Raw genomic sequence first — 56079 nt, forward strand, 5'->3', positions numbered from 1 at the left:
ACCCTGCATGTAGAAATTCTCTACAACGAATACCAGTATTCCGCGGCATTCGCGGTGGCCTCGCTGCTGGCGCTGCTGGCGCTGGTGACGCTGGTGGCCAAGAACGTGGTCGAGTGGCGCAACGCGCGCTTCCTGCGCGCGGCCGAGCTGCCCGCCGAGTACCCCGGTCCGGCGGCGGCAACCCTCAAACCGGCCGTCGCCTGACGCGGCCGGTTCAGACGGAGACAAGCATGAGTATCGAAGTTCGCAATCTATCCAAGCAGTTCGGCCAGTTCCGCGCGTTGAACGACGTGTCGCTGCACATCGAAACCGGTGAGCTGGTGGCGCTGCTGGGGCCGTCCGGCTGCGGCAAAACCACGCTGCTGCGCATCATCGCCGGGCTGGAAGCGCCGGATTCCGGCAGTGTGCTGTTCGCCGGAGAAGACGCCACCTCGGTCGACGTGCGCCAGCGCCAGGTCGGGTTCGTGTTCCAGCACTACGCGCTGTTCAAGCACATGACGGTGTTCGAGAACGTAGCCTTCGGCTTGCGCGTCAAGCATCGGTCGCAACGCCCCGCCGAAGACCAGATCCAGCGCAAAGTGCACGAGCTCTTGACGCTGGTTCAACTGGACTGGCTGGCGGATCGTTACCCCGCGCAATTGTCGGGTGGCCAACGGCAACGCATTGCGCTGGCGCGCGCGCTGGCCGTCGAACCGCGCGTGCTGCTGCTGGACGAACCCTTCGGCGCGTTGGATGCCAAGGTGCGCAAGGAACTGCGGCGTTGGCTGCGCCGGCTGCACGACGAACTGAACGTGGCCAGCGTGTTCGTCACGCACGATCAGGAAGAAGCGCTGGAGGTGGCCGACCGCGTCGTGCTGATGAACGCCGGCCGCATCGAACAAGTGGGCACGCCGCGCGAAGTCTGGGAACAGCCGGCCACGCCGTTCGTCTATGGCTTCCTGGGCGATGTGAACCAGTTGCAGGGCGTGGCGGCGCGCGAGGTCTGGGAGGGCGCCGGCCTGTCGCTGCCCGCGCCCGGCCTGGCGCAAGCCGAAGCCCGGCGGGCAACCGCCTATGTGCGGCCGCACGAGTTCGATATCGAGCGTTACCGCGCGGGCGGCGAGGGCATCGCGGTGCGCCTGTCGCACGCGTATCTGGCCGGACCCAGTGCCTATCTGGAACTGGCCCGGGAGGATTCCGACACCATCATCGAAGCGGAGGTGCCCGAATACCTGTACCGGGAGCTGGACCTGCGCGACGGCGAGGTTCTGTTGGCGCGGCCCCGCCGCGCGCGCATTTTCGCGGTGCAATCATGACGGCGCATGCTGCGGTTTCTTCCCCCCTTTCTGCGGCCCTGCCGGCCGGTCTGGATGCGGGGTTGGCGCGCCGCTGGCGCGAGCTGCTTGACCGGTTGGCGCAAGTACAGCGCCGCTACCCGGACGCGGCGCTGGCGTCTTCGCTGGCGGCCGAGGACATGGTCCTGACGCACGCCATCTACGGTTCGGGCCTGGGCCTGGAAGTATTCACACTGGATACCGGCCGGCTGCATGCCGAAACCCTGGGCGTGCTGGACGCCGTGGATGCGCGCTATGGCCGCCGCGTCACGGTGTACCGGCCCGACACGGCTGCGGTCGACGCGCACGTGGCCGCGCATGGCGCCTATGCCTTTTACGAAAGCGTGGACCTGCGCAAAGCCTGTTGCCAGATCCGCAAAGTCGAACCGCTCAAGCGCGCGCTGGCCGGCCGCGGCGCGTGGATCACCGGCCAGCGCCGCCAGCAATCCACGACGCGCGGCGAGCTGCCGCTGGAAGAACACGACACGACCTTCGGCCTCTACAAATTCAATCCGCTGGCCGAGTGGAGCGAAGAAGAAATCTGGGCCGTGATCCGCGCCCTGGGTATTCCGTACAACCCATTGCACGACCAGGGCTACCCGTCGATCGGGTGCGAACCCTGTACGCGCGCGATCCGCCCGGGCGAAGACCTGCGGGCAGGGCGCTGGTGGTGGGAGTCGTCGGACTCCAAGGAATGCGGCCTGCATGCGGGCAACCGGGTCATCAGTGTCGTGGCGCGCGGCGACTGACGCCGATCACGAATTCGAAATCTGTTTTAGGGGAATACCTATGTCTGCTGTGATCCAACGCAGCCACCTGGATTGGCTGGAATCGGAAGCAATATTCATCTTGCGCGAGGTCGCCGCCGAAAGCGAAAACCCCGTGCTGCTGTTCTCGGGCGGCAAGGACTCGGTGGTGCTGCTGCGCCTGGCCGAAAAGGCCTTCCGCCCAGGGCGCTTTCCGTTTCCGCTCATGCATATCGATACGGGGCACAACTTCGATGAAGTGATCGCCTTCCGCGACAAGCGCGCCGCCGAACTGGGCGAGACGCTGATCGTGCGCAGCGTGGAAGATTCGATCAAGCGCGGCAGCGTGGTGCTGCGGCGCGAAACCGACTCCCGCAACGCAGCCCAGGCCGTGACCTTGCTGGAAGCGATCGAGGAGTTCGGGTTCGATGCCTGCATCGGCGGCGCGCGGCGCGACGAGGAGAAAGCGCGCGCCAAAGAACGCATCTTCTCGTTTCGCGACGAATTCGGCCAATGGGATCCCAAGGCCCAGCGTCCGGAACTGTGGAACCTGTTCAACACCCGCGTGCATCGGGGCGAGAATATGCGCGTCTTCCCGATCTCGAACTGGACCGAGCTGGACGTCTGGCAATACATCCAGCGCGAACAGCTGGCGCTGCCGTCCATCTATTTCACCCATGAGCGCGAGGTGGTCCGCCGCAAAGGCCTCTTGGTGCCAGTCACGCGCCTGACGCCGCCGCAAGACGGTGAGCAAGTCGAACGCCTGTCCGTGCGCTTTCGCACGGTGGGCGATATTTCGTGCACCTGCCCGGTGGCGTCCGACGCCGCCGACACCATCGCCATCATCGCCGAGACGGCAGTGACCGACATCACCGAGCGCGGCGCCACGCGCATGGACGACCAGACTTCCGAGGCCTCGATGGAGCGCCGCAAGAAGGAAGGCTATTTCTGAACGCAGGATACGCCGGCTCTGGCCGGCGGCAGGGGACGCACATGAACGCACTGAACGATTCTTTCCTTTCCGGCGCCGGCGACGGCGTGCTGCGCCTGATCACGGCGGGTTCCGTCGACGACGGCAAATCCACGCTGATCGGCCGCCTGCTGTATGACAGCAAGGGCGTGTTCGCCGACCAGCTGGACGCGATCTCGCGTGCCAAGCACAAGCGCGTGGCCGGCGACGGGATCGACTTCTCACTGCTGACCGACGGGCTGGAAGCCGAGCGGGAGCAGGGCATCACCATCGACGTGGCCTACCGCTACTTCTCCACGCCGGCGCGCAAATTCATCATCGCCGACGCGCCGGGGCACGAACAGTACACGCGCAACATGGTCACGGGCGCATCCACGGCGGACGTCGCCGTCATCCTGATCGACGCCACGCGCGCCGCCGACGGCAAGTTGCTGGCGCAAACCAAGCGCCACAGCACCATCGCCCGCCTGCTGGGCATTCGCCACATCGTGGTGGCGGTGAACAAGATGGACCTGGTGGACTGGGACCGCGCCGTGTTCGAGCGCATCCGCCAGGCCTACGCCGACCTGGCGGGCAAGCTGGGTATTGCGCACTTCGATGCGCTGCCGCTGTCGGCGCTCAATGGCGACAACGTCGTCACGCTATCGCCCAAAACGCCGTGGTACGAAGGGCAGCCGCTGCTGGCGCTGCTGGAGTCGCTGGACCTGGCCAGCGATGGCCGCGCGTTGCCGCTGCGCTTCCCCGTGCAATGGGTGGCGCGCCACGATGGCGACCGCAAGGAAGACTTCCGTGGCTATGCGGGCCGGGTGGCCAGCGGCGTGCTGCGCGCGGGTGATGCGGTCACCGTGCAACCCTCGGGCGTCACGGCGGTGGTGCGTGAAGTGCGCGTCTTCGACCGCGTGCAGGATGAAGCGGTGGCAGGCGATTCGGTCACGCTGGTGCTGGACCGCGATGTGGACGTGTCGCGCGGCGACGTGATCGTGCATTCGTCCGCGCCCGCGCAAGTGACGCGTGAGTTCGAAGCCGAGCTCTGCTGGCTGGATGCGCAGGCGTTGAATCCGGCGCGTAAATATCTGCTGAAGTCGGGCACGCGCCTGACATCGGCGAAGATCCGCGCCGTGCTCTCGCATCGCGACATCCACGAGTTGCAGGAAGTCGAAAATACCGAAGGCACTTTGCGCATGAACGACATCGGACGCGTGACGTTCACGACGCGCGAAGCGCTGGCGGTCGATCGTTATGCCGACGTACCGGCGACCGGCGCCTTCATCCTGATCGACGAGGCCACGCATCAGACCGCCGCGGCGGGCATGCTGCGCTGAGCCCGCGGGGCGGGCTGGAAAACAACGGCGTTTGTGGTCGTATTTTGCTGTTGTTTTTATTCCAAACCCAATGCTGGAGCGGCTCTCCGGCCCATATCGCCTGATGAAATCGATTTGTTCAGACGGGGCTCTCGTCTTGCGGTAAAGTGGGGTTGTCTTACGAAAAGGCTTTTGGTGCTTGTCAAAACCACTGTGTTTTTGTACAGTAGTTTTATGGCACGCACCGATCATTCTTTTCCCGCCGGTTCTGGGTCCCCGGCTGCCGCCCCCGCCGCCTTGCGCGGTCGGGGTGCGGTTACTAATGTTCGGCATCGCTTTCAGCGTGATGACCGTGTGCAGGTCGATGACGGCTGGTCCGCTTCCGGCCTGCCGGCCGACTACGTAGATTCCGTCCCCGAATTTGCTTCGGAATTTGCTTCCGAATTTCCTTCCGAACTCCCCGCTGATACACCCTCCCGCGAGCGGGTCATCCCGATCCTGCCTGATTCGCGCGTGGCGCCTGCCGCACCCAAGACCACCGTCACGGCCGAAGAAGCGCGCAAGATGCTGTCGCGCAACGACTCGCCCGACATTCCCTTCGATGTGGCCGTCAACCCGTACCGGGGCTGCGAACATGGCTGCGTCTACTGCTACGCCCGGCCCACGCATTCCTATTTGGGGCTGTCCCCCGGACTGGACTTCGAAACCCGGCTGGTGGCCAAGGCGAATGCCGTGCAGGCGCTGCGAGCCGAACTCAGCCGTCCCGGCTACAAGCCGTCTCCCATCAACATCGGCTCCGCCACGGACGCCTATCAGCCCATCGAACGCGACTGGCGGCTGACCCGTGGCCTGCTGGAGCTCATGCTGGAAACCCGGCATCCGGTCACGATCGTCACGAAAAACGCGCTGGTCGCGCGCGATGTAGACCTGTTGGCGGCGCTGGCCGAGCAGAAGCTCGTGGTGGTCTACATGAGCATCACCACGCTGGATGCCGGCATGGCCCGCACGCTGGAACCCCGGGCCGCCGCCCCTTGGCGCCGGCTGGAAACGGTCCGCACCCTGACGGAAGCGGGCGTGCCGGTGGGCGTGTTGGTGGCGCCGGTCATCCCGTTCATCAACGACGAATCCATGGAACATATCCTCCAGGAATCCAAGGCGGCCGGCGCCCATTACGCCAGCTACACCGTCTTGCGCCTGCCCTGGGAGGTCAAGACCTTGTTCGAGGACTGGCTCAACGCCCATTTCCCCGACCGCGCCCAGCGCGTGCTGCACCGCATTGAAGACCTGCGCAATGGCCGCCGCAACGATCCCAATTTCGGGTCGCGCATGCGTGGCACCGGCATCTGGGCAGATCTGCTGCGTCAACGTTTCGCCGTCGCCACCCGCAAGCTGGGGCTGAACCGCCATCGCCTTGCGCTGGACTGCGACCGTTTCCAGCCACCGCTGGCCTTGAACGCGACGCCGTCGCTGTTCGCCGCGGCCGAGGCTGGCGCGTCCGTCGCGTCCTCTTCCGCCGCGTCTTCTTCCGCCGCGTCTTCTTCCGATTTCCTATCCCCGGTTGGCGCGCAAGCGTCTTCAGGGGTCCCCTTTTCTGATGGATTGCCCGCAGTCAGCGGCGCAGTGGGCCGCGGTGCGCGCCAACTGCGCGCAATGGCGGCAGGCCAGTTGTCATTGTTCGACTGATTGCCGGTCGACGCCCCGGCGTCCGCCGCGGCATGGAATCGATTCTCCAAGGAGTTCCTATGAACACCGCTGATATTTCTGTTTTGTCGGACGAGCTTGCCGTCACGCTCAACCCGTTGCGCCGCAGCGCGCATCGCGCCCGGGCGGTATGCGCCAAGCTGGCGGGCCTGGCAATGCCGTGGCCCCCCTCATCGGCCGACGCCCAGCCGCGTCATCGTGCGCGCCCCGGCTCCATGCCCGCCCGTTGGCCCTTCCCGCCGGCGCCGGTGGAAGACGACGCCGCAGGCCGCGGGATGGTCCCCGCCCAGGCGCCGGTGGCAACGGTTGACCCCGTGGCGCCGGTTGCCGCCAGTACGCCCACGGCGTCCGTCGCGCGCGAACGCAGCCTGGGCAACGCCACGGTTGAACCCGTCACGTCTCAGGTCACCATGAAGGCCATGGTGATCGATGTGGTCATGGTGTTGGCTTGGGGCGCGATCATCCCCGGACTGATGTGGCTGGGCGCGGCCGCCGGTTTCTAGGCGGCCGGATGTTCAGCTGGAACCCAGCAGGATGACGCCCGCCAGAATGGACAGGCAACCGGCCAGACGCCCGGGCCCGACCTTCTCGCGCAGCAGGAACATGCCCGCCAAGGTGCCCAGCATCATGGACATTTCGCGCGCGGGGGCCACCAGGCTCAGCGGCGCGCCATTGCGCAAAGCGTAGAGCACCAGGATGTACCCCAGCGGAGACAGCAGGCCCACGGCCAGCGCCAGGTGCCAATGCCCACGCATCGATTCCCAGGCCTGAGCGCGGCGCCCCAGCATGTGCGGAGTCATCATCGCCGTGCGGGTCACGCAAGTGAACCAGTCGAATAGCACGGGGCTGATCAGCAAGACCTTGACGCCGTAGGCGTCCACCACGGTGTAGGCGGCGATGAACAGGCCGATCACCACGCCCCAGCGCACCCCCACCCAGGCCTGCGCCTGCTTGAAGATGGTCAGCCGGCCCTGGGTCGCGATCAGCAGCACGCCGATGACCACGCACAGCATGCCGATGATGCCGGTGCTGGTGGCGGGTTCCCCCAGCAGCAGGAAGGCGCCCGTGGTCGAAAGCAGGGGGCCGGTGCCCCGGGCGATGGGGTACACCACGGACAGGTCGGCCACCTGATAGCCACGCTGCAGGCACAGGCTGTAGCCCAGATGCAACAGGCTTGAAGTCAGGATGGCGGCCACGACAGGCCAGGTCCACGTCATGCCGTCGTGCAGCAGCACCCAGATCACCCAAGGCGCATACAGCACCGAGGCGCACAGGCCGTAAGCAAAGACGAAGGGGGCGCCCACCATGGCCGCCCGCTTGGCAAGCAGGTTCCACGTAGCGTGGGCCATTGCCGCCAGGACAACCAATAACAGGGACGTATACGACATGAGGGAACAGCGTCAGATGACGTGTTTGTTACAGAAGTGGCAAGGGTACAGCAAAGCCACCAGAAGGTCGCCATTCTACCCGACGCCCACCGAAATTTTGGTGTAGAATCATTGGTTTGCCAAATCTCATCCTCTGCTTGCGGTACGAGCATTGCGGGAAAATCATGAGCGGCCCCGTGTAGAACTTCGAGTAAACGTCGGAGTAACCCCCTGGGCACACCCATTGATTGCCAGCCGTGCACACGCGAAGCCCGCCATCTGATGGCGACGCTTTTACGTGAACAACATCGAACGGCAAAAGTTTTAGTCCGCAAAGACATGATGACTTAGGAGTTCTAATGAACCTTATCGCTATCCTGGAACAGGAAGAAATTGCCCGTCTGACCGGCGGCCAAGCCAAGCCTGAATTTGCTCCTGGTGACACCGTCATCGTGAGCGTGAACGTCGTTGAAGGCACCCGCAAGCGCGTGCAGGCTTTCGAAGGCGTTGTCATTGCCAAGCGCAATCGCGGCCTGAACTCCGCGTTCACCGTGCGCAAGATTTCGTCGGGTGAAGCCGTGGAACGTACGTTCCAGCTGTACTCGCCGCAAATCGCTGGCATCGAAGTCAAGCGCCGCGGCGACGTGCGCCGCGCCAAGCTGTACTACCTGCGCAACCGCTCGGGCAAGTCGGCGCGTATCAAGGAAAAGCTGGTCAGCAAGCAAGCCCCGGCGGCTTGATCGCTTATCGGCACACGGCCCTACCAGTGTCGGACGTCCGCGCCATTCAGCGTTTCCGTCCGGCACAGGTTTCCGGGTTAAAAAGGCACCTGCGAGGGTGCCTTTTTCTTATTACAAAGCCGTATGTCTGATTCCTCGTATTCCGCGCGGCCTCGACGGCCGCTCGCGCGCCCCGGCTTCGATCCCGCGACGCAACCGTGGGTGGTGGCCAACGAGTCCTTGCCGGCCGTGCCTGCCAGCCTGCTGACCCCGGACTCCCTGCGGGGCACGCTCAGCCAGCCGTCCACCTGGACGCTGGAGCTTTCCCGCGACAACGACCTGCGCTATCCAGGCCGCGAAGGCACGCCCGTGCCCGCCGCAGTGCTGATTCCGCTGGTCACGCGCGACAACGGCGTGCACATCATGCTGACCCAGCGTGCCGCGCACTTGCACGACCATGCCGGCCAAATCAGCTTTCCGGGCGGACGCATCGAAACCAGCGACTCCACCCCGGTGGCCGCCGCCCTGCGCGAGGCGCACGAAGAAACGGGGCTGCCCTCCAACCATGTGGAAGTGCTGGGCAGCATGCCGCCGTACCTGACGGCGACGGGCTTTTCCATCATTCCCGTGGTGTCGCTGGTGCGCCCCGGTTTCGATCTGGCGCCCGACGCATTCGAGGTGGCCGAAGTGTTCGAGGTACCGCTGTCTTTCCTGATGGATCCCTCCAACCACCGCCTGTACGAAGCGCGGCTGGACGACGGGCGGGTACGCAACTATTACGGCATGCCTTACGGCGACCATTTCATCTGGGGCGCCACCGCTGGCATGCTGCGCAATCTCTACCACCTGCTGCGCAACGGATTCCAGCCGCGCTGACGGCGCCAGTCCGCCATGCGTCCCATGAAAATTGGCCCCTCTCGGGGCCATTTTTCATGGTGGGTCGCACCTGGGCGGGTCGGGCTTATGACAGCGCTTATGACAGGGTCGCGCCTTGTCGGGCCACGACTTGCGCCGGCCCTTTCATTCAATACCGTTGCTGGCCGGCCAGGTTTTCTTCCAGTATGCGTTCGTACAACGCATAGCGCAGCGGATTGATCTCGCCTGCCTGCAGGGCCGCGAGCACGCCGCACCCCGGTTCTTGCCGATGCGTGCAGTTGTAGAAACGGCATGCTTCGATGGGCTTCGTGAATTCCGGAAAGCCGCGGATGATGTCGTCGCGGGTCAGGTGCTGCAAACCGAAGGCCTGGAACCCGGGCGAGTCGATCAGGTCGCCGCCCGGATCGGGCAGGTGATAGAGCCGCGTGCTGGTCGTGGTGTGCTTGCCCATGTCCAGCGCCGTCGAGTGTTCGCGCGTGGCGGCGCCGGCGGTGGGAATCAAAGCGTTGAGCAGCGTGGATTTGCCCATGCCGCTCTGGCCCAGCAACAGATTGGTGCGGCCCGCCAGGTGCGGCGCCAGCAGCGCATGGACCTTTTCGGGTTCCAGCGCACTGAGTTCGATGACCGGCACACCCAGCGCCGCGATCGGCGCCAGGCGTGCGCGGGCGGCGGGCAATTCATCGGTCAGATCGGTTTTGTTCAGGATGATGAGCGGCGAGATACCCGCGCTCCAGGCCCCGGCAAGCGCGCGGCCGGTCAGGTCGTCCGAGAAGGTCGGCCGCACGGCGATCACGATCAGAAGCTGGTCCACGTTGGACGCGAACTGCTTGGAGCGCATGTCGTCCGAGCGGTACAGCAGGTTGCTGCGGGGCAGGATGGTGTCGATGGCGCCTTCATCGTTGCCCTGGGGCGTGATCTGGACGCGGTCGCCCACGGCGGCGCCCGCCTTCTTGCCGCGCGGGAAGCACTTGCGCACCGAGCCATCGGCCAGCTCCACCGTGTAATGCCGCCCATGCGCCGCGATGATGCGGCCTTCAAGCCCGGCTTGCGCGGCGGGGGCGCCCGCCGGCGCCGTATTGGGAGGTTTCCTGCTGCTGTTGTTGCGGGCGTTCATGCGGCGGTCGCCATCAGGTGGCGGATGCGCTCGGCGGCGGGGGGATGGCTGTCGTAGAAGGCGGAGTGCACGGGATCGGGGGTGAGCGTAGAGGCGTTGTCGTCGTAGAGTTTGACCAGCGCGGAAACCAGGCGTTCCGGCGAAGCTTGTTCGGCCGCATAGCGGTCCGCTTCAAACTCGTTCCGGCGCGAGAACCGGCTGATCAAGGGCGTGAGCATGAAAGTGAAGACGGGCAGGACAAGGACGAACAGCAAAAGCGCCATGGCGTCATTGCTACCGCCCAGTTGCGGTAAAACGCCCAGGCCCACGTAGAACCAGGGCTGCTGCGCGACCCAACCCAGAATGGCGAAGAACACCAGCGTCACCGCAAACCCGATGACGATCTGCTTGGTGATGTGCCGTTTGGCGAAGTGGCCCAGCTCGTGCGCCAGCACGGCTTCGATCTCGTCGCCGTTCAGCCGGGACAGCAGGGTGTCGAAGAACACGATGCGGCGCGAGCGGCCGAATCCGGTGAAATAAGCGTTGCCATGGCCCGAGCGGCGCGATCCGTCCATCACGAACAAGCCGTTGAGGGCAAAGCCGCAGCGCTTGGCCAAGCCTTGGATGCGGTCGGCCAGCGCCGGGTCGGTCAGCGGCGTGAACTTGTTGTAGAAGGGCGCGACGAACCGGGGGTAGATGACCTGCATGGCCACGCTGAAGGCCGACCACAGCGCCCAGGCCCAGATCCACCAGTAAGCGCCTGCGCTGCCCATAAGCCACAGCACGGCGGCGATCAGGGGCAGCCCGAGCAGGAACGCGAAGAACGCATTCTTCGCGCAGTCGCTGATGAACAGTTCGGGCGTCATGCGGTTGAAACCGAAGCGGGCTTCCAATTTGAACTGCCGCCATACCGCAAATGGCAGCCCCAACAAGCCCAGCAGCACGCCCATCACCGTCAGCAGCAGCAACTGCCGCAGGAAGTCATTGCTGGTAAGCTGGGCTACCGTCTGGTCGATGAATTGCAGGCCGCCCAGCAGCGTCAGGCAAACCAGCACGATCGCGTCGAACGTATGTTCAAGCATGCTCAGCTTGACCCGCGCCACCGTGTAATCCGCCGCGCGCTGATGGCTGTGCAACCCGATCCGATGGGAAAATTCGGCGGGCACCTGGTCGCGGTGGCGTACCACGTGGCGAATCTGGCGTGTCGCCAGCCACATGCGCACGGCAATATCGGTCAGCAGGAAAGCAACGAACAGCAATGTGAACATGGGCGAAGCGGTCGGCTCAAGTTGGGATGTGCGAAAATCGCGCGTTTTATAGGCAAATTATATGGCTGTGAACGAAAATCGCCTGGTTTGGCTCGACATGGAAATGACGGGGCTGGAACCTGAGAAAGAACGCATCATCGAAGTGGCCGTCGTGGTGACGGAGCCTGACCTCACGGTCGTCGCCGAAGGCCCCGTGCTGGTGATCCACCAGCCCGACAGCCTGCTTGACGCGATGGACAACTGGAATAAGTCCACCCATGGCAAGAGTGGCCTGATCGACAAGGTCAAGGCATCGACGGTGTCCGAGGCGCAGGCAGAGGATACGCTGTTGGCGTTTCTTGCGCAGCATGTGCCGGCCGGTAAATCGCCGTTGTGCGGCAACACCATCAGCCAGGACCGCCGCTTCATGTTTGCTTACATGCCGCGCCTGGAACAGTTCTTCCATTACCGCAACCTTGACGTCAGCACGCTGAAGGAATTGGCGCGCCGTTGGGCGCCGGCCGTGTACAAGGGATTCGAAAAGAAAAGCCGCCACGAAGCGTTGGCGGACATCTACGAATCCATCGACGAGCTCAAGTACTACCGCGAGCACTTCCTGAAGGTGTGAGCGGCGGCCAGGACCCCGGCGTAAACTGGGTAAGACCGACCCGCTGGCGGGATCTATCCTCTGGGTGGAATCCGTCGTTCGGGTGAGGCTCAATCCGTTGGGTAAAGCCCGTTGCCGCGTCTTCGCCATGCCGTCCTACTCCGTCGCTCAGATACGCCGCGCCGAACAGCTTGCCCTGGCTTCGGGCCGGGCGCTGATGCCGTTGGCCGGCCGGGCGGCCGCCGAATTCATCGCGGCCCGTTTCTCTCCTGACCACACCCTGCTGGCCCTGGCCGGTCCCGGCAATAACGGGGGCGACGCCCTGGAAGCCGCGACGCGACTGCTCGCGCTGGGATATTCGGTGCGGGTATTGCTGCCGTCCGGCCCCGCCCGCTTGCCACCAGACGCGGCCCGCGCCTGGGCCGGCTGGCATGCCACCGGCGGCGAGACGCAGACGTCGCTTGGGTCCGGAGACGTCCCCGATATCGTCATTGACGGCTTGTTCGGCATCGGTTTGAACCGCACGCTGGACGCGGACTGGCAAGCGCTGGTCGATACGGTCAACAGCTGGAACGTGCCGGTCCTGGCGCTGGATGTGCCCAGCGGCATCGACGCCGATACCGGCGCGGCGCTGGGACGGCCCATCCAGGCGCACTGGACGCTTTCCTTCATCGCCGCCACGGTCGGGCTATCGCGTCCCGGCCCCGGCCAGATCGCCGCCGGCGAACGTCATGTCGATACGCTGGGCGTGACCTTGTGTCCGCCCGCTTGAGGCAGGGCGTTCAGGCCGGCCGTCCGCCAAACCGCGATTCGATGTCGCCCGACAGCGGGAAATAGCGCTCGTTGTCTTGCCCGGCCAACGCGTTCAGATGCGTCTCCGACGCATCGAACACTTTCCAGTAGATCCGCCCGCACAGTTCGCGCGCCGGGTGTCCCGGCCAGTTTTCCGGCAGCATCGGGCTGGGAAGCTGGGGGTCGTGCAGCACGATCCGGCGCCAATTGTGCAGCAGCATGACGCGAACGACGAAGGCCTCCGAGGGGGCGGGCGTATCCTCAAGCAGCTTTTCCAGCGGGCCGAAGTTCCGCGAGAACTGACGGTATTGCTCGGCCACGTCTTCCAGGTTCCAGCATTGCGACGCCAGGCTGGCGATCGGCAGGCCGCCCGCGCCGGCCAGATCCCGGGCCGACAGCACCAGCGCCCGGTCCGGGATGCCCAGCTTGTCCAGGATGTCGTGCGCCGCCCGCGCCTCGGTGTGCGGATGGGCGAACAAACCCGGTGCGATCATGCCGAAGCCTTCCCAGACCAGTTCGCGCCGCAGCTCCGCGCGTTCGGCCAGGCCGTTGCCCGTGCGCGGCAACGCCACCAACGTCCATTCCCCATTCCAGTCTTGCGCCGCGCCCTCGTAGATGCGCTGCGACGCATGCGCCGTATGGCGCAGGCCGTGTTCGGAAATCAAATAAAGGCTGCGACGGCCATGGCGTTCGGATTGCAGCCAGTTCTGGGCGACCAGCCGGAACACGCTGGTGCGTAGCAGCCGTTCATTGATGCCCAACGGCGCCAGCAGCGCGATCAGGTCGCCGAGCCAAATGGCGCCGCCGTGGGGCGCGAGCGCGTCGCCCAGCAAGCTGACGCACAGGGATTTGGCGCGGGGCGGATCGCTTTTCAATAAGCGGGACAGAAAGCGGTCCAGGGGCGACTGAGGGTTTGCCATAAGAGGGGCCGCAAGCGGCCGATATCGGGATCCGCAATATGATACATAAATCCAATGTGATACAGATTTGAGTTTGACAATGATTTTTTTGTATTAAATAATCCGCCTATGACATGACGGCACTGCGGAACGTTTGCTTTGCGTTTTCGCAAACCGTCTCTAGGAGACAAAACATGTACGCTCAACTCGTCGAAACCGGCGTCAAGCAGGTCAAGACCGCCGACCAGCTTGAAGGCCGCGACCAGACGTTCCAGCGCCGCATTGACGACGGCGTGCGCATCGAGGCCAAGGACTGGATGCCGGACGCCTACCGCAAGACGCTGGTTCGCCAGATCTCGCAGCACGCGCATTCGGAAATCGTGGGGATGCTGCCGGAAGGCAACTGGATCACCCGCGCGCCGTCCCTCAAGCGCAAGGCGATCCTGCTGGCCAAGGTGCAGGACGAAGCCGGCCACGGGCTGTACCTGTACAGCGCCGCCGAAACGCTGGGCGTGTCGCGCGACGAGCTGATCGACGACCTGCATGCCGGCCGCGCCAAGTACTCCAGCATCTTCAACTACCCCACGCTCAGCTGGGCTGACATCGGCATGATCGGCTGGCTGGTCGACGGCTCGGCCATCATCAACCAGATCCCGCTGTGCCGCTGTTCATACGGCCCATACGCGCGGGCCATGGTGCGTGTCTGTAAGGAAGAGTCCTTCCACCAGCGCCAGGGCTACGACCTGTTGATGCAGATGTGCCTGCATGGCACGCCCGAACAGAAAGCGATGGTGCAGGATTCCCTGAACCGCTGGTGGTGGCCCGCACTGATGATGTTCGGCCCGTCCGATGCCGACTCGCCCAACAGCGCCCAGTCCATGGCGTGGAAGATCAAGCTGTTCTCCAACGACGAACTGCGCCAGAAGATGGTCGACCAGACCGTGCCCCAGGCCGAATACCTGGGCCTGACCGTGCCGGATCCGGATCTGAAATGGAACGCCGAGCGCGGCCACTACGATTTCGGCGAGATCGACTGGAGCGAGTTCTACGCGGTGCTCAAGGGCAACGGCCCCTGCAACCGGGAACGCCTGGCTGCGCGCGTCAAGGCGCACGAGGACGGCGCCTGGGTGCGCGACGCCCTGGTGGCCTACGCCGACAAGCAGGCCCAGCGCAAAGCCGCCTGAGCCGCACCCGGCCGCATTCTCCATCCCATCATCATCGTAGACCGGTGCGCGCGGCGCGCGCCCGGCATTCCAAGGATATCCATCATGAGCAAAGACTGGCCCTTGTGGGAAGTGTTCATCCGCAGCCAGCACGGCCTGGCGCATAAGCACGTCGGCAGCCTGCACGCGTCCGATGCTGAAATGGCGATCAACCACGCCCGCGACGTCTATACCCGCCGCAACGAAGGCCTGAGCATCTGGGTCGTGCGCGCCTCCGACATCTCGGCCAGCAGCCCCGGCGACAAAGAACCCCTGTTCGAACCGGCCAACAGCAAGGTCTACCGGCATCCCACGTTTTTCCCGATGCCCGAAGAAATCAAGCACATGTGAGGCGGCGGGCAGACATGGACAAGACTCTGTTTGAATACCTGTTGCGGCTGGGCGATACGTCGCTGATCCTGTCGCAGCGCCTGGGCGCCTGGACGGGCCACGGCCCCATCCTGGAAGAAGACCTGGCCCTGACCAACACCGCGCTGGACCTGCTGGGCCAGGCCCGCATGTGGCTGACGCTGGCCGGTGAAGTCGAAGGCGCAGGCCGCGACGAAGACGCGCTGGCCTACCACCGCGACGCGCACCAGTTCCACAACGCGCTGCTGGTGGAACGCGCCAACGGTAACTACGCCGACACCATGGCGCGCCAGTTCCTGTTCGATGTGTGGCATTACTTCCTGCTGCAGCGGCTGGAGCAATCCTCGGACGAGCGCGTGGCCGCCATCGCCGCCAAATCGATCAAGGAAGTGACTTACCACGTGCGCCGCTCGTCGGACATGGTGGTCCGCCTGGGCGACGGCACGGCGGAAAGCCACGCCAAGATGCAGGCGGCCATCGACGACGCCTGGCGCTTCACCGGCGAATTGTTCGCCGACGACGCCGTGGACCAGAATCTGGCCGCCCGTGGCATCGGTTGCGAGCTGGCCGCCTTGCGCCAGCCGTGGCTGGCCCATGTGCGCGAAGTGCTGGAAGAAGCCACGCTGACCGTGCCGGACGAAACCGCCGCCAACCACCTGGCCTACCGTGGCGGACGCCAGGGCAGGCACACCGAAGAACTGGGCTACGTGCTGGCGGAAATGCAGTACCTGCCGCGCGCTTATCCGGGAGCCACGTGGTGAACGCGCTGGCGCCCATTTCCGCCGACCAGGTCTACGCCTGGCTGCAGGAGGTCCCCGATCCGGAGATCCCCGTGCTGTCCGTGGTGGACCTGGGCGTGGTGCGGGACGTGTCCTGGGACGGCGATGCCTGTGTCGTCGTCATCACGCCCACGTACTCCGGCTGCCCGGCCATGCGCGAGATCACGCAGGACATCCAGCAGACGCTGGCCCGCCACGGCATCGACGAGGTCCGTGTCGAAACCCGTCTGGCGCCTGCCTGGACGACCGACTGGATGAGCGAGAAAGGGCGCGAAGCGCTCAAGGGCTACGGTATCGCCGCGCCCGCTGAACGCGCGATCGACATCTCGGGTATCAGCCGCCGCACCGCCGCCCCAGCCATCGCCTGCCCGCGCTGCGGTTCACGCGACACGCGGATGGTCAGCAACTTCGGGTCCACGTCATGCAAGGCGCTGTACCGTTGCGTCGCTTGCCGCGAACCCTTCGATTATTTCAAGACTCACTGAGAGCGGTTTCGAGATGAGCCAGAATCAATTTCATTCGTTGACGGTGGCTTCGGTGGCGCGCAATACGCGCGATGCCGTCGTCGTGACCTTCGATCTGCCCGACACGCTGACCGAGGAATTCGCGTTCCTGCCTGGCCAGTACCTGACGCTGCGCACGCAATTGAACGGCGAAGAGCTGCGCCGTTCGTACTCGATCTGTTCCGCGCCGCACGACAAGCTGCTGCGCGTGGCGATCAAGAAGGTGGACGAAGGCACGTTCTCCAGCTGGGCCAACCAAGAGCTGCAACCCGGCCAGACGCTGGAAGTCATGGCGCCGGCGGGCAACTTCACGGTCGATTTTTCTCCCGAAAACAAGCGTCACTACGTGGCCTTCGCCGTGGGCAGCGGCATCACGCCGGTGTTCTCGCTGGTCAAGACGGCGCTGTCCACCGAACCAGGCAGCAAGTTCACGCTGTTTTTCGGCAACCGCGCGTCGTCGGCGGTGCTTTTCCGCGAAGAAATCGAAGACCTGAAGAATCTGTACATGGACCGCTTTTCGCTGGTCTACGTCATGAGCCGCGAGTCCCAGGACATTGAGCTGTTCAACGGCCGTCTGGACGGCGACAAGGTCGACCAGCTGATGTCGGCCTGGATGAGCCCCGAGGATATCGATTACGCTTTTGTCTGTGGTCCGCAGACCATGACGGAAAGCGTGGTCGAGCGGTTGCAGGCCCGCGGCATTCCGAAGTCGAACATCAAGTTCGAGCTGTTCGGCGCGCCCAAGGGGCCGCGTGCGCTACGCACCGGCCACGACGCCCGCCAGGCGCCCGGCAAGGGCCAGTGCGAAGTCACCGTGGTGCAGGACGGCCATAGCCGCAAGTTCGTCATTGAAAAGAATAAAGACAGCGTGCTGGACTCGGCGCTGGCGCAAGGGATCGAGTTGCCGTATTCGTGCAAGGGCGGGGTGTGTTCCACCTGCCGTTGCAAAGTGGTCGAAGGCGAGGTGGACATGGATGCCAACTTCGCCCTGGAAGACTACGAAGTGGCGCGCGGTTTTGTCCTGAGCTGCCAGAGCTTTCCGGTCAGCGACCGCCTGGTCATCGACTTCGACCAGGAAACCTGATCCGACGCGCGCCAGACAGACATCCCTAATTCATTGGAGAGACACAGTGTCCCAGAAATTCTTCGAACGCCATCAGCCCCTGCTGGAACAATCCGTGGCCGCCGCCGCGCTGCGCGGCTACTGGAGCCCGTTTGCCGAATCGCCCAGCCCCCGCAACTATGGCGAAACGGCCAATGACGACGGCCGCGCGGCTTTCGAAGCGCTGCAGGGCAAGCCGTTTCCGTTGAACCTGCATGATGCCGACGGCACCGTGGGCGGCGAGAAATCGCCCTACGGTTTCGACCTGGGCATCACGTATCCGCACGTGCCCGTGGACAAGCTGATCGCCGCCTCCAAGCGCGCCCTGGAAGACTGGCGTCGCGCCGGCCCGCAGGCATGGACGGGCGTGTCGCTTGAAATCCTGGCCCGGCTGAACAAGCTCAGCTTCGAGATCGCCTACGCGGTCCAGCACACCACCGGCCAGGGCTTCATGATGGCCTTCCAGGCCGGCGGCCCGCACGCGCAGGACCGCGGCTTCGAGGCCGTGACCTACGCCTGGCAGGAAATGTCGCGTATCCCGGGCGTGTCGATCTGGGAAAAGCCGCAGGGCAAGAACGACCCGATCCGCATGGAAAAGCAGTTCACCGTGGTGCCGCGTGGCGTCGCGCTGGTGATCGGCTGCTCGACCTTCCCGACCTGGAACGGCTACCCCGGCATGTTCGCCAGCCTGGCCACCGGCAACACCGTCATCGTGAAGCCGCATCCGGGCGCGATCCTGCCGCTGGCCATCACGGTCAAGGTGGCGCGCGAAGTGCTGCAGGAAGCGGGCTTCGATCCCGACGTCGTGTTGCTGGCCGCGCACGAAGCCGGCGACGACACCGCGCAGAAGCTGGCGCTGGACCCGGCGGTCAAGATCGTCGACTTCACGGGCAGCACCGCCAATGGCGACTGGCTGGAAAACAACGCCCGCCAGGCGCTGGTCTATACCGAGAAGGCCGGCGTCAACCAGGTCATCATCGATTCCACGGACGACCTGAAGGGCGTGGCGCGCAATCTGGCGTTCTCGCTGGCTCTGTATTCGGGCCAGATGTGCACGGCGCCGCAGAACATCTACGTGCCGCGCGACGGTATCAATACGCCGGAAGGCCGCGTCGGCTTCGACGATGTCGCCGCGGCACTGGGCGTGGCCTTGGAGAAGGTCAGCGCGGACGCCGCGCGCGCGGTCGAACTGACGGGCGCGATCCAGAACGAAGGCATCGTCGAACGCATCGAACGCGCCCGCGCCCTGGGCCTGCCGGTCGTGGCCGACAGCAAGACGCTGACGCATCCGCAGTTCGAAAACGCCCGCGTGCGCACGCCGCTGCTGCTGCGCACGGAAGCGGGCAATGCCGCCATCAGCCAGGAATGGTTCGGCCCCATCGCTTTCGTGGTGGCCACCGATTCCACGGCGCACAGCATCCAGCTGGCGCGCGACAGTGTCGTCCAGCACGGCGCCTTGTCGCTGTCCGCCTACACGACGGACGCGCAGGTGGCTGACCAGGTGCAGGACGCGGCGGAAGTGTCCGGCGTGTCGCTGTCGCTGAACTTGACGGGCGCGGTGTTCGTGAACCAGACCGCGGCCTTCAGCGACTTCCACGGTACGGGCGCCAACCCGGCCGCCAATGCGGCGCTGTCCGACACGGCGTTCGTGTCGAACCGCTTCCGCGTGGTGCAAACCCGCCGTCATATCTAGCCCCCCGAAGCGCTACGCGCTTCCCCCTCGAGGGGCGCCGCTGCGGCCCGGCAAAGCCGGCTCCGCGCGGCCCGGATAGGGGGTTACCGATTACCTTTAATGCCAGTAGCGTGCCCGCAATGGATAACTGACATGAGCTACCAAGACATCCAATTCGATCTGTCCAACGGTATCGCGCGCCTGACGCTGAACCGCCCGGACAAGCTGAACAGCTTTACCGCCAACATGCATGGCGAAGTGGCCGACGCGTTGACGCGCGTTGAAACCGAAGGCGCGCGCGTGCTGGTCCTGACCGGTGCGGGGCGCGGCTTTTGCGCGGGGCAGGATTTAAGCGAGCGCAAGCCCGCGGAAGACGGCACGCCGCCCGATCTGGGCGAGACGGTCGACAAGTTCTACGGTCCGCTGGTGCGCCGCCTGAACGCCTTGCCCCTGCCCGTCGTGGTAGGGGTGAACGGCGTGGCGGCGGGCGCCGGCGCCAACCTGGCGTTCGCGGGCGATATCGTCATCGCCCGCGCGTCGGCCAACTTCATCCAGTCGTTCTGCCGCCTGGGGCTGATTCCCGACACCGGCGGCACCTTCGTGCTGCCGCGCCTGGTCGGCCGGGCGCGCGCCATGGGCTTGGCGATGTTGGGCGACAAGCTCAGCGCCAGGCAGGCGGAAGCATGGGGCCTGATCTGGCAATGCGTGGAGGACGACGAGTTCGACGCCACGCTGGACCGCCTGGCCAAGCATTTCTCCACCGCGCCCACGAAGGGCTTGGCGTTCACCAAGCGGGCCATGCAGGCCAGCCTGGGCAACGACCTGTCCACGCAGTTGGACCTGGAGCGCGACATGATGCGTGAACTGGGCCGCAGCGCCGATTACGCCGAAGGCGTTGCCGCGTTCCTGGGCAAGCGCGAACCGCAATTCAAGGGGCAATGATGAACGTGCACGTTCCCGCAGTTGAAGTCCCGGCGGATCCCCAGGAGTTGGCGCAGGCCGTCGGCACCGTGATGTACGCAGGCGATGCGGCCTCGCAAGGCCTGGACATGAAGGTCGAAGAAATGGCGCCAGGTTATGCGCGCCTGACCATGCGCGTGCGCGCCGACATGCTGAATGGGCACAAGACCTGCCACGGCGGTTTCATCTTCGCCCTGGCCGATAGCGCCTTCGCGTTTTCCTGCAATTCACGCAACGTCAGCACGGTGGCGTCCGGCTGCACCATTGATTACCTGGCGCCCGGTTTCGAGGGCGACGTGCTGACCGCCGTGGCCCAGGAGCGGTCGCTGGCGGGGCGCACGGGCGTCTACGACGTGACCGTGACCAATCAAGAAGGCCGCAACGTCGCGCTGTTCCGCGGGCGTTCGTATCGCATCAAAGGCCAGATCGTCGGTGTTCCCGCCGACGCGTAACGCAATCCGCCAAAGATAAGGCCGCCCGAGCCGGCGCAGAGAGAATTTCAGGAGAGAGATAACCATGTCCAACACCATGAGCAAGCCGGGGCTGGACCCCATCGAGCATGCCAGCGAGGATGAGCTTCGCGCGTTGCAGCTGGAACGTCTTAAGTGGACGCTGAAGCACGCCTACGAAAATGTCCCGCACTACAAGAAGGCGTTCAACGAAGCAGGGGTGCATCCGGACGATTTGAAGCAGCTGTCCGACATTGCGAAGTTTCCGTTCACGACCAAGAAAGAACTGCGCGAGAACTATCCCTTCGGTATGTTCGCCGTGCCGCGTGAGCGGATCTCGCGTATTCACGCGTCCAGCGGCACGACGGGCAAGCCAACGGTGGTGGGCTACACCAAGGGCGACCTGGACAACTGGGCAAACCTGGTGGCGCGTTCCATCCGCGCGGCCGGCGGCAAGCCGGGCGACACGGTGCATGTGGCCTACGGCTACGGCTTGTTCACGGGCGGCCTGGGTGCGCATTACGGTGCCGAACGCCTGGGGTGCACGGTCATCCCGATGTCGGGCGGGCAGACCGAAAAGCAGGTGCAGCTGATCAGCGATTTCCGTCCGGACATCATCATGGTCACGCCCTCCTATTTCTGCAATATTCTGGAAGAGCAGCGTCGCCAGGGCATTGATCCGCGTCAAAGTTCGCTGCGCATCGGCATCTTCGGCGCCGAGCCCTGGACCGGCCAGATGCGTGCCGATATCGAGACCGAAGCCGGCATCGACGCGGTGGACATCTATGGCTTGTCCGAAGTGATGGGGCCGGGCGTGGCCAGCGAATGCGTCGAGACCAAAGACGGCCCCGTGGTCTGGGAAGACCACTTCTACGCCGAGATCATCAATCCGGATACGGGCGAACCCGTGGCCGACGGCGAGCCCGGCGAACTGGTGTTCACGTCGTTGACCAAGGAAGCGATGCCCATCATCCGCTACCGTACGCGCGACCTGACCCGGCTGTTGCCGCCCACCGCGCGCAGCATGCGCCGCATCGGCAAGATCACCGGCCGCAGCGACGATATGCTGATCGTGCGGGGCGTGAACATGTTCCCGACGCAGGTCGAGGAACTGGTGCTGAAGATCGCCCAGTTGGCGCCGCACTATCAGTTGGTGCTGTCGCGCAGCGGCAATATGGACGAGCTGGAAATCCTGACCGAGGTTCGGGCCGAGTTTTCAAACCTGTCGGACGCCGAGCGCAACGACCTGGGCAAGCAACTGCAGCATGCCGTGAAAACGCACATCGGCGTCAGCGCGCGCATCCAGGTGTCGGATGCCGGACATGTGGAACGCACCTTGACGGGTAAAGCGCGCCGCGTGATCGATAAAAGGCCCAAAGGGTAAGCCCCGGCCGAAAAAAATGGCAGCCTTCGGGCTGCCATTTTTTCATTCGGCCGCTGCGTTGACTGCTAGGCCAGCGTCCGCACGATCCGGCGATACCAGAAGTGCAGCAGGGCGGCGGACAGGGCCAGGCCGACCATGGCCATCAGCCACATGCTGCCCGCCCCAACGGGCGAACCCGGCACCAGGACGTTGCGGATAGGGTCCAGTCCGCCTTTGCCCGGGCCAAAGCCGAACCACCAGCCGCCCACCAGGCCAACGCCTGCCAGCGCCACCACCTGCAACAGCAGCGGCACCACCGCGACCTTGTAGGCGCGCAACAGGTAGGAGTTAATGCACTGCATCGAATCGAACAGATGGAACAGCGGCAGCACCGCCAACAGGGTTGTCGCGACCGCTGCCACGCCGGCGTCGTCGGTATAGGCGGCCAGGATAAGCGGCCGGCCGGCCAGTAGCACCGCCGACGTCAGCAGTGCCCCGATCAGTCCCAGCGCCAGCCCGGCCATGCCGGTGCGGTGCGCATGGGCCAGGTTGCCCGCGCCGATCGCCTGGGCCGTCAACGCGGCGGTGGCCACGCCCAGCGCCATCGGCATCATGTAGCACAGCGCAGCCAGGTTCGACATGATCTGGTGCCCGCCTGTCACGTAGGTGCCTTCGCGCGCGACCAGCAAAGCCATGAACGTGAAGGCCGACACTTCCACCAGGTACGAGCCGCCCATCGGGATGCCCAGCCGCAACAGTTCCTTCAGCGTCTTCCAGTCGGGCTTGCCAACCCGCAGCTGGAAGCGGCGGTAGAAGCGGTCATGGGTAATCACCCACAGGCCCAACCCCAGGCTCATCCACGACACCAAGGCGGTCGCCAGGCCGGCGCCGGTGGCGCCCATGGCCGGCAGGCCCAGCTTGCCGTAAATGAATATCCAATTGAATAACGCCTTGAAGCCGATGGCCGACAAGTTGATGGCCATGACGAGCTTGGGGCGCGACACCGAGGTGCCCAGCGCATAGATCGTGCGGAACACCAGCGCGGCGGGCAGCGCAAGCACCAACGCCTGCAGATAGGATCCGATCCGTTCGCGTACCGCGGGAGCCACCTCGCCGGACATCGACAGCCAGACGTCCGGGAACAGCATCAGGATTGCGCCCACCGCCGACAGGCCCAACGCCAGCCAGACGCCCTGGCCCCAGCTGCGGCCGACTTCCAGGTTGTTGCCGGCGCCGTAGTGTTGGGCCAGGATGGGGATCAGGGCGTGGACCACGCCCATCAAGCCGACGAAAACGGTGATGTAGATCGAGGCGGACAGCGCCATCGCGGCCAGATCGCTGGCGCTGGAATGGCCCGTCATGGCGGTGTCCAGCACGCCGAACGAGATCCCGGCCCATTGGCTGATCAGCACGGGCCAGGCCTGCTTGGCGATGCCGCGCAGGGTGGCGCCGAACGATATCGGCGCCGCGTTCACCGAACTCATCGGTTGGCGCCGACCCGAAGCAGGCGGAACACTTCCTGCCGATCGGCCCGGCGGCCGCCCTGCCACAACACGTCGGCGCCATCGCTATAGGCGGCGGTGTTGTCGCGCAGGCTTTGGTTGCTGGTCTGTTGCAGGATCAGCGTGCACTTCGCGTCGAACGTGAAAGTCAGGTTGTTGAAGATCAGGAACGATGCGCGCTGGCCGCTGCCCAGGCTCAGGCCACGGACGCATTCGCCCGGCCGCACGTTCTGCTCCAGCGCCTGGGCCAGTTGCCCCGAGACGGTGCGGTAGCTGCGGGCGTAGTCGACGGCGGGCTGCCACAGCAGCACCAGCAAGATCCACGTCACGGTCAAGCCGCCGGCCGACAGCACGGTGCCGCGCCACAAGGCCTGCGGACGCACGCGCAGTCGCCAGACGACCAGCGCAATCCAGGCCACGGTGAAGATGACCGCCAGCGTAAACGCGGTCCAGGAAATGACGGGTTCATAGCCCGTGGTCTGGCGGGCGATGTTGCGCGATATCTGGGCCGGCCATTTGAAGTGCAGCGCCACCCAGCCCAACCAGGCGGTGGCGGCCGTCAGCGAAAAGCACATGACGGCAAACCAGTCCAGCGTGTTGACGACGCCGCGGCGCAAGGTGGGCAGCGAGAACGCGCCCAGCACGGCGCAAGGCACCACCAGCATCACATATTCGGAATCGGTGGCTTCATCCAGGCCGAACAAGACCAGGGCGGAGCACGCCAGCAGCATCAGCGGCAGCCAGATGTGGGGCGCATAGATCCAGGCGCGCCACCGCCACACCGCCAGCAGCGCCAGCGGCCAGGTCGGCCACAAGTACCACGGCAGGTCGCGCAGCGTGCGGCCCATGTCGTGCCAGGACGGCCATGCGAACGAGGCCAGGTTCCAGGTCTTCCAGTTGCGGATCCAGTATTCGCTGCGTTCACTGGCCGGGATCCACCAGGCCAGAATCAGTGCAACGGTCACCAGCACTGCCCAAGGCAGCCACCGCTTGCACTTCCAGAGTTGGCTGCGCGGGTAGAACGCCAGCAGCGCGCCGATCATGATGGGCAAGGCGCCGACCCAGCCGCGGGTCAGGAAGCTGGCCGCCAGGGCAATCCCCAGCGTGGTCGTGCCGGTCACGGGGCGATCGACGCTACGGGCCAGCGAATAGAACGCCAGCGCCTGGCACGCCATGATGGCGGGCACGACAGTGGTTTCGTGGGTGCGTTGCAGGATGCCCACCGTGGCCAACAGCAGCAGCAGGGCCGCGTCCGCCAGCATGCGTCCGTAGTCGCGGGGGGCGGGCTCGCCGCCGAAGGGCAGCGCCAGCGGCTGGGCTTCAGTGCGGCGGCCCAGCAGATAGGTGCCGTACCAGACGCTGGCCGCGGTGATGGTGAACCACAGCAGGTTGGGCAGGCGTCCGGCCGTGATATCGCCCACGAAAGGGCCGAACAGCCAAATGCTGGCGGCGCCCACCCAGGTGATCAGCGGGCCTTCCTCGGCATGCGCCAAAAGCCCCACTTGCGGCAGCAGCCAGGTGATGCCGCCTTCGCGGATCGCCGTGATCATGGTCGCCAATCCGACGGCATCGTCCGTTTTCCAAGGGTCGCGCATGAACAGGCCGGCCACGATATAGGCCAGCGATAAGCCCAGCAGAATCAGTCTGGGGAGCTTTGCGGTCGCCACGGACGTAAGCCGGGCCGGAGTGGAAAGAGAAAGTGGGGACACGGGCGTTAATGTAACCGAGTGGTCGGGTTGCGCCAGCCCCCAGCGCGTAACAAGCTGGCTAGGGGGGAAAAAAAAGCAGCCCGGAGGCTGCCTTTTTGCTGCGGCTCCCGCAGGAGCGGCAGGATCAGGAAGCGGACTTGACCGTGCCAGCCGTACGGGCGAAGCGGGCGCGGAACTTCTCCACACGGCCGGTTTCGACGATACGCGTTTGGGCGCCCGTATAGAACGGGTGCGATTCGGAGGTCACGTCGCACTTGAAGAGCGGGTACGTCTTGCCGTCGATTTCGACGGTTTCGCGCGTGTGGACGGTCGAACGGGTGATGAACTTGTTGCCCGTTTGCAGGTCGGCGAAAACGACGTCGCGGTATTCGGGGTGAATGCCTTCTTTCATGGTGCTTTCCTAGGACTCGTGAAGAGTCTTTCTCAAAGTGTTAGGGTCGCCAGCCAGGACGCGAAAAACAATTCACAGGAAACGAGTTCGTAAAGAACGGGTTCACAAGGAACGTTGACGCAAGAACGCTAGCCACGTATCCGAAAAGTAACCCCAAATTCTAGCATGGGAAAATCCCGGCGCGCCAGCGAAGGAAGGCGGGCGCGGCCCGCGCCGCCTTCTTTTCATTAATTGGGGACGGATTTCAGAGTTCCGTGCGCAGCTTCCAGATCTCGGGAAACAGCACCACATCCAGCATGCGCCGCAGGTAATCAACACCGGATGTGCCGCCGGTGCCGCGTTTGAAGCCGATGACCCGCTCAACGGTCGTGACGTGGCGGAATCGCCACAGGCGGAACGCATCTTCCAGGTCCGTCAGCTTTTCTCCCAGTTGGTACAGGTCCCAATAACGGTCGGTATCGCGGTAGACAGTCAGCCAGGCCGCTTCGACGCCGGCCGAGGATTCATAGGGCTGGGTCCAGTCGCGCTCCAGGCGGTCGGCTGGCACGGCCACCCCGTGGCGGGCCAGCAGGCGCAGCGCCTCGTCATACAGCGACGGCGCCTCGTAGGCGGTGCGAACCTGGGCCAGCAGGTCTTCGCGGTGCGCATGCGGCTTGAGCATCGCCGCGTTCTTGTTGCCCAACAGGAATTCCACCTGGCGGTATTGATAGCTCTGGAAACCGCTGGAGCGGGCCAGGTACGGGCGCAGCGCCGAATATTCGGGGGGCGTCATGGTGGCCAGTACGTCCCACGCATGGACCAACTGCTCCATGATCTTGCTGACGCGCGCCAGCATCTTGAAGGCGGGCTGCAGCCGGTCGGCGGCGACGTTGGCGATGGCGGCGCGCAATTCGTGCAGCATCAGCTTCATCCAGAGTTCACTGGTCTGGTGCTGGACGATGAACAGCATCTCGTTGTGCTCGGGCGACAGCGGGTGCTGCGCCCCCAGCAATTCGTCCAGATGCAGGTAGTCGCCGTAGGTCATGTCGCGCGTGAAATCCAGCTGCGCCTTTTCCTCGCGGACGATATCTTCAGGGCGGTGCGGGCAGCTCATGCTTGGCCTCCGTGGCAGGGCGGCGCCGCACGGCGGGCGGATGCGGGCAACGCGCGCCAATGGGGCGCGCAGGGGGAAACGGGTTTCATGGTGGTGCCTAGTCGAAAATGGCCGGCCGGCGGGGCCGGCCGGCCCATGGCCAGCGGACCAGCCTACAGTTCGCGCAAGACGGCGCGTACCGGGCTGGCATCAGCCTGGGCCAGCGCCAACGGCAGGGCGATCAACTCGTAATCGCCTTCCGGCACGTCATCAAGCACCAGGTTCTCTAGTACTCGCATGTCATGCCGCAGTATCGTGTGGTGGCTGTCCAGGGTCTTGCTGGACGCGGGGTCGATGCTGGCGGTATCCAGCCCGATCAGCATGACGCCGCGTTCAGCCAGCCATTCGATGGTCTGGGGAGCGTAGGCGGAGAAATCGTCTGTCCACCAGTCTTGCGCCGCATGCTTGGCGGTGCGCACCAGCACGCGGGGCGGCAGGTTCAGGGCGGCATGGGCCAGATGATCGGTTGTGATCAGCGGCCCGCAATCGATGGCGTGGATGACGCGGCAGGGGCCCAGGAAGGGCTCCAGCGAAACCGCGCCGATGGCGGCGGCGCCATTCTGGTAGTGCAGCGGGGCATCCGCGTGCGCGCCGATGTGCGGCGACAGCGTGATTTCACTGACATTGACGGGACAGCCGGGCGTAAGCGACCACTTCCATTGCTGGCGGTACGGCGTATCGCCGGGAAAGACAGGCGATGCCGTGGAGACGGGAGGGGAAATATCCCACAGGCGTTTCATGGTGGCGGGAGGGCGGTCGGATGAGGCCGGAACAGGTTAAAGCCTAAAGCAATTCAGGGCGGTAGTCTAACGAATTCCGGCATGCCGCGCTGTGGCTACAGGTCGCCCAGTTCAGCCATGGAGACGACCGTCGAGCCCGCGACGATCAGGTGGTCCAGCAGTTTGATGTCCACCAGCGCCAGGGCTTGTTTCAGTTGCGACGTGAAGCCGCGGTCGGCGGCGCTGGCTTCGGCCAGGCCCGAAGGGTGGTTATGGGCCACGATCAGGGCCGCTGCATGGTGGCGCAGGGCTTCCCGGACAACCTCGCGCGGGTAGACCGAGGCCTGGGAGAGCGTGCCGCGCGCCAGTTCGCCGGTGGCGATGACGCGTAACTGGTTGTCCAGGTACAGGGCTATACAGTGTTCGACCCGCCGATGCCCTAGCGCGGTCATGCAATATTGTTTCACTTGGCCGGGGTGGCGCAGGGTGTCGTTGCGGGTCAGGTCTTCCTCGATCGTCCGGCGCGCCAGCTCCAGCAGGGCGGCAAGCGTGCAGGATTTGGCGGCGCCCAGGCCGGCTACGGTCATTAATTCCTCTGGTGTGGCGCCCAACAGGCCCCGCAGGCCCGAAAAGCGCTCCAGCAGGCGGTAGGACAAGTCCATCACGTTCAGCCCGGGAATGCCGGTGCGCAAGGCGATGGCAAGCAGTTCCGCATCCTGGAGCGCGCTGGCTCCGTGGCGCAGCAGCCGCTCTCGGGGACGCTCGTGTTTTGACAGCCGCACAGACAATTTCATAAGAGGCTCTAAAATCAAGGTTTATCCAATATCTATACGGTGGCAGATCTTGAGCATCGCCTCTAACGAAGTGAACGTTTTTGTCCGTCAGGATTCCTACCTAACGCTGCACTACCGGATCACGCTGGCTTCCGGCCCGGGCAAGGACTCGGTGTTCGCCGATACCTTCGACGGCCGTCCCGGCACGCTGCAAATGGGCGGCGGCCAGTGGGCGCCCGGCCTGGAGGCCGCGCTGATCGGCCATGCGGAAGGTGAGCGGTTCAGCGTCACGCTGGAGCCGGCCGATGCCTATGGCGACCGCAATCCGGAACTGATCCAGCGCGTCACGCGCACGATGCTGGCCGAACACGCGGGCGCGGATGCCGGTTTCGAGCCGGGCGACCTGGTGGAATTCACCGCGCCCAACGGCGGCCGCTATTCGGGCGTCCTGAAAGAAATCAACGATGAGTCGGCCCTGTTCGACTTCAACCACCCGCTTGCGGGCATCAGCTTGCGCGTGGACGTGGCGCTGCTGGGAGTCCTCTGACATGAGCAAGGCCGTTACCGCCGTGGGCGCTGAAGTCCTGCTGGCGCAGCCGCGCGGCTTCTGTGCCGGCGTGGACCGCGCCATCGACATCGTCGAACGCGCGATCGAACTGCATGGCGCGCCGATCTACGTGCGCCACGAGATCGTCCACAACCGTTATGTGGTGGAAGACCTGCGCGCCAAGGGCGCGATCTTCATCGACGAACTTGACGATGCGCCCGCCGGCTCGATCGTCGTGTTTTCGGCGCATGGCGTGTCCAAGGCGGTGCGCGCGGAAGCGGAGTCCCGCGGCTTGCAAGTGTTCGACGCCACCTGCCCGCTGGTCACCAAGGTCCATATTGAAGTGGCCCGCATGCGCGCCGCCGGCCGCGAGATCATCATGATCGGCCACAAGGGCCATCCCGAGGTCGAGGGCACGCTCGGCCAGGCGCAAGGCGGTATGTACTTGGTCGAGACCGTGGAGGACGTTGCCGGGCTCGACGTAGTCAACCCGGAAAATCTGGCCTACGTCACGCAGACGACCTTGTCGGTGGATGATGCAGCGGCGGTGTCCAAGGCGCTGAAGGCGCGCTTCCCCTCGATCATCGAACCCAAGAAAAGCGATATTTGCTATGCCACCCAGAACCGCCAGGACGCGGTCAAGGTGATGGCGCCCGACTGCGATCTGGTGTTGGTCGTGGGCAGCCCCAATAGCTCGAATTCCAACCGGTTGCGCGAAGTGGCCGAGCGCAAGGGCGTGGCGTCCTACCTGATCGATGGCGCGGACTCCATTGACCCGGCGTGGCTGGTTGATCGCAAGCGTATCGGCGTGACCGCGGGCGCTTCCGCCCCCGAAGTGCTGGTGCAGCAGGTGATCGACCGGGTCAAGGAGTTGGGCGCGGTATCCGTGCGCACGATGCCGGGCCTGGAAGAGAACGTGGCGTTCCCGCTTCCCAAGGGCTTGTCGCGCAAGGCCGCGCAGACGGAGTCGCTGGAATAGCGCGAGATTGCGCTCTCTGAAAATACAGGCGCCCGCAGCGCTGGAAGAACACCAAGGAGACCTCATGCAGTTGTATAGCTATTTCCGCAGCTCGGCCGCATACCGCGTGCGCATCGCCCTGAACCTGAAGGGCTTGTCTTACGAATACCTGCCGGTGCATCTGCTGAAGGATGGCGGGCAGCAACTGTCGGAGGGGTATCGCAAGACGAACCCGACGGCGTTGGTGCCCACGCTGATCGATGGCGACGCTGTCATCGGGCAATCGCTCGCCATCATCGAGTACCTGGAAGAAACGCACCCCCAACCGCCGCTGCTGCCGGCCGACGCCATTGGCCGGGCCCGCGTGCGCGATCTGGCGCTTGGCATCGCCTGCGACACGCATCCGCTGAACAACCTGCGCGTGCTGAAATACCTGAAGCACACGCTGGGCGTGGACGAAGCCGCCAAGAACGCCTGGTACAAGCATTGGGTGCATCAGGGGCTGGAAGCCCTGGAGGCGCAATTGGCTCGGTCGGGCGCCACGGGCCGCTTCTGCCACGGCGACACGCCGACCATGGCCGACCTGTGCCTGGTGCCGCAAGTGGCCAACGCGCAGCGCTTCGAGTGTGACCTGTCCGCGATGCCCAATGTGGTGCGGATCGATGCCGCATGCCGCGAACTGCCGGCCTTCGCGGACGCCGCGCCGGGCAAGCAGCCCGACGCGGAGTAACGCCGGCGGATCGGCTTAGCCGATTTGCACTGGCACGAAGATCTTGTCTTCGCCGCGCTGGACCAGCAGGGCGACGGTCTTGCCCGCTTTGGACAGCGCTTCCTTCACTTGCCCGATGTTGTGCACGGGCATGCCATTCAAAGAAAGCAGCACGTCGCCCGGTTCGATGCCCGCCTTGGCGGCCGGGCCAGCGGCGCGTTCGATCAGCAAGCCTTCAGTGCCGGACGCTTGCTGTTCCTGCGGGCTCAGCGGCCGCAGGGCAAGACCCAATTGACCGCGCTGCAGGTCCTGATCGCCTGCCGACGCTTGCGTCTTGTCTTTGGGGATGCCCCCAAGAGTGGCTACCAGTTCCTTGGGCGCGCCGGCGCGCCACACGTCCATCTTGATCTTTTCGCCCGGCGAGGCGAGTGTGATCAGGGAGGCCAGGTCGCCCGAGGACACGATGGTCTTGTCGTCGATCTTTCGCACCACGTCGCCGGGCTGCAGGCCGGCCTTGTCGGCCGCGCTGCCTTTTTCGACGCTGGACACCAGCGCGCCCGACGGGGACGCCAGCTTGAAGGAGTTGGCCAGGTCCTGATTCACTTCCTGCACCGTCACGCCCAGGCGGGCGTGCTGCACCTTGCCGTGCTCCAGGATCTGGTCCTTGATCTTGTAGGCCACATCGATGGGGATGGAAAACGACAGCCCCTGGAACCCGCCGGTGCGGCTATAGATCTGGGAATTGATGCCCACGACTTCGCCGCGGTCATTAAACAGCGGGCCGCCCGAATTGCCCGGGTTGACCGCCACGTCTGTCTGGATGAAAGGGACCGACGTGTCGTCGGGCAGCGACCGGCCCTTGGCGCTGACGATGCCCGCAGTCGCGGTGTTTTCAAGGCCGTAGGGCGAACCAATAGCCAGCACCCATTCACCCACTTGCAACTGGTTCACGTCGCCCACCTTCACAACCGGCAGGTTTTTGGCGTCGATCTTGAGCACGGCCACGTCCGTTTGCCGGTCCGCGCCCAGTACCTTGGCCTTGTACTCGCGGCGGTCAGTCAGCTTTACCGTGACTTCCTTGGCGTCCTGCACAACGTGCGCGTTGGTCAGGATGATGCCATCGTTACTGATGATGAAGCCGGAGCCTTCCCCGCGCATCGGGACTTCGCGCGAAGGCATGCGGCCTCGGGATCCGGGGATCTGGCCGAAGAACTGGGCAAAGGGGTCATCGTCGTCGGCGGACACTTTGCGGGTGCCGCTGACGCTGATATTGACGACGGCAGGCCCGAAGTCGCGGGTGATCTGCGCGAAATTGGGCGGGCTGGAGGGGTTGATCGTCTGCGGCGCGGTGGCGGCGGTCGGCGCATTGGCCGCCATCGACACGCTGCCGGTGAAGGCGGTGGCGCCGGCGCCGCCAATGGCGCCAGCGGCCAGCAGCGCCAGCACCAGGCGCGAATGGGTCAATTGCGAGGTTTTCATGTCGGCTCCTGCGTTCATGTTTGAGGGCATGGCGCAATCATCGGGCCTGACACTTAGGGGAATCTTAAATCGCGGGCCTCATTGGGGGGCGGGGGAATTCCACCCGCGCGCGCAGTCCCGAGCCGCCGGGCACGTCTTCCAGCAAGATGCGCGCACCGTGTCGCTCGGCAATGGCGCGGGCGATCGATAGCCCCAGTCCGCTGCCGTGCTGCGTGTTGCCTTCGGCGCGGTAGAAGCGGTCGAACACGCGTTCGCGCTCCGCTGGCGGGATGCCCGGCCCTTCGTCGTCGATCATGAATCGGGTATTGTCCGCGGTCTGTTCCAGGCGCAGCCGGATGTGCTTGCCCTCGGGCGTATGCTTGACCGCGTTGTCGAGCAAGTTGCGCGCCAATAGCACCAACGCATCGCGATGCCCCTGCAACGGGGCTTGCGCCGCCCCTTCCATGTTGATGTTGATCGACTTGGCGTTGGCTTGCGGCAGCGTTTCGGATATTGCCTGGCGCAAGACGTCGGCCAGATCTACGGGGCCGGCGGGCGAGGGCGCCGCCGCGCTTTCGTGGCGGGCCATGGACAGCAATTGCTCGACCAGGCGAGTGGCGCGGTCGATGCCGGCCGCCAGGCGCTGTTCGGCCAGTTGGCGGCTGTCGGCGTCGCCGGCGCGTTGCAAGGCCTGCAACTGCAGACGCAGCGCGGCCAGCGGCGAACGCAGCTCATGCGCCGCGTCGCCCACGAACTGCTTCTGTTGGGCGAAGGCGCCGCGCATGCGTTCCAGCAGCAGGTTAAGTTCCTGGATCAGGGGCTGGATCTCGTCAGGCAAGCCGTGAACATTGACCGGCGACAGGTCTTCGGGCTGGCGTGCCGCCACCTGGGCGCGGGCACGCTTGACTGGCCGCAGCGACCAACTGACCACGCACCAGATAATCAGCATCAGCAATGGCGCGGCGGCGGCAATGGGCGCGATGGTGCGCAGTGCAAGCGCGCGCGCCATGTCCTTGCGGACGTCCATATCCTGCGCCACCTGGATTACCTGGAACGGCGTGGCTAGCGAATACACGCGATAGGTAATGCCTTCCATCCGGGCGTCGGAAAAGCCCAGCACGATTTGATCGGGCAAGGGCCGGCGCGACCGCGAATTGAACACGCGCAGGCCGTCGGGCGTCCATATCTGGATGATCAGGTCGTCGGCGACGGGCGAGCCCGCGCCGCGCGCATGGGTGGGGCCGGTCCTGAGCAACCCATCCCCGGTACCCAGCGACAGGGCGGTTCGTTGCAGCAGGGAATCAAAGATATCGTCGGCCTGCGCCAGCGTGCTGCGGTAGGCGATTGCACCTTGCACCAGCGCGCCGACCGCAATGGCGGCCAGAAGGAAGAAAAGCAGGCGGGCTCTCAGCGAGTAGCTAAGCCGCATGCTCATGTTTTGGGAATGACATAGCCGACGCCTCTGACGTTCTGAATCAGGTCCTGACCCAGTTTTTTGCGCAGGCCATGAATATAAACCTCAACGGCGTTGCTGCTGACGCTGTCTTTCCAGCTGTAGAGCTTCTCTTCCAGCTGCGCACGCGAAAAGATCATGCCGGGCCGGGCGATCAGGGGCTCCAGCACCGCCCATTCGCGGGCGGTCAGGGCAACCGGGGTGCCGTCCACCATGGCCGCGTGCGATTGCGGATCGATGGTGATGCCGTCGTGTTCGAACACCGGCTCGGCGCGGCCGGCGCTGCGGCGAATCAGGGCGCGCATGCGGGCCAGGAGTTCATCCACGTCATAAGGTTTGACAATGTAGTCGTCCGCGCCTGCATCCAATCCGGCGATGCGGTCGCTGACGGCGTCGCGGGCGGTGGCGATCAGCACCGGGGTGCGGTCCTTGCGGGTGCGCAGATCGCGCAGCAAGGTCAGGCCATCGCGTTTGGGCAAGCCCAGGTCCAGCAGGATCAGGTCATAGGTGTCGGTGCGCAGGGCAAGTTCCGCAGCGTTGCCGTCCTTGACCCAGTCGACGGCGTAATGCTCCGCGCGCAGGCAGTCCAATACGCTTTCACCGATCATGATGTCGTCTTCGACGAGTAGGATGCGCATGGTGGTCTTCGCTTGGTGGGGAAGGAAATCCAGCAAGTTGGACGCGCGGCAGGCGGATTGAGTTCCCGTGATCGGGCCCGCAAGAGGGATGGCGGAGCGGAAATGAAAAAAGCAGCCCGAGAGGGCTGCTTTTTGAATTTGGTGCCGGCAATAGGAGTCGAACCTACGACCTTCGCATTACGAATGCGCTGCTCTACCAACTGAGCTATGCCGGCAAGACCATTTGCTTCGATTCTTGCGTGCCGGTGTTGAATTCGGCGATGCTGAACTTCAGGCAAAACATCTTTGTTCTTCCCAGTTCGCTGCCCTGTTTATGGGGCCTGATCTGGAAAGACCGAAATCATATCAGAGTTTTTTCGTGATGGGAAACAAACGGCTTAAAAAGAACTAAAAAATTCGCGATTTGCATGGGAAAAAAATTTAGGTCATAATTACGTTCTTGGCAGATCCCCGATAGCTCAGTCGGTAGAGCGACGGACTGTTAATCCGCAGGTCGCTGGTTCGAGCCCAGCTCGGGGAGCCAAAAGAATTCAGTACCGACAAGTTCCGCGCCAAACTGGCGCCGAACACGAAAGGGTCACCCACGAAAGTGAGTGGCCCTTTTTGTTTTGCGCTTCCATGCCTTTCCGCGTGTTTCTCACGCCTAGGCCGCCTTGGCCCTTTTTTGCCTTCGCCGATATCCGATTACCTGAATCAATGCGCGATTCGTCCGAATGCGGGTAGTGGTTTTCGCCATTAGTGTTATGTAATAACATTCTATTTTTGGAGTGAAGCCATGACGTTGATGAATGAGACGGATCCGTTGCGTGATGGGCGCTTGCCGGTAACGGTGCTGTCCGGGTTCTTGGGGGCGGGCAAGACGACGTTGCTGAATCATGTGTTGAACAACCGCGAAGGGCGGCGGGTGGCGGTTATCGTCAATGACATGTCCGAAGTCAATATCGATGCGCGCCTGGTGCGCGAGGGCGGGGCGGCGCTATCGCGCGCCGACGAAAAGCTGGTCGAAATGAGCAATGGCTGCATCTGCTGTACGCTCCGTGAAGATCTGCTGGTGGAGATCCGCCGCTTGGCCGCCGAGGGGCGTTTTGATTACTTGTTGATCGAATCGACAGGCATCTCCGAGCCCTTGCCGGTGGCCGAGACGTTCACGTTCCGCGACGATGACGGTGTCAGCCTGGGCGATGTTGCCCGGCTGGACACGATGGTCACGGTAGTGGATGCTTTCAACTTCTTGCGGGACTACGCCAGTCAAGACAGTTTGGCGGAGCGCGGCGAGACCCTTGGCAACGAGGATGCGCGCACCGTCGTGGACCTGCTGATCGAGCAAGTGGAATTTTGCGACGTCATTGTCTTGAACAAGACCGATCTGGTGGAGCCTGACGAACTGGCTCGCCTGGAAGCGATGTTGGGCCAACTGAACCCGCGTGCGCATATCATCCGCAGCGAATTCGGCCGGGTTCCAATGGCAAGCGTGCTGGATACGGGGCGGTTTGATTTCGAAGCCGCCGCGCAGGCGCCGGGCTGGCTGAAGACGTTGCGTGGCGAGCACGTTCCAGAGAGCCAGGAGTACGGCATTGGCAGTTTCGTGTTTCGTGCCAAGCGCCCGTTCCACCCGCGGCGTTTCTGGGATTGCGTCCATCAGGAGTGGCCTGGCGTCGTAAGGTCGAAGGGCTATTTCTGGCTGGTGACGCGGCCGGCGTTCGCGGCGTCGTGGTCCCAGGCGGGGGCAATCGTGCGCCATGGCGCGGCAGGTTACTGGTGGGCGGCGCTGCCGCGCGAGCAATGGCCCGAAGATGTGGAATCGCGGAAAGCGATTCTGTCGGACTGGGATCCGGTCTATGGCGACCGGCGCCAGGAATTGGTGCTGATCGGCATCGGCATGGACGAGGCGGCGCTGCGGGCGCGCTTGCAGGCGTGTTTGATGACGCAGGAAGAAATGACGCGGCCCGCCAGTGAGCTGGCTGCGCTGGCGGATCCGTTTCCGGTGTGGGGGCGGCCGCAAAATCCGGGGTAGCTCCCGTTGGACGAATGGGTATGGACGGGGACAAGCGCATTGGCGTGACGGTGATTTCAGGGTTTCTGGGCAGTGGCAAGACCACGCTGCTGAACCGGTTGCTGCACGAGCCGGCATACGCCGACGCGTTGGTCATCGTCAATGAATATGGCGATGTCGGCGTCGATCATCATCTAGTGCGCCTGGCGCCAGCGAATGTCGTGTTGATCGAGGGCGGTTGCCTCTGTTGTGTTGTCAGTGGCGCCGTAGTGGACACGCTGCGCGACCTTTTCATGCTGGCGCTCAGTCGCCGGATCAAGCCGTTTCGCCGCGTGCTGATTGAAACGAGCGGGTTGGCGGATCCCGCGTCGATCCTGTTCATGCTCAAACACGATCGGTTCTTGTCCGAGCGTTACGCGTATCGCGGCGCGATCGTGGTCGTGGACGTGCGGCACGGCGAGGAGCAATTGGCGTCGCAGCCCGAAGCGGCGCGGCAATTGGCGCTAGCCGATGCCGTCGTGCTCGGTAAATCAGAGTTGGCGGACGCAGCGCAATTGCGGCGGGTAGAACAGGCGGTCATCGCTATCAACCCCGGCGCGCAGCGTTGCGTCCAGCGGCAGGATGCGCCCTTGGCAGGAGTGCTGCGCGACGGCCCCGATGCGCTTGCGCGCCGGGATGGCGTCGCGCTGGCGAACTGGCTGCAGGCCTTCGCGCGTCCGGTCGCCGACCGCCATGCGCAAGTTGCCAGTTTTTCGTTGACCTTGTCCGCGCCGCTGGGTCGAGCCGCCTTTCTGGCCGGCGTGTCGCGCATCCAGGAGCGCTTTGGCCAGGGGGTGCTTCGGATGAAGGGGTTGGTGTGTTTCGAAGGCGAGGCGCTGCCATGCGAGGTGCACGGCGTCCATGGCGAACTGTATCCGCTAAGCACGCTGTCGCAATGGCCCAGTGATGACCGCGCGTCGCATCTTGTCTACATCCTGCGCGGGCTGGATGCGGACAACGTGCGCGCCGAGGTCTTGCAGGCGCTGGGGCAATTGCCTGCTTGAGGGGGCGCCTGTCCAGCCTTTGTCGCGCGGCAGGCTGAATTCTCGTGTCGCGATTTCTGCACGGATGTTGCATGGAAATACGGTATAACCGGTACGGTCTGATGCAAGAACCGAGACAATCATGGATCGTCTGAAAGCCATGCAGGTGTTCGTCGAAGTCGCCGATCGGGGGAGCCTATCGGCGGCGGCAGTCCATTTGGACATGTCGCGTGCGATGGTGTCGCGGTATCTGGCCGAAATGGAACAGTGGGTGGGCGTGCGTTTGCTGCATCGCACCACGCGCCGGCTCAGCCTCACGCCTGCGGGGGCGGAAACCTTGCCGCGGTGCCGGCAGATGCTCGACATGGTGGGCGATCTGCGTAGCGCGGTATCCACCCCGGAAGACACGCCGCGCGGCTTGCTGCGCATTACGACCAGCATGTCCTTCGGTTCAAGGCATTTGGCCAGCGTGGTTACCGATTACGTCAAGCAGCACCCCGGCACCTCCGTGGATTTGATGCTGGTCGAGCGCGCTGTCAATCTGGTCGAAGAGCGGGTAGACCTGGCGGTCCGGATCACGAATGACCTGGACCCCAACCTGATCGCGCGTAAATTGGCCGTCTGCCGCTCGGTGGTGTGCGCATCGCCCGACTACCTGGCGCGCGAAGGCGTGCCGGCGCGCATCGAAGATCTGTCCTTGCGCAATTGCCTGACGCATTCCTATTTTGGCAAAAGCCTGTGGCGATTCGAACGCGATGGCCAGCCAGTGGATGTGCCGGTCAGCGGCAATATCAGCGCGAATGAGGTCTCGGTACTGTCGAGCGCCGCGCTGGAGGGCGCGGGCATCGCCATGCTGCCGACTTACTACGCGGCCGAGTATCTGGCGGCGGGGCGCTTGAAAGCTATTCTGCCGCAGTGCAAGCCGCAGGAACTGGGCATTTACGGCGTTTATGCCTCGCGCCGCCAGATGCCGTTGATCTTGCGTTCGATGCTGGATTTTCTGGTGGAGCGTCTGGGTTCCGCGCCGTGGGATAAGCCCGTCTCGGTGTCTGCGGTGCCCCCGGGGGCGCCGTCTTGAGGCGAAGGCTTCGAGGGCGGTCGGGGTTGAGGGCCAGAGTTATGGCGGTATAATTTGGGTATTGTCATGGCGGGCCGGGCATATTTTGTCCGGGCATACGCCAGCAAGCCATATTGCGGCGGGCCAATGTCCGCTAGCATGTAGTCGTCGAAAATAGCTAAGAATCGTAAGTCCGGCCTGGAATTGGTCATCGCATCACGAAGTGGGTCTTCGTATGCGCGAGGGGGCGCATGGGGTTCAGGGTGGCGGCCAGCCACAATGCCGAATCCGATGCCTGACGATCCAGGTCTTGATACTGATCGCCGCAGGAAATAGGCGCTGGGTTACCAGCGTGTCCCGCAGGCTTGTGTTGGCGTGTAATGCCAGCTTTTCCAGAATTTGCTTAAGGCGTCTGCCGTGATGGAAATCAGGCAGGCATATCGCCCTATCTTGATTGGCGCGGCCGTTTCGGCGCATGCCAACGCGCGGTTCGCCGCGCAGCCCGTCATGCATGACAGTCAACCCAGGAATGTTGTGAACACTACGCAAGCCCATGCCGTCTGTCGCGAGCCCGCTTTTGCTGGGGCCTTGCTGGCGGGTGCGGGCGCGGCGTTCATTGTGACGCCTGCTTTGATTGCACGTGTTGCCGCTAGCGATTTGGCGCGGGCCCCATCGGCGCAAGATACGCGAGTCGCGGCGCAACAGGTGTTGGGTTTGCCGACGCAAATGAAGTTCGCGGGCAAGAATATTGTGGGCACATTGTGGGCACAAATGAAAAAGGCCCGGCGCATTCGCCAGGCCTTCGTCAATTTGGTTGCGGGGGCAGGATTTGAACCTACGACCTTCGGGTTATGAGCCCGACGAGCTGCCAGACTGCTCCACCCCGCGTCTGAGAAAAGAATATTAACCTTATTTTCAACCTAGCGCAAGTTAGCCCTTTTTGAATCTGAATGTCGATGAATGATAGCGAGGCAATACTCGTGCTGGAAACCGCGCTGTTATGCGCGGTGCAGCCGATGCAACTGTCCGATATGCGCAAGCTATTCGGGGACGATGAACAATTCGACAACAGCAAGCTGCGCGGGCTGTTGGAGACGCTGCAAAGCAATTGGGCCGATGGCGGCCTCGAATTAGTGCAGCTGGCAAGCGGATGGCGTTTCCAGAGCCGCCCGCACATGCAGCGCTACCTTGAGCGGCTTAGCCCGGAAAAGCCGCCCAAGTATTCGCGCGCAGTCATGGAGACGCTGGCCATCGTGGCCTGGCGCCAGCCGGTCACGCGCGGCGACATCGAGGACATCCGAGGCGTCACCGTGTCTTCGCAAATCGTGAAGGCGCTCGAGGACCGGGGGTGGATCGAGGTCATCGGGCATCGCGATGCGCCGGGTCGTCCCGCCCTGTTCGGCACGACGCGCCAATTCCTGGACGATCTCGGCCTGCGGGCGCTGGATGAGCTTCCGCCGTTGGAATCGGCCCAAGCCGCTGCGGCGCTGGCTGGCCTGGATCTGGGCGAAGTGCAGCAACTTACAGGCGAGGGCGCCGCGCCCGTCGACGACGCCAAGCCCGACGACGCCGCCGCCGATGGCGAAAATGACGGTGAAACCGCTGCCGAGGTCGACGGGCTGCAGGGCGAAATTGCCATCGATGAGCCGGCGGCCGTGAAAGAAAATGACGATATCCCAGTTGCGGAATTGTCTGTTTCGGAACACGATGCACCCATAGCCCCTGGCGATAGCGTAGAATCCGTCGTTTCGCGCACAGAAGAAAGCGCGGATCCCGCAGACGAACCCACCGTCCGGGAGCAAGCCGAAGGCTTGTCCAATACGCCAACCCCGTCCGGTTTTCCCGACGAAGGGGCGGGCAACGACCTTTCCGATATGGCCGCCGACGTCACAGAAGCCGGTGCTGCAAAGGAAAGTGTCGAGAACGCAAAACACGCGGAACCGACCGAACCGATTGACGAGACCGATCACGCAGCGCCTGGCGCCGCCGGGCATGAGCCCGCCATCGGCCTTGACGAACGTGTTCGGCCCGACCCTGATGTCGTTCCCACGGCGTCGGGCGAGGCAGAGCCGGAGCGGCCTCGCGCCGTCCGTGAGTCGGCGTCCCCTGATGATGACGAGCCTGCCCCTGGCAGGCCTACCCAAGTTTGAAATTCGGAGCTGTCCCAGTGACAACGAATACAGCAATGCAGGACGACAATCCCCGTTCGGATGACACCGTTTCCAACGGTCAACCGGAAGCATCCGCCGCGCGTGAGCCGGCAGCCGAAGGTGAGGCCGGTGCCCGTGGGCGCGGGCGCAAGCTGAGGACGCCGTTCCGTCGCCGTCGCGGCGATGCAACGGCCGAACAGGCGCCGGCAGCCGAGGGCCAGCAGCCTGCGGCGGCCGTTGCTCCGGTTGAGTCGCCCGACTCCCGTGGCGGCGAGCAGGAGGCCGAGCAGGCCCTGTCGTACCTGGACTCGGCGGACCGCATGGAGCAGCGCCTGGGCAAGTACCTGAACAGCGATTCGGTCATGCCCAAGCTGCACAAGGTGCTGGCTGACGCCGGTATCGGTTCGCGCCGCGAAATGGAAGAGTTGATTGTCGCGGGCCGCGTGTCGGTCAACGGCGAGCCCGCCCATATCGGCCAGCGCGTGGCGCCGAATGACCAGGTCCGCGTCAACGGCAAGCCCATCATGCGCGTGAATACGAAGAAGCCGCCGCGCGTGATCCTGTATCACAAGCCGGCAGGCGAGATCGTCAGCCACGACGATCCGGGTGGCCGCGCCAGCGTCTTTGCGCGCCTGCCCAAGCTGCGCACCGGCAAGTGGTTGTCGGTTGGGCGCCTGGACTTGAATACCGAAGGTCTGCTGATTTTCACGACCTCGGGCGACATGGCCAACCGCATCATGCACCCCCGTTACGGCACCGAGCGCGAATACGCGGTCCGCGTGTTGGGCGAAATGGACGAGGCCCAGCGCCAGTCGCTGGTCGATGGCATTGAGCTGGAAGACGGCCTGGCCGCTTTCGGCGCGCTGGAATACCTGGGTGGCGATGGCAGCAACCGCTGGTATCGCGTGACCTTGCAGGAAGGCCGCAACCGCGAAGTCCGCCGCATGTTCGAAGCCGTCGGCGTCACGGTCAGCCGTCTGATCCGCACCCGTTTCGGCGACGTGGTCTTGCCGCGCACGCTGCGGCGCGGCCGGTGGGAAGAGTTGGATGGTTCGCTTGTGACGGCGCTGATGGTCCAGCTGGGACTGTTGCGTGAAGACGACGAATCCGGTGGCAATCGCCGCCGTTCGAAGCAACCTCAATCGCATGACAGCGCCTTGCCCCCGGGCTTTGGCACCATGGATCGCAATGGCATGAACGGCGCCCGCATCGGTCGCCGCGGCAAGTTGCAAGGGGGGCGTCTGGGCAGCGCGGGCCAAACGGCGGCATGTCCCTCCGATCCGTTCGGCACCGGTTTGATGATTGCTGGCGGTTATGCCAATGGTCATCCGTTGGCCGCGGAAGGCGCGGGCGGCAACCGCAAGGGCGGTAAGCCCGGCGGCCGTTCGGCAGCGCCTGCGGGCGGGGGGCGGCCGGGTGGCAAGCCGGGCGGAAAGCCCGGTGGCAAACCGGGCGGCAAGCCTCGCGGTCCCCGTTCGGTGGCGGCCAACGGCCCGTCGGGTCCGATGGCTTCCGCGGATGCTGTCGGCAACGTGGCGGAAGCGCCCTTGGGCGGTGGCGGCCGCAAGCCTGCCGGCCGTAAGCCGGGTGGTGGCAAGCCGGCGGGTGCGGGCGGCGGCAACAGCCGCGGCGGCAAGCCGGCAGGCGCGGGCCGTGGCGGCAACAAGGCCGAAGGCTCGTCGCGCGCGGCCGGAAGCGGCGCCGGCAACAACAAGGGACCGGGTGCGGGCGGCAAGCCGCGCGCCCCGCGCAATGCGTCGTCGTCTTCCTCGCCGCGTGGCGATGATTGGCAGCCGCGTGGCGCTTCGGCCCACGAATCGCGCCTTGGCGTGATGGGCGGGCGTGGCCGGCAGGGCCGCTAAGTGCGGTCAGGCGGCGCGCAGGGCGCGCCGCCGGGGCCGATGTGTCCCATATAAACGTAAGCCCGTGACGAATCAGGCGATTTTCCGGTTTATCTGGTAAAATCAATGGTTTTCATGGCTTCGCGTCATTGCCTTTCGCCCGACAGCGGTCTTCAGTGTGCTCGATAGCGCGTGTCTGGCAGCATGTCCGGCAGCGGCACTGAGTAGCAGCGGCACTGATAAGCGGCACTGAATAGCAATGGCTCTGAGTGGCAGCGGCGCTGAAATAGCAGCGGCGCCATGAAGATAGTGCGTGAAGATAGTGCGCCAGGGGGCGGTTCCCGAAGTGGGTGCCACCTTATGAGTGGCGATGGCGCGGCAAGAAGGCATCAAGCGTGTTGGCCTGTAGGCAACGCGCGGTAGGCAAGAGCAGTTGGCATCGGAGTTGCGCCAAGTGCCGCCGGGCCCGGATAGACGGGTTGGGGCGGGGCTGTATGGGGGAATCCCGTGGCGCAAACCACAAATTAGGTCGCAATATAGGGCGCTGCCCAGCATTGCTCCTTACGTGCAGTAGGGAAGCGGCTGGGCTCTGCGCAATATCGGTGGGCTGGGCGTACAGCCCATTTTTTTTGAGTATATGGCTGATTTATTCGCATTGACCGAAGAGGCTTTGGCCGGCATGGACCTCGAACTCGTAGACGTCGAGCGTGCCGCCCTGGGCCTTTTGCGCGTGACGATCGATCGGGTCGGCGGTGTGCGCATCGAAGACTGCGAGCAGGTGTCTCGCCAATTGTCGCGGGTGTTTGAAGTCGAGAACATCGACTATAAGCGGCTGGAAGTCGGTTCGCCGGGCATTGACCGCCCGCTGCGCAACGAGAACGAATTCCGCCGTTTCGCAGGCGAGCGCATCGAAATCAAGCTGCGCGAGGCATTAGACGGACGTAAGGTTTTCTCCGGCACGCTGACCGTGCCCGAAGACGCCGCCGCCTCGGACGCCGCTGCTGGCATGCACAAGACCGTGTTCGGTCTCGAATTTGAGGCAAAAAAGAACGATGTCCAGGTTTTGAATTTCACGGTCGATGACATCGAACGTGCAAAACTGGATCCCGTTCTGGATTTCAAGGGCAAAAAGCGATGAGTCGCGAAATTCTTCTGTTGGTCGATGCCTTGGCGCGTGAAAAGAACGTCACGCGCGACGTCGTGTTCGGTGCGCTGGAAAGTGCGCTGGCCTCGGCCATGAAAAAGCGCTTCAAGGATGATGCGGACATTCGTGTCGCCATCGATAGGGAAACTGGCGATCACGAGGGCTTCCGCCGTTGGCTGGTCGTGCCTGATGAAGCCGGGCTGCAAGAACCCGATAAGCAGGAAATGCTGTCGGACGCGGTGGAAATCGTCCCCGGTATCCAGGAAGGCGAGTACATCGAAGAGCCCCTCGAGCCCATCGAATTCGGCCGTATCGGCGCGCAGGCGGCCAAGCAGGCCATTCTGCAGAAAATTCGTGACGCCGAACGCGAACAGGTGCTGAACGACTTCCTGGACCGTGGCGAAACCATCGTGTCTGGCACGATCAAGCGCATGGACAAGGGCGACGCCATTGTCGAAACCGGCAAGATCGAAGCGCGCCTGCCGCGTTCCGAAATGATCCCGAAGGAAAACCTCCGGGTGGCCGACCGCGTCCGCGCCTTCGTGTTGCGTGTTGACCACGCCGCGCGTGGCCAGCAAGTGATCTTGTCGCGCACCTCGCCCGAGTTCATCCGCCAGCTGTTCGAGAACGAAGTTCCCGAGATCGAGCAGGGCCTGCTGGAGATCAAGGCCGCCGCCCGCGATGCCGGCGTGCGTGCGAAGATCGCCGTGGTGGCTTACGATAAGCGTATCGACCCGATCGGCACGTGTGTGGGCATGCGCGGTTCGCGTGTTACCGCGGTTCGCAACGAGCTGGGCGGCGAGCAGGTCGATATCGTGCTGTGGTCGGAAGACCCCGCGCAGTTTGTCATTGGCGCCCTGGCGCCGGCCAACGTCGAATCGATCGTCGTTGATGAAGACAAGCATGCGATGGACGTTGTCGTCGACGAAGAAAACCTGCCCAAGGCCATCGGCGCCAAGGGTCAGAACGTGCGCCTGGCGTCCGAACTGACGGGCTGGCAGATCAATATCATGACGCCGGAAGAAAGCCTGAACCGCCAGGAAGTCGAGCGGTCGGGTCTGCGCGCCACGTTCATGAGCAAGCTGGACGTTGATGAGGAAGTCGCCGACATCCTGATCGACGAAGGTTTTACCGGTATCGAGGAAATCGCTTACGTGCCCATGCAGGAACTGCTGGAAATCGAAGCGTTTGACGAAGACACCATCAATGAATTGCGCGCCCGTGCCCGCAATGCGTTGCTGACTGAGGCGATTGCCCAGGAAGAGCGCCTTGAGACCGCACAGGATTTGCTTGAACTCGAAGGCATGACGCAAGAATTGGCCAGCAAGCTGGCCGAGCGTCAAGTGCATACGCGTGATGATCTGGCCGAACTGGCAACGGACGAACTGGCGGAAATCGCCGGCTTGACCGAGCAGGAAGCCAGCGACCTCATCATGCGTGCCCGTGCCCATTGGTTCGACGAAGAATAACCAAAAGGACACGGGTCTGCGGTGGGTAGTGCAGGTTTTATCCACCGCAAGTTCACGTTGTTTGTAATAGCTGCATATAGGGAAGAGAGAGCCTAATGTCGAGTAACACCGTCGCCCAGTTCGCTACCGAGCTGAAAATGCCTGCCAATGTGCTGCTGGATCAGTTGCGCTCGGCTGGCGTTGATCTCAAATCGGTTGACGATTCCGTCACCGACAGCGACAAGGCGAAATTGCTCGAATCGCTGCGTCGCGCCCATGGCGCGACCGAAGGCAAGAAGATCACCCTGACGCGTCGCCAAACGTCCGAAATCCGGCAGGCTGACGCCACCGGCCGTTCGCGCACGATTCAGGTCGAAGTGCGCAAGAAGCGCGTGTTCGTCAAGCGTGATCCCTCCGAAATCGCCCTGGAGCAGGCCGCGTCCGCGCGCGCCGAAGATGAAGCGTCCGTCGAAGACGAGCAGCAGGTGTCCGCGCCGGCTGCGCCCGAGGCTCCTGCTGTGGTCGAGCCCCGCGAGGCCACTCCCGTCCAGGCAGAGGCTCCGGCCCCCGTCCAGGCGGAAGAGCCCGTTGCTGTAGAAGCGCCCGCGCCGGTTGAAGCGCCCGCGCCTGTTGAATCCGTCGCGGCCGAAGTGCCCGCCCCCGTCGAGGCGAAAGCCCCCGAAGTCCAGGCCCAGCCTGAACCCGAATCGACGTCGGCGCCTGCTCCTGCCGAGCCCGTGGCCGACGAGGCCAAGCCCGAAGTTAAGACTGAATCCACCGAGCCCCTGGCTGAAGAAGCCAAGCCGGAACCCGTTGTGCTAGCTAATAAGTCAGAAACATCTTCCTCCCAGGCCAACGCGCCTGTCGCCCAGGCTCAGCCTGCTGCGAAGTCCGAACCCGTCAAATCCGCCGCGCCCGCCGCGTCTACGCCTGCCGCGCCTGCCGCCAGGGTAGGCAACCGTGCCGACAACCGCCGTGCCGGCCCGCCGCTCGCCGCCTCCGCTACGTCGGGCGGCCGCGATGAGGCCCGCCGTGCCGCCGAGGCCGAAGCCGCCGCGCTGCGTGAGATGCTGAACCGTCCCCGCAAGGTGCTGCGCGCGCCCGAACCGGAGGCGCCTGCCGCCCCCGCCGCGGCGCCCATTTCGGGCACGCTGCACAAGCCGGCCGGCAAGCCGGGCGCCACGCCTGGCGCCAAGAAAGACGCCAAGCCCGCAGCGCCGGGTGCGAAGAAGACCATCAAGACCGCTGAAGTCGCGTCGACCTGGTCGGATGACGCATCGCGCAAGAAGCCCGCCGACAAGCCGGCAGCCCCGGCCAGCCGTGACGGCTGGCGCGCAGGCGGCAAGGGTGGTGGCAAGGGCGGCGGCCGTGGTGGCCGCAACCAGCAGAACGACCGCCGCAACGAGCCGGCGCCGCAAGAATTCATCGCACGTGAAGTCCACGTGCCCGAAACCATCAGCGTGGCCGACCTGGCTCACAAGATGTCCGTCAAGGCCGCCGAAGTCATCAAGCAATTGATGAAGCTGGGCCAGATGGTCACCATCAACCAGGTGCTGGACCAGGAAACGGCCATGATCGTGGTCGAGGAACTGGGCCACGTGGCGATCGCCGCCAAGCTGGATGACCCGGAAGCCTTCCTGGACGAAACCGCCACGGTTTCCGAAGCCGAGCAGCTGCCGCGCGCACCGGTCGTGACCGTCATGGGCCACGTCGACCACGGCAAGACCTCGCTGCTGGACTACATCCGCCGCGCCAAGGTCGCTGCGGGCGAAGCGGGCGGCATTACGCAACACATTGGCGCCTACCACGTTCAAACCGAGCGCGGCATGGTGACCTTCCTTGACACCCCGGGCCACGAGGCGTTCACCGCCATGCGTGCCCGCGGCGCCAAGGCTACCGACATCGTGATTCTGGTGGTTGCCGCCGACGACGGCGTGATGCCGCAAACGCGTGAAGCCATCCACCACGCCAAGGCCGCGGGCGTGCCCATGGTCGTGGCCGTGACCAAGATCGACAAGCCGTCGGCCAACCCGGAACGCGTCAAGCAGGAATTGGTTGCCGAACAGGTCGTGCCGGAAGAATACGGTGGTGACGTGCCCTTCGTGGGCGTGTCGGCCAAGACCGGCGAAGGCATCGACGATCTGCTGGAAAACCTGCTGCTGCAAGCCGAAGTGCTGGAATTGAAGGCACCGGTCGAGGCAGCCGCCAAGGGCCTGGTCATCGAAGCCCGTCTGGACAAGGGCCGCGGCCCGGTCGCGACGATTCTGGTGCAGAGCGGCACGCTCAAGCGCGGCGACGTGGTGCTGGCCGGCGCAAGCTTCGGCCGTGTTCGCGCCATGCTGGACGAAAACGGCAAGCCGATTCAATCGGCCGGCCCGTCGATCCCGGTGGAAATCCAGGGCCTGACCGAAGTGCCCGCCGCTGGTGACGAGCTGATGGCGCTGTCCGACGAGCGCAAGGCGCGCGAAATTGCGCTGTTCCGCCAAGGCAAGTTCCGCGACGTCAAGCTGGCTCGCCAACAGGCCGCCAAGCTGGAATCGATGTTCGACAACCTGGGCGAGGGCACGCAGACCCTCACGCTTATCGTCAAGACCGACGTGCAGGGTTCGCAAGAAGCGCTGGTCCAGTCGCTGGTCAAGCTGTCGACCGACGAAGTCCGTGTGCAAGTGGTGCACGCGGCTGTCGGTGGCATCTCGGAAACCGACATCAACTTGGCCATCGCCTCGAACGCTGTCGTGATCGGCTTCAATGTGCGTGCGGAAGCAAGCGCCAAGAAGCTGGCCGAGAACAACGGCATCGACGTGCGCTACTACAACATCATTTACGACGCCGTGGATGAAGTTAAGGCGGCCATGTCGGGCATGTTGGCGCCCGAGAAGAAAGAAGAAATCATCGGCCTGGTCGAGATCCGTGAGGTCTACAGCATCTCGCGCCTTGGCAACATCGCCGGTTGTATGGTGCTTGACGGCATCGTCCGCCGCGATTCCCAGGTACGCCTGCTGCGCAACAACGTGGTTCACTGGACGGGGCATCTTGAATCGCTGCGCCGCTTCAAGGACGACGTCAAGGAAGTCAAGTCGGGCTTCGATTGCGGTCTTACGCTGCGCGGCAACAATGACATCCAGGTGGGCGACCAACTGGAAGTCTTTGAAATCAAGGAAATCGCGCGTACGCTGTAAAGCGTCGCGAGGCATTATTGCTAATGAGCCGTCACAAGTCCAAAGCCATCCCCGGCCGCAATCTGCGGCTGGCCGACCAGATCCAAAAAGATCTGGCCGAGATCATCCAGCGCGAAATCGATATGTCTCGCGCTGGCCTGATCACGCTCTCCGGTGTGGAATTGTCGACCGACTACGCGCATGCCAAGGTGTGGTTCACGGTTTTGGGCGCCGAGCCCGAAGCCGCGACCGCCTTGCTGAACGAGAAAGCCGGTTGGCTGCACTCGCAGCTCTATAAGCTGCTGCACATTCACACTGTCCCCACTTTGCGTTTCTTCCACGACGAGCAAATTGCCCGTGGTATCGAAATGTCGATCCTTATCGACCGCGCAAACCGGCCCGGCCCCCATTCGGGCGTGCCCGACGAACCTGAAGACCAGTCCTGATCGGGCTGTCGTCACTGCTCTAAACACGGATTCCGACGATGGCTAAACGACGCGGGCTTTTGCTCGACGGTGTGCTGTTGCTCGACAAACCCGTAGGTTTGTCGAGCAACCACGCCTTACAACGCGCCAAACGTGCCATGGATGCGGCGAAAGCCGGTCACACGGGCACGTTGGATCCCTTCGCCACCGGCTTGCTGGTGTGCTGCATGGGACGCGCGACCAAGATTTCCGGCGCGATGCTTAACGCTGACAAGGCGTATCGCGCTACGCTGCAATTTGGCAGCGAAACCGATTCTGGCGACCTGACCGGCAATGTCGTGTCCACCGCCGAACCGGGCTTTACCGTTGACGAACAGGCGCTGCGCGACGCGCTGTCACGTTTCTCGGGCACGATCGAGCAGATTCCGCCGATGTACTCCGCGCTCAAGCGCGATGGAAAACCGTTGTACGAGTACGCGCGCGCCGGCATCGAGCTGGAACGGGCCCCGCGCCAGATCACGATTCACCGCATCGAGCTGTTGTCCCTTTCGGGAACGCAGGCAGAGATCGATGTGGCTTGCAGTAAAGGCACATACATCCGAACACTGGCCCAGGACATCGGGCGCGTGCTGGGCTGTTTCGCCCACCTGACGGCGCTGCGGCGCACGCATGTCGGGCCATTTTCTCTGGAACGCGCCGTTGAGCTGGAAGCCTTGCAGGCCATGCCAGACCCCAAGCAGGCATTGCTTGCACTGAACGAATTGCCGGAGGGCTTGCTGCCTTCCACCCTGACCTTAAAGGACTCGCTATGACTCGCGCCTTGCGCAACGTCGCCATCATCGCCCACGTGGACCACGGTAAAACAACCCTGGTCGACCAGCTGCTGCGCCAATCCGGCACCTTCCGCGAAAACCAGGCGCTGACCGAACGGGTCATGGACTCGAACGATCTGGAAAAAGAACGCGGCATCACGATTCTGGCCAAGAACTGTGCCGTTGAATACGAAGGCACGCACATCAACATCGTCGACACCCCGGGTCACGCTGACTTCGGTGGTGAAGTCGAACGCGTGCTGTCCATGGTCGACGGCGTGCTGCTGCTGGTTGACGCCGTTGAAGGCCCGATGCCGCAGACCATTTTCGTGACCCGCAAGGCGCTGGCCCTGGGCCTGAAGCCGATCGTCGTGGTCAACAAGGTCGACCGCCCGGGCGCTCGCACCGACTTCGTCATCAACGCCACGTTCGACCTGTTCGACAAGCTGGGCGCGACGGAAGAGCAGCTGGACTTCCCGGTGGTCTACGCCTCGGGCCTGTCGGGCTACGCTGGCCTGACGCCGGACGTGCGCGAAGGCAATATGCGTCCGCTGTTCGAAGCCATCCTGCAGCACGTGCCGCAGCGCGACGACGATCCCAACGGTCCGTTGCAGATGCAGATCATCTCGCTGGACTACAACAGCTACGTCGGCAAGATCGGCGTGGGTCGCATCAATCGTGGCCGTATGCGCCCCGGTATGGAAGTGGCTTACAAGTTCGGTCCTGACGGCCAGGGCGGCCGCGGCCGCATCAACCAGGTGCTGAAGTTCCACGGCCTGGAACGCGTCGTGGTGGATGAAGCCGAAGCTGGCGACATCGTGCTGATCAACGGTATTGAAGAACTGGGCATTGGCTGCACCGTCACCGACGTGACGACGCAGGAAGCCCTGCCGATGCTGCGCATCGACGAGCCGACGCTGACCATGAACTTCATGGTGAACACGTCGCCGCTGGCCGGCCGCGAAGGCAAGTTCGTGACCAGCCGCCAAGTGCGCGACCGCCTGGACCGCGAACTGAAGTCCAACGTGGCGCTGCGTGTGCGCGATACGGGCGACGACACGGTATTCGAAGTGTCGGGCCGCGGCGAACTGCACCTGACGATTCTGCTGGAAACGATGCGCCGCGAAGGCTACGAGCTGGCCGTGTCGCGCCCGCGCGTGGTGTTCAAGGACATCGACGGCGTGAAGTGCGAGCCGTTTGAATCGCTGACGGTCGACGTCGAAGACGCCCACCAGGGCGGCGTGATGGAAGAGCTGGGCCGCCGCAAGGGCGACCTGCAGGACATGCAGCCGGACGGCCGTGGCCGCACCCGCCTGGAATACCTGATTCCGGCTCGTGGCCTGATCGGCTTCCAGAACGAGTTCCTGACGCTGACGCGCGGCACGGGCTTGATGAGCCACATTTTCCATGAGTACGCCCCGGTCAAGGAAGGTTCGATCGGCGAGCGCCGCAACGGCGTGCTGATCAGCCAGGATCACGGCGACGCCGTGGCCTACGCCCTGTGGAAGCTGCAGGACCGCGGCCGCATGTTCGTGAGCCCGGGCGATGCGCTGTACGAAGGCATGATCATCGGCATTCACAGCCGCGACAACGACCTGGTCGTGAACCCGATCAAGGGCAAGCAGCTGACCAACGTGCGCGCCTCGGGCACCGACGAAGCCGTGCGCCTGGTTCCGCCGATCCAGATGTCGCTGGAATATGCCGTGGAATTCATCGACGACGACGAACTCGTGGAAATCACGCCGAAGTCGATCCGTCTGCGCAAGCGCCACCTGCTGGAAAACGAACGCAAGCGCGCTGCGCGCGACGCCGCCGTTTAAGCGGGACGGGGGCAACGCCCCCGCGTTTTGCCTGTATGCGAAAAAGCCGCGCACCTTCGGGTGCGCGGCTTTTTTTTCGTCCGTGGCGCTGGCGTGCTACACGCCGTTTTGTTGGTGCCGGTATTCCTGCGTGGCGCCGCCGTAGCCATAGGCGGCTGCCCGCGCGTCGATCACGTGGACATATGAGCACTCATGCAGCTCACCCAGGATTTCCTGGAATGACGCGTAGATCTCTTTGATGAAGCGCGCCTTTTCACCCTTGGTGTTGGTCTCGTCGGTGACGCTGATGTCCAGGTGGAAGGCATTCTTGCCCAGTTCCGACAGCGGACGGCCGCCGATGAACCAGAGGTCATGCGGGATGTGTTGCAGCGTGATGGCGATGACCGGCAACTGTTTGCCCAGTACTGATCGGGTCACGCCGGCCACGGCGTCGACGACGCGGCGGTTGATGGCGGCATCGGAGGCGCCGGAGAGGTGAACGACGATGTGAGGCATGAGAGGCTCCTGATGGGGTAGGGGTGAAGCCAGTTTAGGATCCCTGTTGACATCGGAAAAGCGGGAAATTACGATTCCATCCATCGTTTAATCCGTTGGATAAGCCATGTCTGGATTTGACCTGGACCAGCTACGCACGCTGGTTGCCGTGCTGGAATCCGGCAGCCTGACCGCGGCGGCGCCAAAGGTGTTCCTGTCGCAATCGTCCGTCAGCGAACAGATGCGCAAACTGGAAGAGCGCGCGGGGCAGCCATTGCTGGTGCGCGGCAAAGCCGGCGTGACGGCAACGCCTGCGGGCGAGCGTCTGTTGGCGCATGCCCGCGCCATCCTGGCGTTGAGCGACGAGGCGTACCGCGACCTGCGGGGGGTGTCGTTGCGAGGCGAGCTTCGGTTGTGCATCACGGACTATTTCCGCCCCGGCGACGTGGCGCGCATGCTGCGGCGCTTGAACGAGCAGTATCCGCAGGTGCGCATGCATGTGACGATCATGAAGAGCGGGGCCATCGAGGCCGCCTACGAACGTGGCGAGATCGACGTGGGCATATCGATGTCGATCCAGGAGCGCGGCGCGCCGCGAGCGCGCGCGCAGGGAGAATTGCTGCGCCGCGAACCTTTGCTATGGATGGCCGCGGAGGGCGCGGGCGCGCCGGCGGGTGAGCCTTTGGCGTTGCTGGTGTTGCCGGAAACATGCGCCTTGCGGCAGTACGTCGAACGGCTGCTGTCGCGCCGCGGCGTGCCGTACTCGGTGGCGCACGTGGCCTCGGGCGTGGCGGGATTGCAGTTGGCCATTTCGGCGGGATTGGGCGTGGCCTGCCTGAACGAATCGGCGTTGGCACCGGGCGTCGCGCGGCTGCACGCGCCGGGTTTGCCGGCGTTGCCGATGGTGGAATTCCGCTTGCTGCCTGCCCGGGCCGGCGAAAGCGAATTCATGGGGTTGGCGCGCGAGGCCATCGTCCGCGCCATGCGCTGACGAGTGCCTCAGCCGCGCAACCATTCCAGGAAATCGTGGCCTGGCCCTTGCCCGCGAACCACGGCGTTGCTTCACGCAGCCGGACGGGGGCGCGCCGGAGGCGTTTGCGCGACGCATTTCGCAGACGCTGGCCGCCAATCGCAAAATCATTGAAACTGCCGAGATCAAGCTCGACGAATGACCGGCTTTTTTTCAACGGGACAGGATCAACCTTTCACTGGAGAAGCAATGGGTGCCATCGACAAACTTGCGCCGTTCATTGACGCGCGCAGCGATCGTTACGCGGATCTGAGCGACCGCATCTGGAGCCTGGCAGAATTGCGCTACGACGAGCACAAATCGGCCGAGCTGCATATCGAGATGTTGGAAGTAGCGGGTTTCCGCATCACGCGGGACGCTGCGGGCATCCCGACGGCCTTCGTGGCCGAAGCCGGCCAAGGCGGCCCCGTCATCGGCATCTTGGGCGAATACGACGCCCTGTCGGGCCTGAGCCAGGAGAGCGGCGCGTTCGCTTGCCAGCCATCGCCCGAAACGCCGAATGGGAATGGCCACGGATGCGGGCACCATCTGCTGGGCACGGCCGCGCATTTCGCCGCCGTCGCAGTCAAAGAGTTCCTGGAAGCCAACCAGTTGCCGGGCACGATCCGCTTCTATGGCTGCCCGGCGGAAGAGGGCGGTTCGGGCAAGACATTCATGGCGCGCGCCGGCCTGTTCGACGATCTGGACGCGGCCCTGACCTGGCATCCGGCATCGCACACGGGGATCTTCTACCAATCGTCGCTGGCGAATATCCAGGCCTATTTCCGCTTCCGCGGGATTGCCGCGCACGCCGCGAATTCGCCGCATCTTGGCCGTAGCGCGCTGGACGCGGTGGAACTGATGAACGTGGGCGTGAACTACCTGCGTGAACACATGGTGCCGGACGCGCGCGTGCATTACGCCGTGACCCATAGCGGCGGCATTTCGCCCAACGTGGTGCAGGCCCGCGCCGAGGTCCTGTACCTGGTGCGCGCCCCGGTCAATTCGCAGGCGTCGGAACTTTACGAGCGCGTGAAAAACGTGGCGCGGGGCGCGGCATTGATGACGGACTGCCAACTGGAAATCGTGTTTGACAAGGCTTGCTCGAACTACATGCCGAACCGCGTGCTGAACGAAGTGATGTACGCCAACATGCAGGCGCTGCAAGGGCCCGCCTACACCCCGGGCGAAGAGCAGGCCGCGCGCCGCATGTGGGATTCGATCACGGAAGACGATATCGACAACGCTGGCAAGAACCTGGGCGCGGTACTGCGCAATCCCACGCCGCTGTTCTCCGGCGTGGCGCCCTTCGATCCGGCCAAGACCGAGATCAGCTACGGGTCCACCGATGTTGGCGACGTCAGTTGGGTGACGCCCACCGCGCAATGCTGGGGGGCATGCTACGCCTACGGCACGCCGTTCCATTCATGGCAGATGGTGGCGCAGGGCAAGATGTCCATGGCTCACAAGGGCATGGTGCATGCGGCCAAGATCATCGCGGCGACCGCCGCCGATCTTTACACGAAGCCGGAGGCGCTGGCCCGGGCCAAGGAAGAATTGCGGGAGGCGCGACGGGGCCAGCCCTACGTGTGCCCGATCCCGGCCGAAGTGGTGCCGTCGTTCATGCGGAAGTGAAAAATGCCCCCGCGGGGGCATTTTTCATGGGGCCGGCGAAACGTCAGGCCGGAAGCGAAGGCGCGTATTGCGCGTCCGAGTGGACCTTTTCGTGGAACTCCACCACGCGGCGCACCACCTTGACGGGATCGTCTTCGATGATGAAGAGGTCCAGGTCGTGCGCGCCGATCATGCCGTTGCCCAGCACCTGGCCGCCCAGCCAATCCACCAGGCCGGACCAGTATTCGCTGCCCACCAGCACGATGGGCGCGGGCGGGACCTTGCCCGTCTGGATCAGCGTCAACGCTTCGAAGAGCTCGTCCAGGGTGCCGAAGCCGCCCGGCATCGCCACGTAGGCGAAGCTGTGCATGAAGAACGTGGCCTTGCGCGAAAAGAAATATTCGAACGACAGGCTGATGGTCTGGTATTCGTTGTTGTGCGCTTCGTGCGGCAGGCTGATGTTCAACCCGATGCTGGTGCCGCCCGCTTCGAATGCGCCTTTATTGGCTGCCTCCATGATGCCGGGGCCGCCCCCGGCGATGACCGCGAAACCGGCGCCAGCAAGGGCGGCCGATATGGCGATGGTGGTTTCATAGTGGGGGGAATTGCGACTGACTCGTGCACTGCCGAAGACGCTGACTGCGGGCCCGATGTTCGCGAGCTTGTCTGCCGCCGTCCGTATCTCTGACATAATCAGCGGAATTTGTTTGTTGGCGGGTGTTTCCGCAGTTATTGCCATATCTGCCTTTGTAACCATGAAAAAAACCTTATTACTGGTCGACGGTTCAAGTTACTTGTACCGCGCTTTCCACGCTATGCCTGATTTGCGCAATGCGCAAGGCGAACCTACGGGTGCGCTCTATGGCGTGGTGAACATGTTGCGCAAGCTTGTATCTGACCACAAGGCAGAGTATGCCGCATGTATTTTCGACGCCCGCGGCAAGACCTTTCGGGACGATTTGTATCCCGAGTACAAGTCGCACCGGCCCCCCATGCCGGAGGACCTGGCTGCGCAGATCGAACCTATCCACCGCGCTGTGCGCGCGCTGGGCTGGCCGGTGCTGGCCATCGAGGGCGTTGAAGCGGACGACGTGATCGGCACATTGGCCAAGCGCGCGGCCGAGCACGACGTGCACACCATTGTTTCCACCGGCGACAAAGATCTGGCGCAACTGGTCAACAGCCACGTCACCCTGGTCAACACCATGACTGGCGAAGTGCTTGACGAACCCGGCGTGGTCAACAAATTCGGCGTGCCGCCCGACCGCATCGTCGACTATCTGATGCTGGTGGGCGACACGGTGGACAACGTCCCGGGCGTGACTAAGGTCGGCCCGAAGACGGCGGTGAAGTGGCTGACGGAATTCGGCTCTATCGACAAACTGGTGGAAGGCGCCGATGGCATCAAGGGCGTGGCCGGCAGCAACCTGCGCGAGGCCATCCCGAACTTCCCGCTGACGCGCCAGTTGCTGACGGTGAAGTACGACTGCGACCTGACCGGCCACGTCGAAAGCGTGGACGACCTGACGCCGCGGGAACGCGACGACGCCACGCTGACCGAACTGTACGAACGCTACGGGTTCCGCACGTGGCTGCGCGATCTGACCGGTGACGCCGAGCGCGTGCCGACTGGCGATGCCCGCATTGCGGCTGACGTGCCCGCGGCTCCCGCCGAACTGGATTACCGCATTATTTCCGACTGGGCGGAATTCGACGCGTGGGTGGAAAAGCTGCAGGGCGCATCCCTGGTGGCGCTGGACACCGAAACTACGTCGCTGGACCAGATGCAGGCCAAGCTTGTTGGCCTGTCGCTGGCGGTGGAGCCGGGTGTGGCCTGCTACATCCCCGTGGCGCATCGCGGCCCCGACGGCGCGACCCAATTGCCCAAGGCCGAGGTGCTGGCGCGCCTGAAGCCGTGGCTTGAGGACGCCTCGCGCGCCAAGCTGCTGCATCACGCCAAGTACGATGCCCATGTGTTTGCCAATGAAGGCATCCGGCTGGCTGGCATTGCCGAAGACACGATGCTTGAAGCGTATGTGCTGGAATCCCATCGCGGCGTGGGCCTGAACGATCTGGCCCAACGCTACCTGGGC

The 56079-nt window shown here is 64.1% G+C and carries 52 protein-coding genes and 3 tRNA genes (2 of these 55 running past the window's edge); 38 read left to right on the forward strand and 17 right to left on the reverse strand.

Annotated features, from left to right (window positions below; genetic code table 11):
- The 7 genes from cysW to ACI0FO_RS03550 all read left to right on the forward strand — a co-directional run.
- Positions 1–204 carry the 3' portion of a sulfate ABC transporter permease subunit CysW gene (gene cysW, locus ACI0FO_RS03520; RefSeq protein ID WP_416024148.1) on the forward strand. The gene continues 699 nt to the left of window position 1, outside the view, so only the last 204 of its 903 coding nucleotides appear in the window; the start codon falls outside the window, past its left edge; it ends in the stop codon at positions 202–204.
- A 26-nt stretch (positions 205–230) separates the two neighbouring features.
- Complete coding sequence (locus ACI0FO_RS03525; RefSeq protein WP_416024150.1) at positions 231–1295, forward strand: sulfate/molybdate ABC transporter ATP-binding protein; 1065 nt, start codon at positions 231–233, stop codon at positions 1293–1295.
- Positions 1292–2062, forward strand: coding sequence for a phosphoadenylyl-sulfate reductase (locus ACI0FO_RS03530; RefSeq protein WP_416024151.1), 771 nt, complete (start codon positions 1292–1294; stop codon positions 2060–2062). Before ACI0FO_RS03525 ends, ACI0FO_RS03530 begins: the two co-directional genes overlap by 4 nt.
- Positions 2063–2102: 40 nt before the next feature.
- Positions 2103–3011 (forward strand): sulfate adenylyltransferase subunit CysD, encoded by a 909-nt coding sequence (cysD, locus tag ACI0FO_RS03535; protein ID WP_416024153.1) that lies wholly within the window; start codon positions 2103–2105, stop codon positions 3009–3011.
- Between the two features lie 41 nt (positions 3012–3052).
- Positions 3053–4351: a sulfate adenylyltransferase subunit 1 gene (locus ACI0FO_RS03540; protein WP_416024155.1), complete on the forward strand. Its 1299-nt coding sequence runs from the start codon at positions 3053–3055 to the stop codon at positions 4349–4351.
- A gap of 213 nt (positions 4352–4564) precedes the next feature.
- A complete protein-coding gene (locus ACI0FO_RS03545) occupies positions 4565–6013 on the forward strand; it encodes a PA0069 family radical SAM protein (RefSeq protein ID WP_416024157.1) in 1449 nt (482 codons plus the stop codon).
- A gap of 59 nt (positions 6014–6072) precedes the next feature.
- Positions 6073–6534: a hypothetical protein gene (locus ACI0FO_RS03550; protein WP_416024158.1), complete on the forward strand. Its 462-nt coding sequence runs from the start codon at positions 6073–6075 to the stop codon at positions 6532–6534.
- 12 nt (positions 6535–6546) lie between these two features.
- On the opposite strand, the gene ACI0FO_RS03555 is transcribed toward ACI0FO_RS03550, so the two are convergent.
- Positions 6547–7419: an EamA family transporter gene (locus ACI0FO_RS03555; RefSeq protein ID WP_416024160.1), complete on the reverse strand. Its 873-nt coding sequence runs from the start codon at positions 7417–7419 to the stop codon at positions 6547–6549.
- A gap of 338 nt (positions 7420–7757) precedes the next feature.
- Between ACI0FO_RS03555 and rplS the strand changes: the two genes are divergently transcribed.
- Positions 7758–8138, forward strand: a complete 381-nt coding sequence (gene rplS / locus ACI0FO_RS03560; RefSeq protein WP_054423686.1) for a 50S ribosomal protein L19 — start codon at positions 7758–7760, stop codon at positions 8136–8138.
- Between the two features lie 123 nt (positions 8139–8261).
- Positions 8262–8993, forward strand: coding sequence for a CoA pyrophosphatase (locus ACI0FO_RS03565; protein ID WP_416024161.1), 732 nt, complete (start codon positions 8262–8264; stop codon positions 8991–8993).
- Positions 8994–9141: 148 nt separating this feature from the next.
- Here ACI0FO_RS03565 and rsgA read toward each other — a convergent pair whose 3' ends face one another.
- Positions 9142–10107, reverse strand: coding sequence for a ribosome small subunit-dependent GTPase A (gene rsgA / locus ACI0FO_RS03570; RefSeq protein WP_416024163.1), 966 nt, complete (start codon positions 10105–10107; stop codon positions 9142–9144).
- Positions 10104–11354 carry a M48 family metallopeptidase gene (locus tag ACI0FO_RS03575; RefSeq protein WP_416024165.1) on the reverse strand — a complete coding sequence of 417 codons (1251 nt, stop codon included), beginning with the start codon at positions 11352–11354 and terminating at the stop codon, positions 10104–10106. The genes rsgA and ACI0FO_RS03575 overlap by 4 nt, the downstream gene beginning before the upstream one ends.
- 61 nt (positions 11355–11415) lie before the next feature.
- Between ACI0FO_RS03575 and orn the strand changes: the two genes are divergently transcribed.
- Positions 11416–11961 carry an oligoribonuclease gene (orn, locus tag ACI0FO_RS03580; protein ID WP_006225115.1) on the forward strand — a complete coding sequence of 182 codons (546 nt, stop codon included), beginning with the start codon at positions 11416–11418 and terminating at the stop codon, positions 11959–11961.
- A 127-nt stretch (positions 11962–12088) separates the two neighbouring features.
- On the forward strand, positions 12089–12712 hold the full coding sequence (locus ACI0FO_RS03585) for an NAD(P)H-hydrate epimerase (RefSeq protein ID WP_416024168.1): 624 nt from the start codon (positions 12089–12091) through the stop codon (positions 12710–12712).
- 10 nt (positions 12713–12722) lie between these two features.
- Here the strand turns inward: ACI0FO_RS03585 and paaX are convergent, their stop codons facing one another.
- Complete coding sequence (gene paaX, locus ACI0FO_RS03590) at positions 12723–13652, reverse strand: phenylacetic acid degradation operon negative regulatory protein PaaX (RefSeq protein ID WP_416024169.1); 930 nt, start codon at positions 13650–13652, stop codon at positions 12723–12725.
- Between the two features lie 173 nt (positions 13653–13825).
- On the opposite strand from paaX, the gene paaA reads away from it, so the two are divergent.
- The 9 genes from paaA (at position 13826) to paaK (ending at position 22051) form a co-directional block, all read left to right on the forward strand.
- Positions 13826–14815, forward strand: a complete 990-nt coding sequence (paaA, locus tag ACI0FO_RS03595) for a 1,2-phenylacetyl-CoA epoxidase subunit PaaA (protein ID WP_105554938.1) — start codon at positions 13826–13828, stop codon at positions 14813–14815.
- 84 nt (positions 14816–14899) lie between these two features.
- Entirely contained in the window at positions 14900–15184 is a 285-nt protein-coding gene (gene paaB, locus ACI0FO_RS03600; protein WP_006225111.1) for a 1,2-phenylacetyl-CoA epoxidase subunit PaaB, read from the forward strand.
- Positions 15185–15198: 14 nt separating this feature from the next.
- Positions 15199–15963, forward strand: a complete 765-nt coding sequence (paaC, locus tag ACI0FO_RS03605; RefSeq protein WP_416024172.1) for a 1,2-phenylacetyl-CoA epoxidase subunit PaaC — start codon at positions 15199–15201, stop codon at positions 15961–15963.
- Positions 15960–16466, forward strand: coding sequence for a 1,2-phenylacetyl-CoA epoxidase subunit PaaD (paaD, locus tag ACI0FO_RS03610; RefSeq protein ID WP_416024173.1), 507 nt, complete (start codon positions 15960–15962; stop codon positions 16464–16466). The genes paaC and paaD overlap by 4 nt, the downstream gene beginning before the upstream one ends.
- Positions 16467–16479: 13 nt before the next feature.
- Positions 16480–17568 carry a 1,2-phenylacetyl-CoA epoxidase subunit PaaE gene (gene paaE / locus ACI0FO_RS03615; RefSeq protein WP_105554936.1) on the forward strand — a complete coding sequence of 363 codons (1089 nt, stop codon included), beginning with the start codon at positions 16480–16482 and terminating at the stop codon, positions 17566–17568.
- A 46-nt stretch (positions 17569–17614) separates the two neighbouring features.
- Positions 17615–19279, forward strand: a complete 1665-nt coding sequence (gene paaN / locus ACI0FO_RS03620) for a phenylacetic acid degradation protein PaaN (protein WP_416024176.1) — start codon at positions 17615–17617, stop codon at positions 19277–19279.
- Between the two features lie 132 nt (positions 19280–19411).
- Positions 19412–20200 (forward strand): 2-(1,2-epoxy-1,2-dihydrophenyl)acetyl-CoA isomerase PaaG, encoded by a 789-nt coding sequence (gene paaG, locus ACI0FO_RS03625; RefSeq protein WP_416024178.1) that lies wholly within the window; start codon positions 19412–19414, stop codon positions 20198–20200.
- A complete protein-coding gene (paaI, locus tag ACI0FO_RS03630; protein WP_416024552.1) occupies positions 20200–20670 on the forward strand; it encodes a hydroxyphenylacetyl-CoA thioesterase PaaI in 471 nt (156 codons plus the stop codon). Before paaG ends, paaI begins: the two co-directional genes overlap by 1 nt.
- 64 nt (positions 20671–20734) lie before the next feature.
- Positions 20735–22051 (forward strand): phenylacetate--CoA ligase PaaK, encoded by a 1317-nt coding sequence (paaK, locus tag ACI0FO_RS03635; RefSeq protein ID WP_416024180.1) that lies wholly within the window; start codon positions 20735–20737, stop codon positions 22049–22051.
- Positions 22052–22116: 65 nt separating this feature from the next.
- Here the strand turns inward: paaK and ACI0FO_RS03640 are convergent, their stop codons facing one another.
- The 6 genes from ACI0FO_RS03640 to radC form a co-directional block, all read right to left on the reverse strand.
- Positions 22117–23514: an MATE family efflux transporter gene (locus tag ACI0FO_RS03640; protein WP_416024181.1), complete on the reverse strand. Its 1398-nt coding sequence runs from the start codon at positions 23512–23514 to the stop codon at positions 22117–22119.
- Complete coding sequence (locus ACI0FO_RS03645; RefSeq protein WP_416024183.1) at positions 23511–25241, reverse strand: ArnT family glycosyltransferase; 1731 nt, start codon at positions 25239–25241, stop codon at positions 23511–23513. The genes ACI0FO_RS03640 and ACI0FO_RS03645 overlap by 4 nt, the downstream gene beginning before the upstream one ends.
- A gap of 124 nt (positions 25242–25365) precedes the next feature.
- Positions 25366–25632 carry a type B 50S ribosomal protein L31 gene (locus ACI0FO_RS03650; protein WP_006225101.1) on the reverse strand — a complete coding sequence of 89 codons (267 nt, stop codon included), beginning with the start codon at positions 25630–25632 and terminating at the stop codon, positions 25366–25368.
- 244 nt (positions 25633–25876) lie between these two features.
- Complete coding sequence (kynA, locus tag ACI0FO_RS03655) at positions 25877–26725, reverse strand: tryptophan 2,3-dioxygenase (protein ID WP_416024185.1); 849 nt, start codon at positions 26723–26725, stop codon at positions 25877–25879.
- A 152-nt stretch (positions 26726–26877) separates the two neighbouring features.
- Positions 26878–27504 carry an arylformamidase gene (kynB, locus tag ACI0FO_RS03660; protein WP_259251725.1) on the reverse strand — a complete coding sequence of 209 codons (627 nt, stop codon included), beginning with the start codon at positions 27502–27504 and terminating at the stop codon, positions 26878–26880.
- Positions 27505–27599: 95 nt separating this feature from the next.
- The gene (radC, locus tag ACI0FO_RS03665) at positions 27600–28277 is read right to left on the reverse strand and encodes a RadC family protein (protein WP_416024188.1); all 678 of its coding nucleotides are present in this window, start codon (positions 28275–28277) and stop codon (positions 27600–27602) included.
- Between the two features lie 49 nt (positions 28278–28326).
- Between radC and ACI0FO_RS03670 the strand changes: the two genes are divergently transcribed.
- From ACI0FO_RS03670 to maiA, 3 genes are all read left to right on the forward strand, one after another.
- On the forward strand, positions 28327–28803 hold the full coding sequence (locus tag ACI0FO_RS03670; RefSeq protein WP_416024189.1) for an FKBP-type peptidyl-prolyl cis-trans isomerase: 477 nt from the start codon (positions 28327–28329) through the stop codon (positions 28801–28803).
- Between the two features lies 1 nt (position 28804).
- Positions 28805–29782 (forward strand): 4-hydroxy-3-methylbut-2-enyl diphosphate reductase, encoded by a 978-nt coding sequence (ispH, locus tag ACI0FO_RS03675; RefSeq protein WP_416024190.1) that lies wholly within the window; start codon positions 28805–28807, stop codon positions 29780–29782.
- A gap of 64 nt (positions 29783–29846) precedes the next feature.
- Positions 29847–30491 carry a maleylacetoacetate isomerase gene (gene maiA, locus ACI0FO_RS03680; protein WP_416024192.1) on the forward strand — a complete coding sequence of 215 codons (645 nt, stop codon included), beginning with the start codon at positions 29847–29849 and terminating at the stop codon, positions 30489–30491.
- Between the two features lie 15 nt (positions 30492–30506).
- Here the strand turns inward: maiA and ACI0FO_RS03685 are convergent, their stop codons facing one another.
- The 4 genes from ACI0FO_RS03685 to ACI0FO_RS03700 all read right to left on the reverse strand — a co-directional run bounded on the left by ACI0FO_RS03685 (position 30507) and on the right by ACI0FO_RS03700 (position 34234).
- The gene (locus ACI0FO_RS03685; RefSeq protein WP_416024194.1) at positions 30507–31949 is read right to left on the reverse strand and encodes a DegQ family serine endoprotease; all 1443 of its coding nucleotides are present in this window, start codon (positions 31947–31949) and stop codon (positions 30507–30509) included.
- Between the two features lie 64 nt (positions 31950–32013).
- A complete protein-coding gene (locus ACI0FO_RS03690) occupies positions 32014–33363 on the reverse strand; it encodes an ATP-binding protein (RefSeq protein WP_416024196.1) in 1350 nt (449 codons plus the stop codon).
- Positions 33360–34019, reverse strand: coding sequence for a response regulator (locus ACI0FO_RS03695; protein WP_105555542.1), 660 nt, complete (start codon positions 34017–34019; stop codon positions 33360–33362). The genes ACI0FO_RS03690 and ACI0FO_RS03695 overlap by 4 nt, the downstream gene beginning before the upstream one ends.
- 139 nt (positions 34020–34158) lie before the next feature.
- Positions 34159–34234 (reverse strand) — tRNA-Thr (locus ACI0FO_RS03700).
- A 232-nt stretch (positions 34235–34466) separates the two neighbouring features.
- On the opposite strand from ACI0FO_RS03700, the gene ACI0FO_RS03705 reads away from it, so the two are divergent.
- From ACI0FO_RS03705 to ACI0FO_RS03720, 4 genes are all read left to right on the forward strand, one after another.
- Positions 34467–34542, forward strand: a tRNA-Asn gene (locus tag ACI0FO_RS03705).
- A 252-nt stretch (positions 34543–34794) separates the two neighbouring features.
- Complete coding sequence (gene zigA, locus ACI0FO_RS03710; protein WP_416024198.1) at positions 34795–36033, forward strand: zinc metallochaperone GTPase ZigA; 1239 nt, start codon at positions 34795–34797, stop codon at positions 36031–36033.
- Positions 36034–36053: 20 nt separating this feature from the next.
- Positions 36054–37055, forward strand: coding sequence for a CobW family GTP-binding protein (locus ACI0FO_RS03715; RefSeq protein ID WP_416024199.1), 1002 nt, complete (start codon positions 36054–36056; stop codon positions 37053–37055).
- Between the two features lie 121 nt (positions 37056–37176).
- The gene (locus tag ACI0FO_RS03720; protein WP_416024201.1) at positions 37177–38112 is read left to right on the forward strand and encodes a LysR family transcriptional regulator; all 936 of its coding nucleotides are present in this window, start codon (positions 37177–37179) and stop codon (positions 38110–38112) included.
- A gap of 790 nt (positions 38113–38902) precedes the next feature.
- Here ACI0FO_RS03720 and ACI0FO_RS03725 read toward each other — a convergent pair.
- Positions 38903–38979 (reverse strand) — tRNA-Met (locus tag ACI0FO_RS03725).
- A gap of 62 nt (positions 38980–39041) precedes the next feature.
- On the opposite strand from ACI0FO_RS03725, the gene scpB reads away from it, so the two are divergent.
- The 8 genes from scpB (at position 39042) to typA (ending at position 50889) form a co-directional block, all read left to right on the forward strand.
- Positions 39042–40241 carry an SMC-Scp complex subunit ScpB gene (scpB, locus tag ACI0FO_RS03730; protein WP_416024203.1) on the forward strand — a complete coding sequence of 400 codons (1200 nt, stop codon included), beginning with the start codon at positions 39042–39044 and terminating at the stop codon, positions 40239–40241.
- A gap of 35 nt (positions 40242–40276) precedes the next feature.
- On the forward strand, positions 40277–42103 hold the full coding sequence (locus ACI0FO_RS03735; RefSeq protein ID WP_416024205.1) for a pseudouridine synthase: 1827 nt from the start codon (positions 40277–40279) through the stop codon (positions 42101–42103).
- 616 nt (positions 42104–42719) lie between these two features.
- Positions 42720–43220: a ribosome maturation factor RimP gene (gene rimP / locus ACI0FO_RS03740; protein WP_105555541.1), complete on the forward strand. Its 501-nt coding sequence runs from the start codon at positions 42720–42722 to the stop codon at positions 43218–43220.
- Entirely contained in the window at positions 43217–44695 is a 1479-nt protein-coding gene (gene nusA / locus ACI0FO_RS03745; protein ID WP_169270978.1) for a transcription termination factor NusA, read from the forward strand. The genes rimP and nusA overlap by 4 nt, the downstream gene beginning before the upstream one ends.
- A 95-nt stretch (positions 44696–44790) precedes the next feature.
- Complete coding sequence (infB, locus tag ACI0FO_RS03750) at positions 44791–47853, forward strand: translation initiation factor IF-2 (protein ID WP_416024207.1); 3063 nt, start codon at positions 44791–44793, stop codon at positions 47851–47853.
- A 23-nt stretch (positions 47854–47876) separates the two neighbouring features.
- Positions 47877–48278 (forward strand): 30S ribosome-binding factor RbfA, encoded by a 402-nt coding sequence (rbfA, locus tag ACI0FO_RS03755; protein WP_006218273.1) that lies wholly within the window; start codon positions 47877–47879, stop codon positions 48276–48278.
- A 38-nt stretch (positions 48279–48316) separates the two neighbouring features.
- Positions 48317–49069, forward strand: coding sequence for a tRNA pseudouridine(55) synthase TruB (gene truB / locus ACI0FO_RS03760; protein ID WP_006218274.1), 753 nt, complete (start codon positions 48317–48319; stop codon positions 49067–49069).
- Positions 49066–50889, forward strand: a complete 1824-nt coding sequence (typA, locus tag ACI0FO_RS03765; RefSeq protein ID WP_416024210.1) for a translational GTPase TypA — start codon at positions 49066–49068, stop codon at positions 50887–50889. Before truB ends, typA begins: the two co-directional genes overlap by 4 nt.
- A gap of 96 nt (positions 50890–50985) precedes the next feature.
- On the opposite strand, the gene ACI0FO_RS03770 is transcribed toward typA, so the two are convergent.
- Positions 50986–51384: a tautomerase family protein gene (locus ACI0FO_RS03770; protein WP_416024212.1), complete on the reverse strand. Its 399-nt coding sequence runs from the start codon at positions 51382–51384 to the stop codon at positions 50986–50988.
- Between the two features lie 106 nt (positions 51385–51490).
- Here ACI0FO_RS03770 and ACI0FO_RS03775 point away from each other — a divergent pair, with 106 nt between their 5' ends.
- Together ACI0FO_RS03775 and ACI0FO_RS03780 are read left to right on the forward strand one after the other, a co-directional pair.
- Positions 51491–52354, forward strand: coding sequence for a LysR family transcriptional regulator (locus ACI0FO_RS03775; RefSeq protein ID WP_416024214.1), 864 nt, complete (start codon positions 51491–51493; stop codon positions 52352–52354).
- Between the two features lie 228 nt (positions 52355–52582).
- The gene (locus ACI0FO_RS03780) at positions 52583–54007 is read left to right on the forward strand and encodes a M20 family metallopeptidase (RefSeq protein ID WP_416024216.1); all 1425 of its coding nucleotides are present in this window, start codon (positions 52583–52585) and stop codon (positions 54005–54007) included.
- 43 nt (positions 54008–54050) lie between these two features.
- On the opposite strand, the gene ACI0FO_RS03785 is transcribed toward ACI0FO_RS03780, so the two are convergent.
- On the reverse strand, positions 54051–54677 hold the full coding sequence (locus ACI0FO_RS03785; RefSeq protein WP_416024218.1) for a TIGR00730 family Rossman fold protein: 627 nt from the start codon (positions 54675–54677) through the stop codon (positions 54051–54053).
- Positions 54678–54741: 64 nt separating this feature from the next.
- Here ACI0FO_RS03785 and polA point away from each other — a divergent pair, with 64 nt between their 5' ends.
- On the forward strand, positions 54742–56079 hold the start of the coding sequence (polA, locus tag ACI0FO_RS03790) for a DNA polymerase I (protein ID WP_416024220.1). The gene runs 1380 nt beyond the window's last position; 1338 of the gene's 2718 nt are visible here — the first part of the coding sequence; its start codon is at positions 54742–54744; its stop codon lies off the right edge, out of view.

It is taken from the genome of Achromobacter marplatensis (assembly GCF_049060505.1).
Lineage (GTDB): Bacteria > Pseudomonadota > Gammaproteobacteria > Burkholderiales > Burkholderiaceae_B > Achromobacter > Achromobacter marplatensis_A.

What these genes read in the sequence shown, in the direction of transcription:
- ACI0FO_RS03525 (WP_416024150.1), top strand. Translation starts at nt 231, where the DNA reads ATGAGTATCGAAGTTCGCAATCTATCCAAGCAGTTCGGCCAGTTCCGC.
- ACI0FO_RS03530 (WP_416024151.1), top strand. Translation starts at nt 1,292, where the DNA reads ATGACGGCGCATGCTGCGGTTTCTTCCCCCCTTTCTGCGGCCCTGCCG.
- cysD (WP_416024153.1), top strand. Translation starts at nt 2,103, where the DNA reads ATGTCTGCTGTGATCCAACGCAGCCACCTGGATTGGCTGGAATCGGAA.
- ACI0FO_RS03540 (WP_416024155.1), top strand. Translation starts at nt 3,053, where the DNA reads ATGAACGCACTGAACGATTCTTTCCTTTCCGGCGCCGGCGACGGCGTG.
- ACI0FO_RS03545 (WP_416024157.1), top strand. Translation starts at nt 4,565, where the DNA reads ATGGCACGCACCGATCATTCTTTTCCCGCCGGTTCTGGGTCCCCGGCT.
- ACI0FO_RS03550 (WP_416024158.1), top strand. Translation starts at nt 6,073, where the DNA reads ATGAACACCGCTGATATTTCTGTTTTGTCGGACGAGCTTGCCGTCACG.
- ACI0FO_RS03555 (WP_416024160.1), bottom strand. Translation starts at nt 7,419, where the DNA reads ATGTCGTATACGTCCCTGTTATTGGTTGTCCTGGCGGCAATGGCCCAC.
- rplS (WP_054423686.1), top strand. Translation starts at nt 7,758, where the DNA reads ATGAACCTTATCGCTATCCTGGAACAGGAAGAAATTGCCCGTCTGACC.
- ACI0FO_RS03565 (WP_416024161.1), top strand. Translation starts at nt 8,262, where the DNA reads ATGTCTGATTCCTCGTATTCCGCGCGGCCTCGACGGCCGCTCGCGCGC.
- rsgA (WP_416024163.1), bottom strand. Translation starts at nt 10,107, where the DNA reads ATGAACGCCCGCAACAACAGCAGCAGGAAACCTCCCAATACGGCGCCG.
- ACI0FO_RS03575 (WP_416024165.1), bottom strand. Translation starts at nt 11,354, where the DNA reads ATGTTCACATTGCTGTTCGTTGCTTTCCTGCTGACCGATATTGCCGTG.
- orn (WP_006225115.1), top strand. Translation starts at nt 11,416, where the DNA reads ATGGCTGTGAACGAAAATCGCCTGGTTTGGCTCGACATGGAAATGACG.
- ACI0FO_RS03585 (WP_416024168.1), top strand. Translation starts at nt 12,089, where the DNA reads ATGCCGTCCTACTCCGTCGCTCAGATACGCCGCGCCGAACAGCTTGCC.
- paaX (WP_416024169.1), bottom strand. Translation starts at nt 13,652, where the DNA reads ATGGCAAACCCTCAGTCGCCCCTGGACCGCTTTCTGTCCCGCTTATTG.
- paaA (WP_105554938.1), top strand. Translation starts at nt 13,826, where the DNA reads ATGTACGCTCAACTCGTCGAAACCGGCGTCAAGCAGGTCAAGACCGCC.
- paaB (WP_006225111.1), top strand. Translation starts at nt 14,900, where the DNA reads ATGAGCAAAGACTGGCCCTTGTGGGAAGTGTTCATCCGCAGCCAGCAC.
- paaC (WP_416024172.1), top strand. Translation starts at nt 15,199, where the DNA reads ATGGACAAGACTCTGTTTGAATACCTGTTGCGGCTGGGCGATACGTCG.
- paaE (WP_105554936.1), top strand. Translation starts at nt 16,480, where the DNA reads ATGAGCCAGAATCAATTTCATTCGTTGACGGTGGCTTCGGTGGCGCGC.
- paaG (WP_416024178.1), top strand. Translation starts at nt 19,412, where the DNA reads ATGAGCTACCAAGACATCCAATTCGATCTGTCCAACGGTATCGCGCGC.
- paaI (WP_416024552.1), top strand. Translation starts at nt 20,200, where the DNA reads ATGAACGTGCACGTTCCCGCAGTTGAAGTCCCGGCGGATCCCCAGGAG.
- paaK (WP_416024180.1), top strand. Translation starts at nt 20,735, where the DNA reads ATGTCCAACACCATGAGCAAGCCGGGGCTGGACCCCATCGAGCATGCC.
- ACI0FO_RS03640 (WP_416024181.1), bottom strand. Translation starts at nt 23,514, where the DNA reads ATGAGTTCGGTGAACGCGGCGCCGATATCGTTCGGCGCCACCCTGCGC.
- ACI0FO_RS03650 (WP_006225101.1), bottom strand. Translation starts at nt 25,632, where the DNA reads ATGAAAGAAGGCATTCACCCCGAATACCGCGACGTCGTTTTCGCCGAC.
- kynA (WP_416024185.1), bottom strand. Translation starts at nt 26,725, where the DNA reads ATGAGCTGCCCGCACCGCCCTGAAGATATCGTCCGCGAGGAAAAGGCG.
- kynB (WP_259251725.1), bottom strand. Translation starts at nt 27,504, where the DNA reads ATGAAACGCCTGTGGGATATTTCCCCTCCCGTCTCCACGGCATCGCCT.
- radC (WP_416024188.1), bottom strand. Translation starts at nt 28,277, where the DNA reads ATGAAATTGTCTGTGCGGCTGTCAAAACACGAGCGTCCCCGAGAGCGG.
- ispH (WP_416024190.1), top strand. Translation starts at nt 28,805, where the DNA reads ATGAGCAAGGCCGTTACCGCCGTGGGCGCTGAAGTCCTGCTGGCGCAG.
- maiA (WP_416024192.1), top strand. Translation starts at nt 29,847, where the DNA reads ATGCAGTTGTATAGCTATTTCCGCAGCTCGGCCGCATACCGCGTGCGC.
- ACI0FO_RS03685 (WP_416024194.1), bottom strand. Translation starts at nt 31,949, where the DNA reads ATGAAAACCTCGCAATTGACCCATTCGCGCCTGGTGCTGGCGCTGCTG.
- ACI0FO_RS03690 (WP_416024196.1), bottom strand. Translation starts at nt 33,363, where the DNA reads ATGAGCATGCGGCTTAGCTACTCGCTGAGAGCCCGCCTGCTTTTCTTC.
- ACI0FO_RS03695 (WP_105555542.1), bottom strand. Translation starts at nt 34,019, where the DNA reads ATGCGCATCCTACTCGTCGAAGACGACATCATGATCGGTGAAAGCGTA.
- zigA (WP_416024198.1), top strand. Translation starts at nt 34,795, where the DNA reads ATGACGTTGATGAATGAGACGGATCCGTTGCGTGATGGGCGCTTGCCG.
- ACI0FO_RS03715 (WP_416024199.1), top strand. Translation starts at nt 36,054, where the DNA reads ATGGACGGGGACAAGCGCATTGGCGTGACGGTGATTTCAGGGTTTCTG.
- ACI0FO_RS03720 (WP_416024201.1), top strand. Translation starts at nt 37,177, where the DNA reads ATGGATCGTCTGAAAGCCATGCAGGTGTTCGTCGAAGTCGCCGATCGG.
- scpB (WP_416024203.1), top strand. Translation starts at nt 39,042, where the DNA reads ATGTCGATGAATGATAGCGAGGCAATACTCGTGCTGGAAACCGCGCTG.
- ACI0FO_RS03735 (WP_416024205.1), top strand. Translation starts at nt 40,277, where the DNA reads ATGCAGGACGACAATCCCCGTTCGGATGACACCGTTTCCAACGGTCAA.
- rimP (WP_105555541.1), top strand. Translation starts at nt 42,720, where the DNA reads ATGGCTGATTTATTCGCATTGACCGAAGAGGCTTTGGCCGGCATGGAC.
- nusA (WP_169270978.1), top strand. Translation starts at nt 43,217, where the DNA reads ATGAGTCGCGAAATTCTTCTGTTGGTCGATGCCTTGGCGCGTGAAAAG.
- infB (WP_416024207.1), top strand. Translation starts at nt 44,791, where the DNA reads ATGTCGAGTAACACCGTCGCCCAGTTCGCTACCGAGCTGAAAATGCCT.
- rbfA (WP_006218273.1), top strand. Translation starts at nt 47,877, where the DNA reads ATGAGCCGTCACAAGTCCAAAGCCATCCCCGGCCGCAATCTGCGGCTG.
- truB (WP_006218274.1), top strand. Translation starts at nt 48,317, where the DNA reads ATGGCTAAACGACGCGGGCTTTTGCTCGACGGTGTGCTGTTGCTCGAC.
- typA (WP_416024210.1), top strand. Translation starts at nt 49,066, where the DNA reads ATGACTCGCGCCTTGCGCAACGTCGCCATCATCGCCCACGTGGACCAC.
- ACI0FO_RS03770 (WP_416024212.1), bottom strand. Translation starts at nt 51,384, where the DNA reads ATGCCTCACATCGTCGTTCACCTCTCCGGCGCCTCCGATGCCGCCATC.
- ACI0FO_RS03775 (WP_416024214.1), top strand. Translation starts at nt 51,491, where the DNA reads ATGTCTGGATTTGACCTGGACCAGCTACGCACGCTGGTTGCCGTGCTG.
- ACI0FO_RS03780 (WP_416024216.1), top strand. Translation starts at nt 52,583, where the DNA reads ATGGGTGCCATCGACAAACTTGCGCCGTTCATTGACGCGCGCAGCGAT.
- ACI0FO_RS03785 (WP_416024218.1), bottom strand. Translation starts at nt 54,677, where the DNA reads ATGTCAGAGATACGGACGGCGGCAGACAAGCTCGCGAACATCGGGCCC.